Genomic DNA, 57,671 nt, shown 5'->3' with positions numbered 1-57,671 from the left:
GAAAACTTGAGTCTTGTAAATCCAAAATTTACAGGGATAATCAGAAGTATATATAAAGACGTCCAGGGCAATATCTGGTTTATATCGGATTTAAAACTTTTTAAATACAAAGAGAAAACAGGGGCATTTCGAAAATATGATCAAAAAGATATTTTTGATGCAACATCTATTTGTTCTACTCCGGATGGTGCAATCTGGATTTCTTCTTCCAATGGGTGTATATCAAGATATGATTTTCTCAACGATCGTTTTACCAGCTACAACGTGTTTGACAGATCGAGACCTTCAACATCGAAGAGAATTGAAAAAGTTTTCGCTACAGGGAGAGGTTCAATTTTAATTGGAACATCATCTCAGGGAGCAAAAATTTTTGATATCTCAACAGGAAAATACAAAGACATTATAACCCATTATTCTGATAAGACAGAAGTATTAGCGCATGATTTTGTACAACAGTCAGACACCACTTACTGGATCGCTACTGATTTTGGCATTTTTATTTATAATATAAAGACTGAAAGAATAACAAACATCAGGAAACATTATAACGATCCTTACTCAATTTCTGATGATGCTGTACATACCTTATGTAAAGACAGGGAAGGTGGTATTTGGGCCGGCACCTATTTCGGGGGAATTAATTATTATCCAAAACAATATTCCTCTTTCAAAAAGTACTTTCCAAAGACAGGAGAAAATTCAATAAGTGGAAATGTAGTCCGCGAAATAGTAAAAGACCAGCACAACCATTTTTGGATCGGAACTGAGGATGCCGGATTAAATAAATTTGATGCTGAAAAAGATGTTTTTACCCATTACTTTCCAACCGGCAACAAAAATAATCTTTCGTTTTCAACTATTTTTGGCTTATTAGCTGTCGATGACAAACTTTGGATCGGCACTTATCAGCACGGCTTAGATATATTGGACATTGCAAAAGGAACTGTTGTAAAACATTATAATGCCGGCGCCACACCCAACTCCTTAAAAAATAATTTCATTGAAACCTTTTATCGAACACGATCAGGACAAATTTTAATAGGCACTCTTTTGGGCTTGTACACTTACAATGATAAAAATGAACATTTTACTACTGTTCCTGAAATTCCCGAAAATGTTTTTATTTATTCAATACTGGAAGATGCAGAAGGTACTTTATGGGTCGGTACAAAAGGAAATGGTGTGTATTACTACAATGAAAAAACAAAACAACACGGAAACCTCAGGTATGAAGACAAAAATGAGAATAGCTTAGGAAGCAATATTGTAAACGATATTTTTGAAGACAGCAATAAAAACCTGTGGTTTGCCACCGAAGGTGGTGGCCTTTGCCGCTTTAACCGGATTGATAAAACTTTCAGGAGGTACACAACAAAAAATGGTTTGCCCGGTAATTCTATCTTTAAAATTCTTGAAGATGATAAGAAAGCTTTATGGTTTTCTACATCCAAAGGCTTGGTTAATTTTGATCCTGCCACCGAAAAAATCACCGTTTATACAACGTCAAACGGTTTACTTAGCGATCAATTTAGTAATAATTCAGGCTACAAAGACTCTACGGGCAGAATGTATTTTGGCAGCGTAAAAGGACTTATAAGCTTTAATCCGGCTGAATTTATAAAAAATGCGTACAGACCTCCTGTCTATATTACCGGTTTCCAAATTTATGACAAGGAGATCGATATAAATCAAAAAGGTTCTCCATTAAATACGTCACTTTCTTTTATCGATAAGATTAAAATCAGCTATAACCAATCATCGTTTAGCATCGACTTTGCAGCGTTAAGTTTTACATCTCCTGAAAAGACAGAATATGCTTACAAAATGGAAGGTGTAGACAAAGACTGGACTTATCTTAAAACAAAACGAAAAGCATATTTCACAGAGTTGTCGCCGGGTACTTATACATTTAAAGTGAAAGCTTCTACAAGTGGCGATATCTGGAATGCAGTGGAAACTAAACTGGTCGTACAAATTGTACCTCCGGTTTGGCGAACATGGTGGGCTTACCTGTTCTATACAGTAATAGCGACAATAATTATTGCATTTATTATTTATAGTTATAAAAGAAAAATAAAAGAAAAAAACAGAAGAGCGCTAGAACATTTTAAACACGAGCAGGAAAAAGAAATTTACCATGCTAAGTTTGAATTTTTTACTAACATAACGCATGAAATACGAACGCCACTTACATTAATTAAGGGACCTATGGAATTTGTGATAGAAAAAGCGCATAAGGTTCCGGAAATTAAAAAATACCTCTCAATCATGGACCGAAACATCGATCGTTTAGTCGAGCTAACTAACCAGTTACTAGATTTTCGGAAAGTAGAAACAAAAGGGTTTAGTCTTAATTTTGTAGAAGAAGACGTTTCTAAAATATTGGAGGATGTTTACGTAAGATTTAAGCTTATAGCAGAACAAAAAAAACTGAGCTATACTATTGATATTCAGGAAAAACATTTGTATGCTAATATAGATACTGAAGCAATTAATAAAATATTGTGCAATCTTTTTAGTAATGCAATAAAATATGCTGAAAATAAAGTTGAGGTACGCCTGTTGGCTGCTAAAAAAGACGACAAAGATTTTGCTATTGAAATAGCGAATGATGGCCACCTTATTCCGTATGAGATGAAGGACAAAATATTTGAGACCTTTTACAGGCTGAGGGAAAGTGAAAACCAGCAGGGAACAGGAATAGGTCTTGCTCTTTCGCTAACACTTACGGCATTACATAAAGGTACTCTCAAGTTAAAGCGACCAGAAGGCAATCTGAACGTTTTTGTACTGAAATTACCGGTATATCAAGAGGAATCTATAAAAATTACGAGTAGACAGCTTTCAAAAAAATTGTGATAATGAAACCAGTAATTTTAATAGTCGACGACAATGTGGAAATCCTCGAATTTATTGCTGATTTCCTCGACGAAGATTATGCTACTATTAAAGCATTTGATGGCCAGGAAGCATTAAATGTTTTACAAAGAGAACCGGTTCAGCTCGTAATTACCGATATAATGATGCCCGGAATGGACGGTTATGAATTGTGTGAGAAAATAAAAACAAACTTTGAATATAGCCATATTCCTGTTATTTTGCTGACTTCAAAAAATACTTTTCAGTCAAAAATTGTAGGGCTCGAAATAGGGGCTGATGCCTATATCGAAAAGCCTTTTTCTCCCCAACATTTGCAGCTGCAGATTTCAAATCTGCTTCTCAGTCGTAATAAAATTAAAGAGTACTTCGCTAGTTCACCGCTTGTACATATAAAAGGTTTGGCTTACACAAAAGCAGATGAAAATTTTCTCCGGCAATTAAACGATATTATTAATGAAAATATAGAAAATGTTCATTTGGATGTGGTTCAGGTCGCAAAATTAATGAACATGAGCCGGCCTACCTTATATAGAAAAATTAAAGAAATTTCAAATGTGACTCCTAATGAAATTATTAATATAACCCGGTTAAAAAAGGCTGCCGAATTACTGGTGGAAGGTGAACATAGTATTAATCAAATATCTGAAATAGTAGGTTATACTTCTCAAACTGTTTTTGCTAAAACTTTTCAAAAACAGTTTGGAATGACACCTTCCGAATATGTGAGAAATAAATTAAAAGATAGAGTAAAGTTTAATTAAAATAACTAAATAAAATAGAGGCTCCTTCTGCTAACTGGAAGTTTTGTAACCAGCACCATGTGTCTGTGCGTCTGTTGTTGTGTCACTCACTTGTACCGTAGATTCTTTATTGAGCGTTTCTTTATACATCATTATCGAACAGTAGCCAGAACTTTAATTTCAAAGTTTATCAAGCACCGGTTTCCTGGCTATGTAGCAAAAGCAAACCGGTGCGGATTGTATTTCATGTAATTTAATTTCAATTTACGACGATTTACTCTAATTACTGACCTGGGAAATAACGTCTTTCTTTTCAAGTTCATCCAAAGTCCACGGTTTAGTCCTTGATGCATTTTGTTCCCTTAATAGCTTTACTTCGACAGGTGTCACAAATGGAGCGATGGAATCAGTAGGTCTACGGCGGCCACTTACCTTTCCGAATTCAAACCGTACATAATTTACTACTGAAGCAACCCAGTCATCTGAGTTCGCTCCCAATGAAGGCATTATAGAAGGATATGTTTTACCATCTACCGGCCCGGTTAAACCATGTAATATGATCTTTACCAGGGTATTCTTATCTCCTCCCAGCCGCTTTGAAGCGCCGGCAAGAGGTGGAGCGGCAAAATCAGAGGTTCCGGCAACTGCTATTCCTTTACCATTAGGTCCGTGGCATGTTACGCAAAGTGAAGAAAAGGTTGCAGATCCGCGCAATATCATTTTTCTTTCATCTTCAGGCATAAATGCAAGACGCAAACCGTAGGTCTTTACATCAGTATTTTTATCCATCGCTTTTCGCGCTGATGCAAACATATCGTTGTCCGCATTTTTAACCTGTAGCTCTTGTGCAATTGCCTGCGCCTTTTTAGATTTACTGTTATACAATGATAATAGCAATTGTAACCGAACGTCATAGCTCGCGTCGTTTTCCAGTTCTGCAAGCCTTCCTATCATTTCCTCATCATCCTTTTTAATAAACGCTTCACTTATCCAAACAGCAGCTTTTCTTACCTGCATATTTTCATCCTTCATTGCTGTGTACAAAATATCCTTATCTATTGCATCCAGCCCCTCAAGAGTCCATAGAGCGTGTATTCTTGCAAGAGCTGAAGGTTTTTCTAACAAAGTCGCCTGTTTCCCTGCTACTATTTGTTTTAAAGTGGGAACCACAGATTTATCTCCCAAAATAATAATTTGTTTCTGGGCGTTATCTCTCCACCATCCATTTTTATGGTCTAAATAAGTCACCAGTTTGCTGGCAGACTCATTTAACATTTGCGGCTTTGCCTCTTGTTTATATCCGTCATACACCAAACGGTAAATTCGACCGTGACCTGTATTTTTATCAAGGCCCTTAGCCTCAATCGCTTTGCGAAGAAAGGTTCCCGGCTTTGTCCAGTTACCTTGCTGAATAATACCACGGTGCATATCTACAATATAAAGATTTCCATCAGGGCCTGTGTAGGTATTAACGGGCCTGAAATTCATATCTGTAGAAGCAATAAATTCCTGTCGGTAATAAGCATTCTGAATAATTGTCTTTCCTTTTAAATTGATAACTTTTGCACGGCGGATAGCTCTTGCAACAGGTTCACATACAAGATAATCTCCAACGAGATCTTCGGGAAGGGTATTTCCCCTGTAAATGGATTGGCCACAAGAAGCTGTAAAATGATTTAGTGTACTGTCAGGACGTAACCTGGCCAGACCCCCCTGAACATCAGGAGTGGCAATAATAGGCCATACCTGTTGGAATTCGGGACTAAACTGGTCAGGCAAATCAAGAGGACCATAGGCCGGATTTATTTGCGATCTTACCATCGGGCTTTCCCCACCCGCGCTTGAAAGGAATAAACGACCATAGTTGTCATGTGTTACTCCCCATTGTCCACCTGTACCGCTTGGAATCGAATCTGCCCTCAACATTCCATTTGAGTAGCGAAACCTTATCGGATCATACGTTATATAAATAAAGTTATCAAGGTTCCAGTCTAATCCGCTTCTTTGGTGCTCCATGTTGGCATCGCTTACAGTATAACCCTCTTTTTCATACACAATTCTTTTTTCATCAGCTTTTCCATCCCCATTTGTGTCTTTATAGCTTGTGATAGTTATAGTATTGGTTTCATTTACAAGAAGTTCATGATTTATACATAATATCATTCTCGGAAGCAGAAGACTGTCAATGAATACACTGCTCTTATCCATTTTACCATCATTATCAGTATCTTCCAATAACATTATCCTGCTCTTATTTAAGCGTTCGTCGGTTGCATCCGCGTCTTGCATGTACGTAAGCATTTCTGCGACGTACATTCTCGCATTTCCATCCCACGCAATAGCCACAGGTTCTTTTATCATAGGTTCGCTTGCTACAAGTTCCAAATGATAACCTTTGGGCAGGTTAAATGTTTTAAGAGTTTCTTCCGGAGTTAAGTAAGCAACAGATGGTGTCGGATTAAACTCTCGACTGGGATATGGGTTGCCGCTTTTGTTTTGCGAGGTTGTTCTTGTTACCGTACACTTATAAAGAAGCATAGAAAACGCAAAGAGGCCTAAGATTGAAAATATTCTTTTCATGTAATTATATAAAAATGTTTATTATTTTTTTGAAGAGCCAGGTTTTATCTCGGGGTTTGCTCCTAAAACATATTTAATACCGCCCAGTATGTGTTGCAGATACAAAGGGTCTTTATAAGATTTTTCATCATGACCCAGAGCGGTGTAGAAAGAGCGGCCACCGTCAAATTCGTGATACCAGCTCATAGGATGATTCTCTCCATTTTCGCCGCCGGTGTAACTGTTTTCGTCAATAGTAATCAATACATGCAAATCTGTTCCGATCCACTTAAAATTGTATAACTCATCAAAGCGTTTCCATACTTTAGGTAGGTGGGCAGTTGCGATATTGTTAGGGTCAACAATATTAAAAATTGCCTCTTGCTGCTTAGGATGATTTTTGAAATATGCCCCATTTAGCTCACCAAACCAAGGCCAGTCATATTCTGTATCTGCTGCAGAATGTAAGCCTACATATCCACCTCCGGCTTTGATAAATTGCTCAAACGCCTGTTGCTGCTGGTCGTTTAAAACGTCGCCGGTAGTACATAAAAAAATGACAGCAGCATATTGTTTTAAATTGTCAGCAGTAAACACTTCGGCATTTTCGGTTTCATCCACCAGAAAGTTATTTGAATTTCCAAGCTGTTGTATTGCCTTTTTCCCTGCTTCAATAGCTGAACCATGGCGAAAGGCGGCCGTTTTACTAAAAACCAGTACTTTTTTTTGTTTTGCTGAAACATGTCCGCTTATAAATACGGTGATTATCACAAGAAGAATGCGGAATACTTGCAGAAGTTTTTTTTTCATATTTGTATACCAATTTTTTTACTTGTTTTTATCATCCTCTTATTTTTTTATTTATTCTGCCGGCAATTGTGAGTGCCGAAATTTTAAAAGCATTCTTTACTTAGCTTTTAAAGAAAGAATATACTTTACCATTTTCTTTGTATCGGCGGCAGTAACAGAGGGATGAGGAGTCATTGCTACAGGACCCCATACACCACTTCCACCCTTTATAATTTTTTCTGACAACATGTTGATGTTTGCATCTGTTGCCGCATATTTTTCCGCTACCGCGCTATAGGCAGGACCAACTACCTTTACCTGTAATTGATGGCAGGCAAGGCAATCTGATTTGGATATCAGCTCTTTACCTTGTTCTATTTCGGCTTTTGAAGAATTGCTTTTTGACGAAGAAGAGCCAGCCTTAGCAGATACGGTTTTAGCAGCAGTCCTTGCTGCAGGTTTTTTAATTTGCTTTTGTGAAAAAGAATAATAATGACCTGAAAATGCAATTACCAAAGTGCATAAAATAATCAACGCTTTTTTCATATGGCTTTTTATTGATTTTATTCGGGTGATAGAACTTGTCGCTCTATCATAGATCAATCTTCTATAAAAGTCACATTAATTTTTAATAATTTTAAAAATTACTTGTTTCATAATTTAAACTAATTGTCTCAAAGCCTTTAAACCGTTAAAAACTTCTTACCTGCTTTGTGTTAATTACGTTGTTCCCGTTCAGAAAACAATCGTGAGAAGTAAAAGCAAATGAAAGTTTACCTTTCTTTAAATGCTTTGGGCGTAACTCCAAACTTAGATTTAAAAACAGTTGAGAAATAAGCAGGCGATGAAAAGCCGACTTTATAAGCAATTTCACTTATGCTTAATTCTTCATGTTGTAAAAGATATTTTGCTTTTTGAAGCCTTGTGTTTAAAATGTAGTCATTAACATTTAAGTTCAACAAAGCTTTTACCTTTCTATATAATTGAACCCTTGAAACACCCACGCTTCTGCAAATATCTTCAACACTAAATTCTTCATTAGAAAGGTTGCTTTCTACAAGCGATGTAAACTCGCTTACAAACTTTTTGTCGAGTTTGCCAAGAGTTTGTGTTTTAAGATTCGCCGGCAATTCCGATGTAAAATGCTCCTTTAGCATTGCCCTGTTAGATAGCAAACTTTTAATGGTGTGTTCTAAAAATTGAACATTAAATGGCTTGGTAATATATACATCAGCCATCGTTTTCATACCTTCTATCTGGTGTTCAATATTTGTTTGGCCGGTTAATAAGATAATAGGAATGTGAGAAGTTCTAATATCAGTTTTAATAATGTTGACTAAAGTTAAACCATCTTTTCCAGGGATAACAACATCACAAATTATCAAATCCGGAACGGTGTTAAAAGCTTCCTGCAAAGCTGATTGGCCATTTTCTGCTTCTAATATTTCATATTCTGATTGTAATTTATTTTTAAGAAAACTTCTTAGTTCTGCATTGTCTTCTATTATAAGTATTGAATATTCTTTATTTTTTTTAATTCCTTCAATTTCATTTTTTACAACCTGCTCTGCTCCCAGGTCTAATGTATACACTTTTTCATCCTCGTACAATACAGAAGGAACTACTTCAATTTCTGTCATATCCTCTTTTTCTAAATGCCCATTTCCCAGTGACAGGTGTATTTCAAAGGTTGTTCCTTTCCACTTTTCGCTAACTACTGTTATTGATCCTTTGTGCAGTTTTATCAGATCTTTTGATAAAGCAAGTCCCAACCCCGACCCTTTGTAATTATCATACTCACCCTGAAAGAACAGGTCGAAAGCGCTTTTAACAACATTCTCTGACATACCAATACCATTATCCTCTACTTTTATAATTGCCTCCCTGCCGTTTTCGCTTTTGTTGACATACACATGTATATATCCATTATCTTTCGTAAACTTAAACGCATTTGACAAAAGATTAAATATGACCTTGTCTAACATATTTACATCAAACCAAACATCTAATTTTCTTTCGTTTGTAAACATTCTAAGGTCAATATTTCTCTTTTGCGCTATGCTTTTATAAGATTGTAAAATATCTGATACAAAAGCAACTATATCATTTTCAGAAGCCCTTAATCGCATTTTGTCGACTTCAATTTTTCTGAAATCCATTAATTGATTAATCAACCTAAGAAGCCGAATAACATTTTTATGAATCAGATTGAGGTTTTGAATTTGATTGTATTGATTTTTGTTATTTAATAATAATTCTTCTAACGGCCCGAGTATTAAGGTTAATGGAGTTCTGAATTCGTGAGAGATATTTGTGAAGAAGGCTACTTTTGCTTCATTAGCAGCTTGCGCTTTTGCAGACATTTCTTCCAATTGATTTTTCTGGTCAGAAATTTCCAGGTTCTGCAATTGCAGTTTTTTATTGATCTTCCGGTTTTCGCGCAATGAATAAAACGTTATTCCTCCTAAGAAAAGAGCAAGCACAAGTATTGAAACAACGATATATAAAAATGTTCGCTGGTTTCTGTAAATGCGCCCCTGTTCTTCGAGCATTTCTTTTTGCCGTTCAATCGATTGTTGCTGGCTCATCACTTTAGTTGCCTGCAACTGCATAATTCGTACGTTGGTAGAATCAAGAACGGTAGTTTTTAAGATGTTATCTTTTTTAAAATTTTCTTTGTTTAAGATTTGTAAAGCTATTCGTATAGCTTCCTCTCCACCTGTAGGGTACAGCATCGTAGCAGTTATTAATTTATCTGAAACAAACTGCATCCCGCATCCGTTGCATGGCAAACCATCTACTCCAATGATTTGTGGTTTTGGCGATCCTTTACTTTTATACACCTCGTAAGCCGAATACGCCATCATATCATTGTGAGCAAAAACTAAATTGACATCAGGATAACTATCAACTATTTTAGAAAGTTCTTCTTTTGCTTTTTGCTTATACCATTCACCATTTACCTTTTTTACTATCCGTAAGCCAGGGTAGTTTTTAAAGGCATCAACAAATCCACTATCGCGTTCTATTGCAGGAGTTGATTTGGGTAAACCTGTTATTTCAATAATATTTCCTTTTCCTTTTAAAAGACTCGCTGCATATTCTCCTGCCATTTTACCGATCTGGTAATTATCGCCTCCTACATAAGCAGTAAATAGTGTCGAAGAAATCTTTCTGTCTACAACTATAACAGGGGTGCCGGTATTGAAAGCCTCCTCAACAATAGGAGTGAGGGGATCTGCTTCGTTTGGAGAAATTATTAAAATATCTACCCTTTGACTTAAAAGTTCTTTTACCTGGTCTATCTGCTTTTGGCTATTCCCGTCTGCCTGCCGGTAAATTAATTTGGCTTCCGGATGAAACGACAACTCCCTTTTCATTTCTTCCAGCATCGTTTTTCTCCATGCGTCAGACTCCACACATTGGGAAAATCCTATCAGGTATCGTTTGTGTGCGCTTTGGAGATTACATCCGGAAATAAAAAATAATAAGATTATCCAAAATGAAGTGTAGTATTTTTTTGAGAATGACATATTAGCATCAACTTAGCAATCGTTGTGGTTTAAGGCGCGGTGATATGCAAGTTAACAAATTTATGTGCTGTTAAGTCAAAATTAAAAATTTAGGAAGACGGTGGTCTATTACAGCATTACTTTAATTCCCTTTAATGGAACGATTTCTAAAAAGTATGTTACAAATTCAAAAATGTTTTTTTAAATATTATTTTTTTTAAAATTGTAAATAATTATTGTATAGGAATTTATTCTGATTTATAATCTTTTTAGAAAAAAATAACATTTGAAACAAAAACGCAATTTGTATTTCGGGCAATACTATACTTTGCTTTCAAATCGCTTGCTATATGAAAGAAAGAGGAATGTCTCCCCTAAGGACAGAAAGTATTTTTTATAGTCTTTTAGAAGGTTTTAGCACTGTCAATGTTACAGGTTCAATAACTAAGACCCTAAAAACTTTTACTTATTTAGTTTTCGCCGCCTCAATGTCTTTTTTATTCTTCATGCTTATTAATAACGTGAAAGAAAACCTTTTTTTATTCTTTGATCTCTTACTGGCAGTGCTGTTTCTGTGCGCTTCGCAGCTTTTACGTCCAACAAAAAAATACCTTTTAAAACACATTAATCGAAGTTTTGAATTCTTTGGTCGTCCGGAAAGAATGTCAAAGATGTTCGACGGATTTCATTGCGTACCTACGCATTAAGTCACTCTACTCTAAACCTATCGAGTCTCCGGTAGAAATAATAAAACAATAGGGAACAGTCATCCTTATTCTCTAAAAAATAAAAACTATGGAACCTTCACAACATCAGGTTGTGTGCTTTGGTGAAGTGCTTTGGGATATTCTCCCCTCGGGCGCACTACCGGGTGGAGCTCCGATGAACGTGGCGTACCACCTTAAAAAACTTGGAGCCAATCCGGCACTGATAACAAAAATCGGAACAGACGATTACGGAAAAAGGCTTGTAAATATTCTTTCAGAAAATGGAGTTACAACAGAATATTTCCAGGTCGACTACGAGAGGCATACCGGGCTCGTTTATGCAAACGTAAATAATCACCACGAAGTGGTTTATGATATCGTTTACCCTTCTGCCTGGGATTTTATAGAATTGAACGAGGAATTTACAGGTTTGCTTGAAAAGGCCGATTATTTCGTATATGGTAGTCTTACATCGCGTAACAAGGAGTCTCGGGATACCCTTTATCAATTGCTTGATATTGCTAAAACAAAAGTTTTAGACATTAACCTCCGCCCACCTCATTTCAACCGCTCTCTTGTAGAACACTTGCTGGAAAGCGCAAATATTTTAAAGATGAATGAAGCCGAACTAGAGCTTATAACAGGCTGGTTTAGTCGTTTCGAAAGCACTGAAGACAGGATGAAGTTAATGCAGGATCAGTTTGACATAGATACCCTCATAGTTACCATGGGTAGTGAGGGAGCTATTGTAAGTGATAGAGGTAGAATCCATCGTCATCCAGGCTTTACAGTAAATGTTGCAGATACTATTGGAAGTGGCGATTCCTTTCTTGCCGGATTTATTCATCAATTACTGATAGGAGCCTCTGCTGAAACTGCATTGACCTTTGCCTCGGGAATTGGAGCTTTTATAGCCACACAATCGGGTGCATGTCCTTCATATGAAATATCACAGATAACAGAATTAATTCACTCAAGATGAATTCAAATATTACAAACCTTTTTATAAAAAATAAATCTACCATTATGAGAAAACTTGCTTATTTGGTTACTGTTCTTTTGTTTTCGCTGCATGCATTGGCACAGCAAAGAACGATAACCGGAACTATTACAGATGATCGTAACACTCCTCTCTCCGGAGTTTCTATTAACGTGAAAACAACCAATATAGGTGCACAAACAGACTCACTTGGAAATTTCACCATCTCTGTACCTGGCAGTAAGAAAACTTTAGTTGCCTCTTTTGTTGGATTTGAATCCCAGGAAATTTCGGTTGCTGATCAAAACAACATTAAGATTTCTTTAAAGCCACAAGCGTCCAATTTAACGGCGGTGGTGGTTACAGGTTACCAGACTCAACGAAAAGTAGACCTGACAGGTGCAGTTTCAGTAGTGAACCTCACCGAGGTAAAAGATATTCCAACAGGTAATCCAATGCAGTCTTTGCAAGGACGTGTACCCGGGCTGTACGTAGAGGCAAGCGGCCAGCCTAATGGCGGAAATAGCAGGGTGCTGATCAGGGGATTAAATACATTGGGTGATCCTAACCCGCTGTATATTATTGATGGAGTGCCTACAAAAGACCCGCAGGTATTTGCAAGCATAAACCCAAGTTCCATTGCTTCGGTGCAGGTACTAAAAGATGCTTCTGCGGCCTCTATCTATGGTTCCAGGGCTTCTAACGGAGTGATTATCGTAACCACGAAGGAAGGACGAGGAAGAGGCGGTGCAGAAAGAGTTAGTGTGCAATTTAATTCAAGCGTATCCATTCAAACAGAGAAGCCATGGAGAGAAAAAGTATTAACCTCTGAGCAACGCGGAAGAGCTTTATGGCAAGGTGCTGTAAATGACAAGACTGATCCAAAAACCCTTTCCGCTCTTTATACATACGACTGGAATGGAGATTATAATAACCCGGTGCTTAACAAAGTAAATATAGTTCCTTTCGTAGGTGGAGATTCTCTTGAGCCGGCAGCAAACACTAATTGGCAGGACGCATCTTATGAAAGAGCTATAATAAACCAACAGGATCTAACAATAACTGCCGGTACCGGACGTAGCAGTTTACTTATTAACCTGGGTTATTATAAAAACACGGGGATGTTGAAATACACAAATTACGACCGTTACAGCGCCCGGATAAATGCATATACCACATTTTTAGACAATAAAGTAAAAATAGGGGAGAACCTGCAAATGGCCAGATCAACAGAAACGCTTGCTTCTAACGATTTAGGTGGGGCTTCAGTTCCTGAACTTGCTGTTACGCTAGCCCCTACTTTACCTGTCTTTAGAAAAGATGGAACCTACGCAGGACCTCTTGGAGCCGGTTATTCTGACAGGAATAATCCTGTTCACATGCAGTATCTTAACAGGTGGGATAAAAATAACAGGTTAAACTTACTGGGAAATGTGTATGCAGAGGTAACACCAGTTAAAAATTTAGTGTTAAGAACAAGCATCGGAGCAGATTATTCAAATGCACTTTCTAAAAATATTGAACCTGCTTTCCAGGAAGGATTTTTGGGGCGGCAGGTAAATAGCTTATCTCTTCAGCAAGGTAATGACCTCACTCTTACCTGGACAAACACTGCCAATTACCAACTGCAACTTGGAGATCATAAAATAAACGCCCTGGCCGGTACAGAGGCTATTCGTGAAGATTTCCAGGGCTTCGGTGCTTTCAGGGAGGGCTTTGCCATAGAAGATGTAAATTATTATGTGCTAAATGCCGGCACTGGCCGTAGCACAAATAATGGTACCGCTACGGGCTATCGCTTATTCTCATTGTTTGGTAAAATAAACTATGCCTATTCCGATAAATACCTGGCATCAGCCACGTTAAGAAGAGATGGCTCATCCCGTTTCGGCTCCCAAAATCAATTTGGTATTTTTCCGGCTTTTACCCTCGGTTGGAGAATAAACAATGAAGAATTTTTAAAAACGGTTAAAGGCATTTCTAACCTAAAATTAAGGGCTGGAATAGGCCGGGTAGGTAACCAGGAAATTGGAAACGTAGCCCGTTTTGGTTTGTTTCAACCAAATTATGGAACCTTGTACAATAATGGGGTGGGTTTTCCCGGTCAATGGTTAAATGTTGGAACTGCTTATGATCTGAATGGAGCTAACCAAGGTACGCTTCCTTCAGGGTATGTACAAATTCAAGGTGAGAATCAAACTTTGAAATGGGAATCAACTGATGAACTGAACGTAGGACTAGACTTTGGTTTTATGAACGAAAAGCTTTCAGGTTCATTTGATTATTTCAACAGGAAAACAAAAGACATCTTAATACAGCCACCAATTGCAAGTGCTATTGGGGAAGGTCGTGTTAAGTGGTTAAATGGTGCCACCAAAAGTAACCAGGGATGGGAGTTTTTATTAACCTATAACGATCGGGTAGGCCAGTTTAACTATACTATTAGTGGCAATGCAGCCCACTTTAAAGATAAAATTACTGACTTGCCGGCTGAGGTACGTACTGCTTATCCCGGCAATGTAGAAAAAACAATTCTCGGTCATTCTCAACTTTCTGTTTTCGGCTACGAAACAGAGGGCATTTTCCAAAACCAGGCAGAAGTGGATAAGGCTCCTGCGCAAACAGGTAAAGGAATTGGAAGGATCCGTTATAAAGACCTCAATGGCGATGGTAAAATTGACGCATTGGACCAGGATTGGCTAGGCACCTTATTACCAAGCCTTGAATATGGTTTACGTATAGACCTCGATTATAAAAACTTTGACTTATCCATTTTCGGCTCGGGGGTCGCAGGCAAAACCGGTTTTGATCCTGCAAAGCAGTTTAATTCATTTCTAACTGTGAATCAAAATAATGGACCTGGAGTTCTGGATGCGTGGACACCAAAAAATACAGGCTCAAAAATTCCGATGTTATCATTGGTAAACTCAAATGATGAATACCGCACTTCCGATTTTTTTATGGTTAATGGCTCTTATTTCCGGCTCAGGAATGTTCAATTAGGATACGCTTTACCCAAAGCTCTTATTTCAGGAGCAAAAATGGAAGGATTAAGGTTTTACATTATTGCCCAAAACCTGTTTGCATTAAAAAGCAAAGAATATTTAAGTAAAGACCCCGAAAGAATTGGAGGATTTGGTAATTGGCCTCAACCTACCACTTACACCATAGGAGCTAACGTGACTTTTTAACCTGTAAATGAAAAATTAATTATGAAACAGAATTTTTTAAAAATACTTATAGCATCGGCAATGATATTAGCCGCAGGATGCAAAAAATACTTGGATTACCAGCCACAGGGAACTCTTACGGCAGATCAGCTAACTACCCCTGACAAAGTGGATGGACTAGTAACTGCTGCATACGCAGCTATAGGAAATGACTTCTGGGATGGATCAATTACCAGTATGTGGGCGTATGGAAGCGTTCGCTCAGATGATGCTTATAAAGGAGGTGGCAGTGTTTCTGATGTTGGGGAATACAATACTTATGAGCAATATAACCTGGTAACTCCTACAACTATCGGCAACGCCAACAACACCTGGACAAGGGCTTATGGTGCTATCTCTCGCGCAAACTTTGCATTGAAGCAATTGAATAATTTAACCGCTGAACAAATGCCCGCAAAAGCTGTGCGACAAGGTGAAGTGCGCTTTTTAAGAGGACACATGCACTTTATACTAAAATTATTGTTTAAGCACATTCCTTATATCGATGAGACATTGTCGGAGGAAGACATATTGAAGACGTCTAATCGCCAGTACTCAAATGACTCATTATGGAATAAAATAGCAGAAGATTTTCAATTTGCTATAGATAACCTTCCCGAAACTCAGCCAGAAGTAGGCAGAGCCAATAAGTTGGCAGCAAAAGCTTATTTGGCAAAGCTGAGGCTTTACCAGGCTTATGAACAAAATGATAACAACGCTGTCACCGGAATAAATCAGCAAAGACTAAATGAAGTGGTTGCCTTAACCTCTGATGTTATCAACTCAGGCAAGTATAACTTAAATGATGACTTTGCTAAAAATTTCTTGTATGGTTTCGATAACAGCCCGGAATCAATTTTTGCGGTACAATTTTCAATAAATGACGGAACTGCGATAGGCAGGCTAAGTATGGCTACCAGTTTAAACTATAGCCTGGCTCCTCAATATGGCTGCTGTTGGTTTCATATACCATCGCAAAATATGGTGAATGCATTTAAAACAGATGCTAGCGGTCTTCCTCAGTTTAATACCTTCAATAATGTTGCATTGACAGATGCTGATCTTACTGCTACAGGGGCAAAAGTAGATCCTCGAATAGATCATACAGTCGGTATACAGGGACATCCTTTTAAATACGATCCTAATATTTTGTATAATCATAGCTGGGAACGTATACCTGCATTATATGGAGGATTTGGAAACATGAAAGAGCAACAGGAGGCAACTAGTCCGAGTTTTAAAAAAGTCGGTCCTTTTTATGGAAGTGCAAAAGACATTGATATTATCAGGTATGCTGACGTGCTACTTTGGAAGGCTGAGGCACTTATTGAATTAGGCAGGCAAAATGAAGCTCTACCTCTCATTAATCTAATTAGGGCAAGAGCTAAAAACAGTACCCAAAGAACAAGATTTACCAACGGTGCTCCTCCATCGAATTATCAAATCAACGAGTACGTAAATGGCGTTAATATTGATTGGACACAAGCTAATGCACGAAAAGCATTACAATGGGAAAGAAGACTGGAATTTGCTATGGAAAGTCCACGCTTTTTCGACCTTGTGCGATGGGGTATTGCAGCAGAAACATTAAACGCTTACCTGGCTGTAGAAAAAACAAGGAGGGCGTATCTATCGGCAGCCTTATTTACAAAAGGCAGAGATGAGTATTTTCCTATTCCTCAACGAGAAATAGATTTTACAAAAGGACTGTACATTCAAAACCCAGGATATTAGAATTATTTATAGCACAGTAACCAGGCTTACCAATACGTAAGCCCGGTTACTGGTTTTCTACTGAAACTTTTTGCTGTTATATTTAAAAAATTAATAAATGAAGAAAAAAGATCTATTGCATATTTTTTTCTGTATAATGGTTTTTTGTCTTTCTGTGAAGGTTTCTACAGCACAATCGCGTCGAGAGGAAATAGAAATTAAAGCAGGGCAGAAATATTTAAATTTTCCAATATCAGAATCAGATGAGCTTAAAAAAACAAGAATAATCATAAATGGAAAAGTGTTTGATGAGTTTACCTTGAGCCTTTCACAGAACAAGCCAGATTATTGGGTATTTTTTGATGTTTCAAATTTTCAAGGCAAAACCCTTTATGTGGAATCGGAAAACCTTGGTAACCAGCAGGCGGGTTTTGATAAGATTTACGCTGATAAAACATTTCCTGGAAAAGAAGAATTATACAAAGAAAAAATGCGGCCCCAAGTTCATTTTTCATCGCAGAGAGGATGGTTGAACGATCCTAACGGACTCGTGTATTATAAAGGGGAATACCACCTGTTTTATCAACACAACCCCTATGGCTGGAAATGGGGAAATATGCATTGGGGACATGCCGTAAGCAAAGATCTTTTGCACTGGAATCAATTGCCCGAAGGGTTGTATACCCCCTCTCATGATGACATGGCTTTTTCAGGAACCGCAACTTTCGATCCCAACAATACTTCAAAATTTAGAAAAAATGGAATCGATCCGTTAATAGCCACATTTACCAGTACGGGCCGCGGTGAATGCGTTGCCTTAAGTTACGATAATGGCAGGACCTTTAAGGATTATGAAGGTAACCCGGTTGTAAAGCACAAGGGTAGAGATCCAAAAGTTTTCTGGTACCAGCCGGGTAATCATTGGGTAATGGTGGTGTATGACGAGTCGCATTCAAGGGATATTGGTAAGGACTTAAAAGCAATGAATTTGGAATTTTCGATTTATAATTCTCCTGACTTAAAGAATTGGACGTACCAGTCAAGCATACCCGGTTTTTTTGAATGTCCTGATCTTTTTCAAATTGATGTAGCAGGAGAGCCAGGTGTAAAGAAATGGGTCGTATATGCGGCAGACGGAAAATATAAGGTCGGCAATTTTGATGGTAAAAAATTTACTGAAGAGCAAAACCTCAAAACTTATGATAATGGGGGAATGGCAACTTTTTATGCTTCTCAAACATACAATAACATCCCTGATAGAGACGGAAGGCGCATTCAGATAGGATGGGCACGTATAAATATTGACAGTATGCCTTTTAATCAATGCATGGCTTTTCCTACAGAGCTGAAACTAAAAAAGTCTTTTGATGGTTACAGGCTTTGCCCTACTCCCATTAACGAAATAAAAAATTTATATAAAAAGAGCCATACGTATAACAATATTGTTTTAAATGAGGAACACCCTGACTATACTGCTCCGGTTAACGGAGATGTAATACATGTTATAGCCGAGTTCGAAAGAGGCGATAGCCGTGAATTTGGTTTGAATATAAATGGCTATGAGTTGTCGTATAATAACCTTTTTAATGAGTTGAATAAAATTAATTACCCCATTGAGGATAAAAAGATTTTTAAAATTGAAGCTATTGTAGATAAGGCTATTGTAGAAGTATTTATAAACGATGGCGAGTTATATTTTATCAGGCCACTAAATTCTGTAGCGGCAGAAAAGCAGGTTAAAGCATTCGCCCATACGTTTAACAAGGAATCTAAAAGCATTTTAAAAAAACTGGAGGTTGATGAACTAAATTCTATTTGGCCCGAAAATCCCTAGAGAGAAAAATCATAAATACCATGAAATCAAATAATGGTCTATTTAGTTTAATAGCTGCAGATTCTTATTGAAAAAGTGTCGTCGAAAGTGTTCTTCGTCGGTGATTAGTGCGTGGTAGGGCGGCTATATCGTAGGTATTGCAGCGACTGTGTACAGAATTCAAACGATTTGATGCACGGCAAATGACAAGTATATACGAATAATAGAATTTTCTATAAATAATGTTTATTAAAACACGTAAGCTTAATTTAAAAGTGTATATATGTATTTTTTATTGTTGCCGTTAGAATTTCTTCTTATTAACTTGCTTAAACTAAATGTATGTATATAGAAACTGAACAAACGCCTAATGCAGGTTCAGGCATTAAACAAGAAATTAAGGTACCTTTTTATGTTATCCGAATTTCCTTGATCGCAGCACTTGGCGGTTTTCTTTTTGGCTTTGAAACGGCCGTAATATCTGGCGCTGAAAAAACAATCCAGCAGCTTTGGAATCTTTCCTCGGGCTGGCAAGGCTTCACTGTCGCCTCGAGTTTAATAGGCACGGTCATTGGTTCGCTGATTGCGGGTACGCCGGCACAACGGTATGGACGGAAAAGAGTATTAACAGTAATTGCCCTTCTGTACCTGCTATCTGCTGTAGGATGTGCATTAACACCTCTGTGGCTGCTGTTTATCACCTTTCGGTTTATTGGAGGCCTTGCGGTTGGCGCTTCATCGGTGGTAGGCCCAATGTATATTTCTGAAGTTGCTCCCGCTCATGTTCGCGGAAGGCTGGCTGCATCTTTTCAATTAATGATTGTTACAGGCATTTTCATTGCCTATCTGACTAACTTTTTGTTTATTAGCCTCGGTGAAAACTCATGGCGATGGATGCTCGGTATTATGGTTGTTCCTGCTGCTTTGTTTGCCATTCTGTTGCGTACTATTCCCGAAAGCCCCAGGTGGCTTGTCCTAAATCGCCGCGATGAAGAAGCCAAAGCGATCTTTGCAAAAACGGGCGAGCCCGATGCAATGGGAGTAATACAATTAGAACATCAACTGGAACATTACGGCTTAAAAGAAAAACTATTTATGGGAAATACGTACAGGAAACCCATTATGTACGCTGTTTTATTAGCCATGTTTAACCAGTTATCAGGCATTAACGCCATTTTGTATTATGCCCCACGTATTTTTGAAATGGCAGGTTTCAGCAAGGCAGATGCATATTTACAACCTGTATATATTGGTGGCGCTAATCTTTTATTCACATTATTAGCATTGACTGTCATAGACAAGTTTGGAAGGAAAACATTGTTGCTGATAGGTTGTGTTGGTTTAATTGTATTTCTTGGGCTAACGGCAAATGCTTTTAGCGCAGGCGGTTCTTTGGGTAAAAATGTTTTATTTTATTTGCTAGGGTATATTGCCTTTTTTGCTTTTTCACAGGGAGCTGTTATCTGGGTATTTATTTCAGAAATTTTTCCAAATTCTGTTCGTTCCCAAGGCGGCTCATTAGGCAGCTTTACTCACTGGATAATGGCTGCAATTATCTCGTGGACCTTTCCTATCATTGTTGAAGGAAGCCCTAACGGCGGTTTTTACTCCTTTGTGTTTTATACTATTATGATGATAATAGCATTTATTTTTATATGGAGGGTAATGCCTGAAACCAAGGGCAGATCTCTAGAACAAATACAAAGGGATCTCGGTATTAAATAAAAACTGAATAGTTAGATATGGGTAGTTTTGATTATGGAGAAGTTAATGGTAGCTAACTCGACTCTATTCAAGTCGAACTCTTACTGGAGATAATTCTAATAAAGATGCCTGACAGCTAACACAAACGTTTTCGATTTTAGAACAAGTACATTACTATGTATGAATAGTACGATAAAAAAAATTCCGCCTTTCAGCGGAATTTTTTTTATCGTAAATCTCTTTAAGCAATTGCTTTCTGCAAGATTGCTTTTCTTTCCATGACGTAATAAGCGCCAAATAATAAGGTTGAATAGAACACATTTCCCATTATAGAGTTCAATATGAAATTGCCGAATAATTCGTTTTTATAAAAAGGAATCGCAGCTGAGTAGCAGCCCGCTAATCCCGCCAGACTTTTAGGATAAAAATCGCTGCTAAGCCAAACCCCAAAGTTTGAGACGACGAAGAAAATAGCACCGCTCCATACAGCGGCTAAAGCGATATTGCTTACAGACCTTTTTTGCATAAGAGTTGCAAGCGCGGTAATTATAATAAAAGCTGCATATACAAAATATTGAGAAGTGCCATAAAAACCTTTGGTAGAGGTCAAAAGTTGCAGGCAAATATCAGATAACAGCATAGCACCAAGGGGCAGTAAAAACGCCAGTTTTTTGTCTTTGATAACCGAACCACCAAAAACGGCCATTGCTCCAATAGCAGTAAAGTTTGGATAGTGCGGAAACAATCTCGTAAAAGCGGCTGCAATTATTAGTAAGCCTGCTGACAGCACTAGTGTTTTGTTTTGTCTGTTCATTTGTTTATTCTTATTGATTACAAAATTAATTAAAAATTTCAGGTATTGATGATCCTGCCGTTATTACCATCAGAATTAAAGTTGTTACTCTAGTATTATTAAGGAACAAAAGCCTTGAATAAACTGGCATCTTCAATTCCGCGAATGGTATATTCTGTATCTGGTAAAACGACGAATACTTCTCCTCTTTTCAAATTTAAATGGTCACAATGGATCTCGCCTTTCATAATAAGAAAAATTTCGGCAGATGTAGATGTAGAGACGTATTCCCGGCCATATTCTAAATTAACGGCACTGATACCAAAGTCTTCAGCAGGTAAGGGATAGTGTATTTCATGTTCTAATTCATTTCCTGCTAAGATGTTAGGCTTTACACCCTCAAAAACAATATGTTTCAACAATTCCGGAACATCAATATGCTTAGGCGTTAGTCCTCCGCGAAGAACGTTGTCGCTATTTGCCATCAGTTCCACATTTTGCCCTTCAAGGTAAGCATGTGGAACACCTGCTCCCTGGTAAATTCCTTCACCTTTTTTTAGCTCTACAATATTGAAAAAGTAAATGGAGAAAATTCCTCTGTCTACGTTGCCGGCAGGCAAAATGCCGTTATATAGTTTAGAAACCCAGTAACCGGGTTGGTCTTTTGAATGTTCGGCGGCAATTTCTCTTTCGATTAACGGAAGTAGCAATTCGTCTGCCTCGTTCGGGGGCATTTCCATTACCATCTTATATAAACCATAATAACCATCGGCAGCAAAAACTTTAGCCAAAAAATCAAATTCCGGAATAGAATTTAATGTTTGCTGTAACTCATCTTCCTTTTTGAAACCGTGCAACAACCAAAAATCTCCTAAAGCAACCATCACTTCAGGTTTGTGGTTTTTGTCTTTATAGTTACGATGTGACGCTTGTATAGGCACACCCGCAGCTTCTTCTCTTTCAAACCCTTTTCTCGCTTCCTCTTTGGTCGGATGAACCTGGATGGAAAGCATTTCATTTACATCAAGCACCTTAAAAAGATAAGGTAGCTCACCAAAGCGCTGGTATACTTTTTTACCAAGGTGCTTTATAGGCTCGCGTTGAATTAAATCGTACCACGATTGTAAACCTTCTTCCGTTTCGAGCATTCCGGAAGCACTAGGATGTGCACCCATCCAATATTCTGCATACGGTTTATGATCAGTGTTTTCAAATCCTAATAAAGATGGAATAAATTCGTAGCCGCCCCATGCATAGTGTTGCACTTTACCTTGTAGCTTAAAAATTTTATGTTTCACTTGGTTTAAAGTATTTTTAAAAAAACCGAAAATAATAACAATATGGCACAGCACAATGAAACGGGCGAAATGGGTGAAAAATTAGCCGTAGAGTGGCTGACCCAACATGGCTATAAAATAAGGCAGGAGAATTGGCGGTACCGTCATCTTGAGGTCGATATCATTGCCGAAAAGGATGATACGTTGCATTTTATAGAAGTAAAAACTCGCCGGAGTACACAGTTTGGCAACCCTGAAGAAAGCATTAATAAACAAAAGATGAAAAATCTGAAAGATGCGGCTGAGCAATATCAACATGCAAATCCAGGTTGGAAATGGATACAGTTTGATGTACTTGCTATTTTATATAAACCTGATGGAGTAGATTACTGGTTTAACCAGGATGTGTACTTGTAGTGACTGGCGCAATAGAACCTGATTTTTTACGTATTAGGTTTTTTGGGAAAAGCAGGAAAATGTATCCATAAGATTAAAATCTTAAGTTGATTTTTACGATCTGCAACTCAAACGGAATTTGGAAAAAAAACAATCGAAAAAAGTAGTAAGCCGAAGTTCTTAACAGGTGAAAGTGTATGGTTGAATAGCTTACTTACTAATAAAAACACATAATCATAAACTATTAATTTCAATTATTAATGCAGCAGAATGGGCTTTTTTTTGGTCTTATTAGTGAAGAAGCAGTTTGAATTTTAAAAAAGGCTGGTCAATCAATTTTAAACTGCTTTTGAGGATCTTGTAGTCCTCGTCTCACTTATCGATATACTATTTTATATGGAAATTCAAGTATTATCCAATATTGCAACCAAATCTGTTGATTGGTATTCTGAAGAATTTATTTATAACAGCGTAGTAAATTTTTTAAAGGAAAACGGGTATAAGGTTCAGAAGAGTCACTCCCCAAAAGAAACCGAAAAAACCGGAAGAGTAATCATAGCTTCTAAATTTTTTAAAAAAGAGGTGATAGAAGTCAAAGGATTTCCATTTTATTATCATCCTGTCACACGCGAGACTGTTCCTGCTAAAAACACAAACGTAAAAAGCTGGTTTACTGAGGCTCTTTTTAATTCGTTTATAAACTTCAGTCTCAGCGATAATTCAGAGGTAGCTATGGCGGTTCCAAATGTTGGCCGCTACCAGGCAATCATAAAAAAGCTTAACGATTACTTTTCGACTAATGACCTTTACTTTAGAATATATCTCGTAAACGAAGATGGTTCTGTAGAAGTATCAAACCTTAACTATAAATATGCAAGTGCAGGATTGTAAGGCAATAATTTCTCCTTTACTTCTAAAAAGCAGATGCATTTTTACTCTCATCTCCTTCATTCCTAACTTCTTTAAAGATTAGCTTATAGCAGTAAAAGTTTATTAATTCAGCTATTGCAACTCAATAAATCTTGGTTCTATAGTATACGTAGTGGTTTTAACCATTGCCCGTACGGCTTCTGCAATGCCTTGCGCATCATATCCGCATTCTTTGTGCAATTCTTTTGGAGTGCCATGTTCTACAATCCGGTCCGGTATTCCAAGTATTTTCACGTCTGCTTTATACCCGTGCATAGTCATAAATTCCAGTATTGCACTACCAAAGCCGCCCACCACTGTACCGTCTTCTACAGTTACAATTTTATCAAACTTTGAAAATATTTCGTGCAGCAGTTCTTCATCAAGCGGTTTTGCAAACCTCATATCGTAGTGGGCCGGGTTCAATCCCTGGGTTTTTAGTTCCCGGATAGCGGCAGTTGCAAAATTTCCGGGATGTCCCAAACTAACAATAGCTACATCTTCTCCGTCTTTTAACTTTCTGCCTTTACCTATAGTTATTTCTTCAAATGGCGTTTTCCAGTTTATTAATACGCCTTCGCCACGTGGGTATCGAATAACAAATGGGAGTTGATTGCTTTCGAGTTGTGCAGTATACATTAGGTTGCGCAACTCAGATTCGTTCATAGGAGCGCTAATTACCATGTTAGGAATGCAACGCAAATAAGCGATATCATATGCGCCGTGATGTGTTGGCCCGTCTTCACCGACAAGGCCAGCCCTGTCGAGACACATGATAACCGGTAATTTTTGAATAGCGACATCATGTACCACCTGGTCAAATGCCCGTTGCATAAACGACGAATAAATATTGCAGAAAACACGTAACCCCTGTGTGGCTAACCCTGCGCTTAATGTTACAGCATGCTGTTCACATATGCCTACGTCAAAAGAACGGTCCGGCATTTTATTCATCATGAATTTCAAGGAAGACCCGCTGGGCATTGCCGGGGTTACACCCATTATTTTGTCATTTTGTTCTGCGAGTTCAATTATACTAAGACCAAATACGTCCTGGTATTTTGGTGGCTGTGGTGAATCAAATTTCTTTTTTACAATTTCTCCGGTTATTTTATCAAATAATCCCGGCGCATGCCATTTAGTTTGGTCTTTTTCGGCAAGAGAATAACCTTTTCCTTTTTTTGTAATGATGTGTAAAATCTTCGGCCCCGGAATTTCTCTTAAATCCTTCAGCGTATCAACCAGCTTTATAATATTATGGCCGTCTATAGGTCCAAAATACCTTAGTTTCAATGATTCAAATAAGTTAGCACTACTGCTCATCATACCTTTCAGGCTTTCAGCAACCTTGTGAGCCATAGAGCGGGTAAAGCCCTTTCCCACCGGTAATTTCCCCAGTGCTTTCCATACGTCATCTTTAAATTTATTGTAAGTAGGAGATAGGGTTATGTCGGTAAGATATTCTTTCAGAGCACCTACATTTGGGTCTATGCTCATACAGTTATCGTTCAAAATAATCAAAACATCACTGTCCGCTACTCCTGCATGATTCATAGCTTCAAAAGCCATTCCTGCCGTCATAGCTCCATCGCCAATTATAGCAACTGATTTTCGGTCAGTTTCCCCTTTATACTTTGCGGCCATTGCCATACCCAGGGCCGCAGATATAGAAGTGGAGGAATGTCCAACGCCAAAAGTATCGTACTCACTCTCGCCGCGTTTTGGAAACCCACTAAGACCATGATACTTGCGGTTGGTGTAAAAATTGTCGCGCCGGCCAGTTAATATTTTATGTCCGTATGCCTGGTGGCCTACATCCCACACCAATTGATCATAGGGTGTATTATATATATAATGCAAAGCAACTGTAAGCTCAACCACCCCGAGACTGGCGGCAAAATGGCCACCATGAACACTTACGATATCAATAATATACTGCCTTAATTCATCGCATACCTTGTGCAGTTGTTCGCGGCTTAGATTTTTGAGATCAGCCGGACTGTTAATCGCTTTCAACAACTCTCCCGGGGAAATTTCCATCCTGTTCTTTTTTGTAAAATTAAGGGATTAATATAAGTTACTTTTATAACAATCTTAACTATAACAATTTTTGCTGATAGAAAGTTTTAACAAAAAACTTATATTTATAAAACCAATCAAACGCTTTTTTAACCACTAATCAAATGCCGTTGTATATAAACTTATATTTATCTACTTTTATTGTATGAATAAAACTATATCTAAATACTGGCTTTGTCAGATTGGCGGGTGGAGTACTTATATTATTGTTTACACTTTTTTCTACATTACCCTTCGTACCAAAGAACAACCTGATTTTTTTAAAGTTCTTTTTCTTGATGCAATCATTGGCATAATCATCACACATCTCATGCGGGCCTTCATTAATCGTGCAGGCATTTTGAAGAAAAGGTTGGATAACCAGATTACCAGTATGTTTTTGATTACCGTCGGTGCTTCATTTTTGTTTGCTTTTGCCAGCATTTACCTCGAAGATGCCCTCAATTTTACAAGCGATGCTTTTCGCCAATATAGTTTAATTAATAAAACATTACGAGCATCTTTTGGTAGTTTTCTTTTTCTCATTATCTGGAACCTGATTTATTTTACCTATCACTACATCATGAAGAGCCAGCAGGAGCAAATTGATAAGGTGAAATTGCAAAGCCTGGTGAAGGAACTCGAACTAAAAACTATTAAAGCTCATATAAACCCCCATTTTATTTTTAACGCGCTCAACAGTATCCGCGCGCTGGTAGATGAAAATCCTGAAAGAGCCCGCAAGGCTATTACTGAGCTAAGCAATCTTTTAAGAAGCAGCATGCAGGCGGAAAAGGTCGAAACTACTCCATTATCAAAAGAACTTAATATTGTTCGTGATTATCTCGCTTTAGAGCACATTCGTTTTGAAGACAGGCTTAATATTGAATTTAGCATTGCTGAAAACACGCTAAATCAGCCGGTACCCCCAATGATGTTACAGACTCTTGTAGAAAATGCAATAAAACATGGTATAAGTAAGAAAATGGAAGGTGGTGTTATAAAAATTATTTCCGACTTCAAAGACCAACACCACGAGTTGATAGTTAAGAATACCGGCCATATCAACGGAGATTTTAATCCGGAAGGTTTTGGCCTTTATAGCACACAGAGCCGTTTGATGTTGTTGTATGGTGAAAAAGCTCATTTTGAGATTAAAAATACCAGCGAGGATATGGTTCAGGCAACTATAACTATGCCTGCAGCCAGCATTTAAATTTCAAGGAACCTTGTATAGTACAAAACATGTTTTACTAACCTTACGCCAAATAAACATATAAATCCTGATAACATGTCTGTCAGAACTATTATCATAGACGACGAAAGATTAGCCCGAAATGAACTTAAAAAATTATTGCAGGAGTTTAATGAGATAGAAGTGATTGATGAAGCTGCAAATGTGCAGGAAGGGATTGAAAAAATCGAAAAACACAATCCTGACCTTATTTTTCTTGATATTCAGATGCCGGGAAAAACCGGCTTTGATCTGCTTGAAGAGCTTGATCGAGCTCCAAAAGTCATATTTACCACTGCGTATGACGAATTTGCCTTAAAAGCCTTTGAAGTAAACGCACTGGATTATTTACTTAAACCAATAGAACCACGTCGGCTTGCAGATGCTATTCAAAAAGTGCAGCAAGACCAAAGTCACGAACCCTCTTCAGGTAGCCTGAATGGTACCGTTACCCGCAGTAGCCTTTTAAACGATGACGACCAGGTATTTGTAAAAGACGGCGAAAGATGCTGGTTTGTAAAGCTGAATGAAATACGCCTGTTTGAAAGCGTAGGTAACTATGCAAAAGTTTTTTTTGGTCCAAACAAACCCTTAATTCTGAAATCGCTTAACTCGCTGGAAGAAAGATTGGATGATAAAGTATTTTTTAGGGCTAATCGTAAGCATATTATTAATATGAGGTGGATAGAGAAAATAGAGCCTTACTTTAATGGTGGTTTGCTGCTTGAATTAAAAGGTGGAGAAAAAATAGAGGTCAGCCGCAGGCAAACTGTTAAGTTCAAAGAAATGATGAGCTTATAATTATCTTTGCCCGCATGAAGAGATATTTCTTGAGTTTGTTATTTACTGCAGTAACAATTATATCCTTTGCTCAGTTTTCTAAAGCTATTATTGATCAAAAAGAAGTAAAAAGAATAGAAACAACTTTATCTGCCGATAGTATGGAGGGCAGAAAAGCTTTTACACAGGGAAGTGAGAAGGCGGCTAATTTTATAAGTAATGAATTTAAAGAAATAGGCCTTGAAAGTTTAAAAGGTACAAAGAGTTATAAACAAACCTTTAGCATATTAAGTCCAAAAGCCATTAGTATTTCTGCATCTTTCAATGGTAAGTATATTGATCCTAAAAGGCTTATTGCATTAACTTGTATGCCTGATCTTACAATTACTCCAACGTCTGGTTTTAGAAAGGTGTATATAAAACAAGCAGCAGAACTTAGTAAACAATACAGCGATTTTATTAAGCTAAAAGAAAACCTGATCGTTTTTATTGATAGCAGTATGACAAAAACCTTCAGTCGTTTATCAGCCAGAAAACAGTTTTTATTTAAGTCTGACAAAAGTATTGTTTTTGTATTAGGTAATTTTACCGGGGATGACTTTGTAATTAAATCTGAGAATGAAATTACAGAAAAGCGGGCAGCAAATGTTGTTGGCGTTTTACCCGGGAAAAGCAGAAAAAATGAGCTAGTAATTTTTTCTGCACATTACGATCATCTTGGCATTGACAAAGCAACAAATAACGATTCGGTTTATAATGGAGCTAATGATGATGCTTCTGGTGTTGCCGCTGTCATCTCATTAGCAAGGTATTATAAAGCAGCAAAGAATAATGAACGAACTTTGATTTTTGCAGCTTTTACAGCCGAAGAATTAGGTGGATATGGCTCTCAATATTTTTCGCAGCAGGTAGATCCGCTAGAGGTGAAAGCAATGTTTAACATTGAAATGATCGGAACTGAAAGCAAGTGGGGCAGCAACTCAGCATATATCACAGGATTTGAAAAATCTGATATGGGAGAAATCCTTCAAAAAAATTTGCAGGGAAGTAATTTTGCTTTCTATCCCGATCCTTATCCTGAACAAGATCTGTTTTATCGCTCTGATAACGCTACACTTGCACGCCTGGGAGTTCCCGCACATACCATATCAACTTCTAAAATGGATAACGAACTCAATTATCATAAGCTAAGCGATGAGGTACAAACGCTTGATTTAAAAAATATGTCTGAAATTATTAAATCTATAGCTATAAGTGCAGTAAGTATTGTTACAGGTAAGGATACACCAACAAGAGTGAAACCTGATCTTTTAGCAAGATAATAATAAATTGTTTTCGACCCGAGCAATAAAACAAGGAGAGTAACGAGAAATAGAAATGTAGCAGCTGCTATTTATGTTACGCAACAGATCGCAAGAAAAGTTTCACAAAGAAAGAACTGTACAAAAAAAGTTTTACCTATGAACTAACTCTCATCATATCATCATAATGGTGAACGTACATTCCTTTTCCATCAGACTTTGCTGCAGCTACCATTGCCCTTGCGACATCTGCAGAATCAATTCCCCTGTATTTTTTCAATTTTCCGGCAAATAACCCTGAAAGACCTTGCATCACACCTTTTCCGATTGATTCGGCCAGGCGAAATTCCTTTCTTTCTCCAAATAAAATACTTGGACGAAAAACGTGGAAGCTATGAAAGTTTACATCTGCAATTTCTCTTTCAAGCTCTCCTTTAAAGCGCAAATAAAAATTCTTGGAATGAGCATCTGCACCAACTGCAGAAACAAGTAAGTATTTTGTAAAACCGGCATCCTTACCCATTTTTGCCGCGTTTAAAGGAATATCGACATCAATTTTGCGATATGCTTTTTTATCCCCCTTCACCTTTTTTTCTGTCGTACCGATACAACAGAAAATGCAATCGCCCTGCCCGAGTTTTCGACGATATTCAGTAAGATTATCAAAATTTACTATTTCGACTTCCAGCTTCGGATGTGATAATTTTACCTGTCTTCTTACAAGTATTCTTACTTTTGAAAAAGCGGGATCATTCAATAATTGTTGTACCAGCTGTTCGCCAATTAGACCGGTGGCACCGACCACTACAGCAGTAAATGATTGCATACCTTTTATTTTTAAGTTCAAAATTATCGTAATGCAAATTCAGGAAAATATTTCACTTAAACCATATAATACCTTTCATATTAATGCCACAGCCCGGTATTTTACGAAATTCTCTTCATTACAAGAACTCGGTGAAGTCTTTGATTTTGATTCGTTACAAAACGAAGTTCCGGTGCTTGTTCTTGGTGGTGGCAGCAACATACTGCTTACGCATGATTACAGAGGATTGGTAGCAATAAACGAAATGCACGGAATCGAAGTATTGTCCCAGGATTCAAAACATGTTTACGTACGGGCAGCAGCTGGAGAAAACTGGCACAAGTTTGTGCTATTTTGTATCGAAAATTACTTTGCAGGAGTTGAAAACCTTAGTTTAATACCTGGAAGTGTAGGAGCAAGTCCTATGCAAAATATAGGTGCGTACGGAGTAGAAATCAAAGACGTATTTTATGAATTGGAAGCATACAACATAAAAGAAAATAAGTTACGAACGTTCTCGGCAAAAGATTGTCGCTTTGGCTACCGGGAGAGTATATTTAAAAGAAAATATAAAGGAAAGTTTGTAATTACCAGTGTTACATTTAAATTGAAAAAGCATCCTGTGTTCAATACCAGTTACGGTGCTATTCAGCAGGAACTTGATAAAATGGGCGTTAAGGATTTGTCTATTGCTGCCATATCAAAAGCTGTTATAAATATTCGTGAAAGCAAACTTCCAGATCCCAACATTACAGGCAATGCTGGAAGCTTTTTTAAAAATCCTACTATACCAAAAGATCAATTTGAAAGGTTACAAGCAGAGTTTCCGGGTATTATTGGTTTTTCTGCAAAACATGACACGGTAAAAGTGGCGGCAGGATGGCTGATAGAACAGTGTGGTTGGAAGGGCTATAGAAAAGGAGATGTGGGATGTCATGAAAAGCAGGCTTTGGTGCTGGTAAATTATGGCAATGCAAATGGTATTGACATTTATGATTTATCAACTCAAATAATGCATAGTGTGGAGAATAAGTTTGGTATAATGCTCGAACGAGAAGTAAATGTAATTTGAAGAATTGTTCGAAATATTTTAATGAAAGAAATGAAACTTTTTTGAAGGAAAAAAGAAGAGTCGAAGAAGTACTTTCATCGTGATTTAATATGATTCTTCTTCTATCATTTTTTAAACATTTCAGGATGTTGCAAATGGTAATTCGTCAACAATTGAAACTTTTTTGCAAAGGCTGTTATAGCGGCTTCACTAAATAATTTTCCACCTATAAATGTAATGCTTGTGGGAGAGCCATCTGGCGAAAATCCTGAGGGCAAAGTAATACACGGATTGCCGGTAAGGCAGGTTAAAGCCATTGGTTCATCAGCCATACTTGGAACGATAATAATATCATATTGCCTTAAAAGAGGAAAAGCTTGTTGCATGACCAGGTAACGCAAACGGCAAACGTTTAAATATTCTACAGCAGGAATAAACCTTGCACTTCTAAACATATTTGGGTAACGGCTTTTCCACTGTTGTGCCATTTTTGCATCTTCTCCGCTACGGGTGAGCGGGTCAAAAGCAGCCGCAGACTCGGCGGCCCATATGGTAACCAGTAAATCATTTGTATGAAGGTTGGCTGGAAAATCAATCGGAGTAATTTTTACTCCTGCATTTTGCAAGGTAGCGATCACATTTTTTTCTGAGCTGTTAGCGGGTAATGTGTCAATGTAATTTTTTGCGTAAGCAACTTTCATATTAAGAAAGTCAGCCGTGCCGGTGTAATTAAAAGGCATTGTTCTCGAGGCTCTGTCGGTACTGTCTGCTCCATGACTATAAGCAAACACAATTGCAGCGTCTTCTGCGCTTCTGCATATAGGGCCAATTCTGTCCGATGTCCATGCTAATGTCATTGCACCCGTTCTGGCTATGCTTCCAAAAGTAGGTCTGAGGCCTGTAGCACCGCAAATAGCCGATGGAGCAACGATAGAACCATAAGTCTCAGTTCCTATTGCAAACGGAACAAGCCCTGCAACCGTTGCGGAAGCAGAACCTGCCGAAGAACCATTTGAGCCCTGTTTAAGGTTCCACGGATTTTTCGTTTGGCCTCCAAACCAGATATCATCCATTGCCAGCTCTCCTAAAGATAATTTGGCAACCAGTACCGCTCCTGCTTTTTCAAGTTGTGTATATACAAATGCATCTTCATTTATTAATTGGTCTTTATAGGGTGTTGTACCAAAAGTAGTTTTAGTCTCTTTTACTGCAAACAGATCTTTTAAACCATAAGGAATTCCTTGCAAGGGACTTTTATATATGCCTCTTGCCAAATCATCATCTGCCTTTTTAGCCTGTTTTAGTGCAATATCTTCTGTCAGGCTTATTACACAATGCAGCGTATCCCCATATTGCTTTAACCGGGAAATAAAAAATTTTGTCAGTTCTGAAGAAGTAATCTTTTTGTGTTTTATAAGGGATGCTAACTGAAGTATAGAATAAAAAGCAAGCTCATTCGTATCTTTTGGCATCGTAACATTTTCAGGAATATTCCAATAAATCTTGTTTTGTTTAGTATTGAAATTCATTTCGGGTAATACGGGGTCAAACCATTGAGGCAGGGGCACACTGTTAGGCAGGTTAAACGAATGAACATACCTGTAATATTGCAGGTATATTTTCAATTGATCAACCATTGAGTCCCTTTTGGCGGGCGTAAAATGCAGATCATACATTTTCTCTGTATTTGCAATTTGCGCTGTTATAATACTATCCTGCGCGTTAATATGATGGTTAAAAAAAAGCAGAAAAGCAAGCGCAATCTTTATTCTTACAACAAATAAATTTGATTTCATAAAAGTGAAATTAATTAAGGCCAAACTGATAATTATAAAATACAAAGGCGTCTACCGCCCTGCGCCAGGTAAAGCCTCCCGGAGTGCCTTTACATCATTTGAGTCAACTGTAGCTTGCAAATATTCGCCTTCCATTTCAGCAAATGTGGGGTGTATAAATTCCATTTTGCTTTTGGATAAACTTTTAACTGAGGAATGAAATTCTGTTGCACCGGTTTTCTCTGCCAAATCTCTTATATTTTCTTTTCTTACCCCACTTCCAGGCATTATAATAATTCTACCTTTTGCAGCTTCTATTAATTGTTTTATGAGTTCTGTTCCTTCTGGTGCTTTTGTTTTTTGAGCGGAAGTAAGTATGCGATTACAACCAGCACTGATTATATCTTCCATAGCTGAAAAAGGATTGCGACACCTGTCAAAAGCGCGGTGAAAAGTAACCTCCATTGGATAAGCTATTGTAGTAATAATACTTGTACGCTCAATATCAATATTTCCATCAGGTAGCAAAAAGCCGGTAACTATACCGGCACAACCTGCCTGCCTGCAGAAAAGAACATCTTTTTGTATAATGTCAAATTCTTCTTCACTATACAAAAAGTCACCGGCACGCGGGCGTATTATTGGGGAAATGGGAATAGTAAAATCTTCCTGGCATTTTTTTATCACGCCATGAGAAGTAGTAACGCCACCTTCAGATAAAGCACTGCAAAGTTCTATGCGGTCTGCGCCTCCTTTTATTGCAGAAGCTGCAGAGAGATAATCATTAACAGCTATTTCTAATATATAATTCAATATTTTGTTTTTTTTATCAATTACTTTTCTAATTGGTTTTTGGACTAGTGGATTTTTTGAAAGGAAGTTTTGACATTCTGTAAGGTAGATGCAAAACTCAGTTAACACAAAGAATAAAAGTATTTCAACATTTTAATACAGCCAATACTATTACTATATTTGTAAGGACTGGTAAATTTTATTTTGATATCGGCTTCTCTAATATTCGGGGAACAGATTTGTGCGAATATTTCAAGGTTTGGTATTAAATGAAGTTTGCCAGTATGAAAATAATGATTTGAAAATGGATTAATCAATCTGTGAAAATTATTTATGGAGTTTGTTGATTACTATAAAATACTAGGTGTAGATAAAAAGGCAAGTGAAAGCGACATTAAAAGTGCTTACCGCAAATTGGCAAGAAAATATCATCCTGATCTAAATCCAAATGATAAGGAAGCTAATAAAAAATTTCAGCAAATAAACGAAGCCAATGAGGTGCTCAGCGACCCTGAAAAGCGTAAGAAATACGATGAATATGGCAGCGACTGGAAACATGCAGAAGAATTTGAAAAAGCCCGCCAGTCACAAAGGCGGCAAACCAGCGACGCGGACGGATACAGTTTTTCAGGATCTGAGTATGGAGGCGATTTTTCAGATTTTTTTTCTTCGATGTTTGGACAGTCAGGAGGAGGGGGGCGCAGCGGCAGACAAGCGAAATTTAGGGGCGAGGATTATAACGCCGAGTTGCATTTGAACCTGGAAGATGCATACACGACGCATAAGCAAACACTAACAGTTAATGGAAAGAATATAAGAATCACCATTCCGGCAGGGGTTGAAAACGGGCAGGTTATTAAATTAAAAGGCCATGGCGGACCAGGCATTAATGGCGGACCGAATGGCGACCTTTATATTACTTTTGTAATTGCAGATCATCCCAGGTTTAAGCGCGCGGGAACTGATGTATATACTACTGTAGAAATAGATCTTTATACAGCCATCTTAGGCGGAGATGTTATGCTTGATACACTATCGGGTAAAATAAAATTGAAAGTAAATCCGGAAACACAAAACGGAACTAAAATAAGATTGAAAGGAAAAGGTTTTCCGGTGTATAAAAGCGAAGGGCATTTTGGTGATTTGTATATTACTTATTCTGTAAAAATTCCCACTAATCTGACCGAGAGGCAAAAAGAACTTTTCAGGGAATTGGCTGCATCTTAAATGTAAAAGTTTTACTTATGCAAACAAATGATTTAATACTTGCTGAAGAATTTTGTTCCCATTACAACGTGGGTCTGTCATTTATAAACTCTCTCAAACAATTTGGATTGATAGAGGTAACTTCAGTAGAAGAAACCTATTATATTCCACAGGCCGAACTTAAAAAATTAGAACAATTAGCAAGGCTTCATTATGATCTTGATATTAATCTTGAGGGCATTGATGCCATTACCCATTTGTTAGGACGTATTAAAGATTTACAGTCGGAAATAACAAGTTTAAAAAACAGGCTGAGCTTGTATGAAAAGGTCTGAGCTTTATAGTCCCTTCATTAACTTTTGCGATTTATTCAAATTGGCTTTTTGCAATGTTTTTTGCGGTAATTTTTTTGCCTGTTGTCCCATACTTTATTCCTTCAAATGGTGTTGTTAGTAAATAACTAAGAAATACCAGTTTCTATTTTTCGCCTTTTTACATAATAGTCTAATTGTTTTGAAGGGTTTGGGGAAGAGTGTGCAATGGCTGAAGTATCTTTAATATTAAAAGTAGTGTATGAAACTGATGTTGGATGTGGATATTAAATCACCTTCAAAAAAAATTACTTATTCAGATAATATTTTTCTCATTGGTTCCTGCTTTACTGATCATATTGGGCGACGTCTGCATGAGCTGAAGTTTAATGTTTTGCAAAATCCCAATGGTATTTTGTTTGATCCTGTAAGTGTTAGTAAAAGTCTTAATTCTTACATTAATTCAAAACAGTATGAACATTCTGATCTTTTTTATTTGAATGAGCTTTGGCAAAGCTGGAATCATCATTCGGTATTCTCAGGAATGGTTGCAGGTGAAGTCTTAAAACGGATTAATGAATGTCAGATAAAGGCGCATGATCATTTGCAAACTTCTGACTGGCTAATAATAACACTCGGTTCTTCATTTTCATATCGGTTGGTTGAAAACAATCGACCTGTAGCTAATTGTCATAGAGCGCCGGGACAATGGTTTACAAAGCATTTATTAGCTACAGAAGAGACAGTAATTTGCCTGGAAGAAAGCATGCAATATTTAAAAAGTTTTAATCCGGCTCTGAAAATTATTTTTACTATCAGCCCGGTGCGTCATATCAGAGATGGAGTTGTTGAAAATAACAGAAGTAAGGCAAGACTGATAGAAGCTGTTCATTGCCTTGTAGATAAGTACGACCACATTCATTATTTTCCGGCTTATGAATTGGTTATTGATGTTTTAAGAGATTACCGCTTTTATGATATTGATCTTGTTCATCCTAATTATGCCGCTACCGAATTTGTGTTTAATAAATTTGAGCAAAGCTTTATCAGTGAAGAGGCGCGGGTTATTATGGAAGAAATCAAGAGAATAAATAATGGTTATAAACATAAACCTTTTCAACCGGAAACAGAGTCTCATAAACTATTTCTACTAAATACCCTGCATGCCGTAAAGCGTTTACAAGAAAGATTGCCTATGCTTGATTTTTCGAAAGAGATAAACTATTTTTCTACGGGAAGTTATTTATAACGCTTAGTTGCAGTATTTCAGGCTAAACCAGTTCCGCTTAAGTGATGTCAGTTAAATATTGGCCGAGTTTCAATTTATTCTATTCATCCTAATAAACAATGTCCTGGTTTTCTTCAAAAAGACTATCGGGACCTTGTTTTAATTATTTTTATTTATATAGAAAGACATTCCTGCTCTCTAAAAAACATTCCCAAAGCATGGTCTAAAGATGGCAGTTCAAATCCCTTTTCAGTATCAAGAACACTATAAGCAGGTCTTGATGCTGGAAGGTTCATTTCTGCTAAAGTCACGGGTCTAAAGTATTTTGGATTATACCCGCTTCTGTTTGCAATTTCTGATACTAACATAGCCCAGCTAATACTTCCTTTGTTTGAGACATTACAAATACCTGATGCCTCATCTATTAAAAGATCGAGTGAAGCATGTGCAAGATCCGGAACATAAGTAGGTGAAATAAAAACATCCTTAGCCGCGGAGAAAGTTTCTTCGTTTTTTAATGATTTAAGTGCAAAATGAACAAAGTTGTATTCATCCCAGGGGCCAAAAAAAGCGCTTGTACGGATGATGAGTGCGTCAGAATTATGATATAAAACGCTTTCTTCTGCTATCGCTTTGCTTTGCCCATAAGTATTTAGTGGCGATACAATGTCACTCTCAAGATAAGGATTGTTTTTCTTGCCGTCAAATACAAGGTCTGACGAATAGGTTACAAATTGTACACCGTACTTTTTGCATGCAATTGATAGATGTTTGGGAGCAACACTGTTAATATGAAAACAACTTTCAACTTCTTTTTCAGCGTCATCAACTTTTACATATCCTGCTGTATTTATAACCGCCCAGGGTTTGTATTGTTTAATCATTCTTTCAATGTCGTCGATATCTGCAATATTTACATCATCCCTGCCCAGGTCTATGTGATGAATTGCGCGGTAGTTGCAAATCCTGCTAACCGCCTTTCCAAGTGTTCCTGTTTTACCGATAATAATTAAAGGGCGTTTGTCCTTCTTCTTTTCCTTCCTTCCTGCTGGTGGGTTTTTGCCGGCAATATTGTATAACACTGCAATAGGCCTGTGCCACCATCCTTCTTCCTGTAAGATTGGATGGTAATAGTCATTGTTAAGAGCGAGCGAGGTGACAAGTTTAGTGAGTGCTGTAGTCCTTGGTTCAGCGCTTCTTATATCAAATAAACCCGGTTCATATTTTCCAACTGGCTTTGTAAGTAAGCTGCACCAATCAAAGGAACCTAAAAGTGCCCATGCAGTAACTGCTTTAATATCGGCGCCTTTTTTCTGTAAATTTTTAGCTGCATTCCAAACCTGGTAAAACCATCTTAGCTGTTCTTCCCGGGAACAGTGCAAATGAACTTCTGTAATTGCAATTGATATATTATACCGGTCCCACACCTCTTTAAAAAGAGCTTGAGGACCTTGATTTTTACCGACCCTGACTGCTTCAACATCCGCATAAACATGCCTTCCGTTTCCTCCAACGCAGTGTGCAGGAAAGCGTTCAAGTCTTTCATCCAGCCATCTTTCAGACGTTACATAATGATTAATTCCAAGAATATCAGGAGGACAAGGATTGTTTATAAAAAATAACAGGTCTTCTTTTTTTAAACCCACCCATAAAAGATATTCCCACAAAGGGTGACCTTCGTTAATCATTCCGCAAAGCAGGTCGAAAGACAGCCATCGACGGTTGTTCTCAAATTCCCGTTGGTACCTGAGTTTCGGAGAGCTGTGTGTTTTACCCAGGTCTTCCGTTTGTACCAGTTTTGCTTTTGGGTTTATTTCCCGTATAGCTTTCATGGCTAAGACTGTACCCTTACATTCCGCAAGCAAAATTGTTAGAAAGTCCAGATCAGTTGTTTTATGTGGATACCAGTGGCCATACATACCACAAAACCGTGCTGTAGTTAATGGCTCATTTACAGGGGTATAATATTGAATCTCCGGAAAGTTAGTGGCTACTTTTTTTGAATAAGTGGCAAGGCCTTCTTCAAAACTGCCATTAAAAAAGTCAGCGTACATAGGTCCACTGCCATGATGCACCAAGCCGGCGATCGGAGTGATGCCGGCTTGGTGCATTTCTGTTAATCTTTCATTGCTAGAACTCCAGTCTATTATTGTATCTTCTTGCGGAGCATGTTTTTCCCATAAAATTGGATATCGCAATGCTTTTATTCCTAAATCTGCAAAACGTTTTATATCGTCATAACCTCTTTTATAATGGCCAGATAAATCCAACTGATCCATATACCTGTCCTCAACCCTGTTTAGGGAACATTCAATTCCACCCCAAACTTCAATTTTGTTTTTCGTACTTCCTTTCTTCATCTGTATGCAGTTTTGTTGACAAGTCGGACTGCATGATTTTCTTAAAAGTTGAGAGAGCCTGTGCTACTACCTGGTCCATATTATAATACCTGTATGTGGCTAATCGTCCTACAAAGTAAGTATTGGTAAGCTGGTTAGCCATAGCAGCGTACTTTTTATACAACTGGTCGTTTTCAGGTCGCGGCACTGGATAATACGGATCTCCTGTTGCTTCGGGAAACTCATACACAACCGTTGTTTTATCATGCTTTTGTCCTGTTAAGTGCTTAAATTCTGTAATTCTTGTAAATCCGTAGTCGTTAGGATAATTTATAGTTCCTGTCTCTTGAAATTGAGCTGTTTCTAATGTTTCAAATTTGAATCGTAATGACCTGTAAGGCAGCTTGCCATATTTGTAATTGAAGAATTCATCGATTGGTCCTGTAAATATTAGCTTTCTAAATGTTACATCATCCATCACTTCCTCATAATCAGTATTCAACATTATTTTAATGTTCGGATGGGAAAGCATTTTTTCAAACATCTTTGTATATCCATGTAAAGGCATTGCCTGGAAACTGTCTGTAAAGTAGCGGTCATCTTTATTTGTTCTTGTAGGTACTCTCGCAGTTACTGAGGCATCAAGTTCAGAAGGATCTAGATCCCATTGCTTGCGGGTATATGATCTGAAAAATTTCTCGTACAATTCTCTTCCAACTTTGCTTACCACCACATCTTCAGAGGTTTTAACAGGATAAACTTTTTCTGCCCGGGATGCTAAAAACTCCTCCACTTCAAATCCATTTAAATTCAACCCGTAATATTTATTGATAGTGTTAAGGTTTATCGGAATTGGAAGAAGTTGTCCATCTACCTGTGCCAACACTTTGTGTTGATAGTTGCGCCATGCTGTAAACTTGCTTAAGTAATTGAAAACATCGGCTGAATTTGTATGAAAAATATGCGGGCCATATTTATGAATCAGTATGCCTTCGTCATTGTAATAATCATAGGCATTTCCACCAATATGATTTCTTTTATCAATAATGAGTATCTTTTTATTACCTACAGATGCAAGTCTTTCAGCTAATACACTTCCGGCAAAACCAGCCCCTACAATCAGGTAATCATAAGTGTACTTGTTAGATGATTTGTAAACAGGTGTCGCCTTTCTGTTTGTATTAAGAGCAGCGTTGATTTTCTTCATCATCTCCATAAAAGTTGCACTCCAGCTTTTGTCTGCAAGAAAATCATCCACCTCAGGCAACCATTCGGTTTTATCCATTTTCAAATATTCCTCAGCTGCTGCTACAAACTCTTCTGCATTTGCACCAATCTTTACAATACCTTTTTCTCCGTATGGTTTTACAACATCGCGTATTGGTGTAGATACTACAGGTACGCCTGATGCCAAATACTCAGGTGTTTTTGTCGGGCTAATAAACCTGGTAGATTCATTTATTGCAAAAGGTATCAAAGCAATGTCCCAACCAGAAACATAATGAGGAAGCTGATCGTAGCTTTTTCCGCCTAACATATGCACGTTTGGCAGTTGTGGCAAGGAGTTAGGGTTTATCTTAACCACAGGCCCAAGTAATACGAAGTTCCATTCAGGCTTTAGTAAAGCCATGTTTCTTATAAGCTCTATGTCAAATCTTTCATCTATCACCCCATAAAATCCAAGTTTTACTCCTGGTATATTTCTCTGATCTTCCGGTTCTTCCTTTACCGTTCTTGCCTGTTCAAAATGTTTTTTGTCTATACTGCTTGGAAACGAATAAATATTGTGATGGCGATGTTTTTTGTGTTCGTATAAAGATTGACCACCTGTAAAAACAACATCTGCTTTTTCTAGTAAAAGGTCTTCAAACTCTTTTAATCTGCGAGGTGCATTTTTAAAGTTAGACAACTCATCCATGCAATCGTAAATTGTTAAGGCCGGTTTATAGTGGCTTGAGAATGAAAGAGCCATTGGTGTATAATACCAGAAAATGATATCTTCCGAATTTTTATTCTTTAAAAACTTATCTAATAAAATTTTAAGCATTTTGTCACTGTCCTCACCATTCGTTCCGGGTGGTAAATGAGGTCTGACAATCCAAAGATTGTCACTTTTTGCAGTGAAGGTAAGCGTTGGCTCTGCCGGAGCATCATGAAACGGCTCTTCAACAAAAAAGACGGTAAAAATTGTGGCAAACCGCGAAATAAGATGTTGAGGGCGTTGATAAACAAAATCCCACCTTAAGTGGGAGAAACAGATAAGCGTTGACGGGGTTTGGGATTGACCATCGTTATTGAAGCTGCTGTTGTTTTTCAAAATGCTGTTAATTACCTCCATTGGGTGATAGTAAATTTTAAAGTCAAAGTATAAGTTGTGATAGTATATATATTAAATACGTGCCAGTATTTTTATAATATAATTACCGTTAAAAAGGTTTTTCTGGAGAGCTTTGGAAAAGCGTTAAAAAAAGGTAGTGGGGAATATTCTTCTCAGTTGTCTAATGTTATTTCTTAAGTAATTAAACAAGAAAAAGTTGTATTAAGTGAATTATCACTGCAGCAGGATTAATTAAACTAAACAAAAGTTTCATTAATTGCTTCGACTTTACCCTCCTGGCAAAATATGTTCCTTTACATCCATCCTTTAATTCCGTCAAGGTTACAATATATAATTGAAGGAAAAAAATAAGCACGTCGAAAAAACGTGCCTATCTTAAAAAATAGCAAAAAACATTGTTAAATAGCGACCTGTTCTTCTATCTCGTCCATTGTAATAGAACCATGGCTTTCATCATAAATACATTGACCATTTTTGATTATTAAAATCTGCGGACTTTCGTGATAGACATTAAACTGTGAGGAAATTGTGTTGCTGAGGTTACGATAATTAAGCAGATCAAGAAAATAGAAATCTGCATTTGATGGCGCGATACTTCTTTCAAGCCTGCCTTTTGCCATTGCACTAATGCCACACCTTGAACTATGTTTAAATATTACCTGCGGTTTGTCATGAGACTTTTCAATCAATTCCTTTATCTGATCTTCACTTTTAAACTCAATCCAATTCATACTATTCATTCTTTTATATAATATTATTTATTAAAAATTATGCCCGAAAATAACGAGGATTATGAGATGGGCAGTCTCCCCCGCGGGCCGATGCACATGATTGTAACATGAAGCCTGTAGCTATGATTATAATAATTGCAATTATTGTCTTTTTCATATTACTTACTTAAATAAATATAAGGTTATTTTGCACAAATATTTCAAAGATAAAAATTTTAATGAAAGTTCATTTTATATCAATTGGAGGAAGTGTAATGCATCAGCTTGCGATTGCATTAAAAAGAAAAGGCTACGAAGTAACGGGAACAGATGATGAAATTTTTGAACCGAGCTATTCAAATTTAGAAAAGGAAGGTTTGCTTCCAAAAAGTATGGGATGGAATCCAGATGCAATTGTTCCTGAGCTTGATGCAGTTATATTAGGAATGCATGCAAAAAATGATAACCCGGAAATTGAAAAAGCAAGAAAACTTCAATTGTCCATTTATTCTTTTCCTGAATATATTTATCATGAAAGCATGGCAAAAACAAGGGTAGTAGTAGGAGGTAGCCATGGCAAAACGACTACCACAAGCATGATGATGCATGTGTTAAAGGCAGCACAAAAAAACTTTGATTATCTTGTAGGCGCCAGGCTTTCAGGATTTGAACAATCAGTAAGTATAACAAATGCACCAATAATAGTCTGTGAGGGAGATGAATACCCTGCAAGTGCAATTGAAAAAAGACCCAAATTTCATTTTCTTTTTCCGCATGTAGCTGTTATAACAGGTATTGCATGGGATCATATAAACGTCTTTCCGACTTTAGAAAATTACATTGAGCAATTTCGTATATTTCTTGATAAAATTGAACCGGGAGGACTTTTAATTTATAACGAAACAGACGAAATATTAAAACAATTAATTGCAGATAGCAAAAGAGAAGATATTGTATTTCAACCTTATGGCATTCCTGCTCACACTGTTAACAGCGGCAAGACAACAATAAAAATTGAAGATGCAGAAGGCGAATTGGAAATTTTTGGTAATCATAATCTGTTAAACTTACATGCTGCATGGTATGTCTGCAAACATTTTAAAATAGATGCTGCGACTTTTGTACATGCAATGAGTACTTTTACAGGAGCAAGTAAAAGATTAGAGAAAATTGCAGAAAATGATGGAACAATAGTTTATCGTGATTTTGCTCATGCGCCCAGTAAAGTTAAGGCTACAATGGAAGCTGTAAAGCAACAGTATCCGGGTAGAAAATTAATTGCCGTATTTGAATTGCACACTTTTAGCAGCCTTAACAAAGATTTTATGAATGAATATAAAGGAGCGATGGATGAAGCAGATGAAGCGGCGGTGTTTTATTCTAAACATGCACTGGAATTAAAGAGGATGCCTCAGCTTTCGAAAGAAGTTGTTTTTGATGGTTTTGCAAAAGAAAATCTTAAAGTATTAACAGATAAAAGTGAATTAATAAATTGGCTTAACAATCACCAATACCAAAATACCAGTGTGGTCTTTATGAGTAGTGGCAATTATGACGGTGTTGATGTAACTGGTTTTGCAACAAGAATGACAACTGCTTAATTTATTGTTTTATATTGTTTATATTATAATTATCGTTCACATTTAATAAACCCGTTTCGAATTTTTTTTACATGAAATTACAGTTAAAACGACCTGTTGCTTTTATTGATCTTGAGACTACAGGCACTAACCTGGCTACTGATAGAATTGTTGAGATTGCTATTGTGAAAGTAGGCATTGATGGAAGCCGTCATACCAAAAGAAAGATTATAAATCCGCTAATGCCTATACCAAAAAGTTCGAGCGATGTACACGGTATAACAGACGAAATGGTGAAAGATGCTCCAACATTTAAGCAAGTGGCAAATGAAATAAAACAGTTTATTGAAGGTTGCGATATTGGTGGATATAACAGTAACCGGTTTGATATTCCAATGTTGGTGGAGGAATTTCTAAGGGCGGGTCTTGAATTTTCAGTGGATGGCAAAAAGCTGATAGATGTGCAAAGAGTCTTTCACCTGATGGAGCAGAGAACTTTAAGTGCTGCCTACAAATTTTATTGTCAAAAAAACCTTGAAGGGGCTCATAGTGCAGAAGTAGATGCAGCAGCTACATGGGAAATATTAGAGGCGCAAATTGAACGATATCCTGAAATAGGTGTTACTCTTGAGTCGATATGTAGTTTTTGTGGTGAAGAAGATTTGGTTGACTTTGCCAGAAGATTTGTTAAAGTTGATTGTAAAGAGGTATTTAACTTCGGTAAACATAAAGGACGGTGCGTAGAAGATGTTCTGAAAGCAGAGCCTCAGTATTATGACTGGATGATGAAAGGAGACTTTCCTTTGCATACAAAGCAAAAGCTTACTGAAATAATGAATAGAGGTCTTTTAAAGAAAAGTTTCTAAGACTTATAGCAATAAAATATTTTATTAAAAAATCCAGATTGCTGTTAAGCTAAATCAAAATGTAACAATTATTGGAAAAAATAGTAATTATACCGACTTACAATGAGAAGGAAAATATTGCCAATATTTTAGAAGCTATTTTTTCTTTGCAACTGGGTTATCATGTTTTGATAATTGATGACTCGTCACCTGATGGTACGGCTAATATAGTAAGAGAGCTTCAACAGTCTTACAAAAATCAGTTGTTTTTAGAACAAAGAGCCGGAAAGTTAGGCCTCGGTACAGCCTACATTCACGGTTTTAAATGGAGCATTGAAAGAGGGTATAATTTTATTTTTGAAATGGATGCAGACTTTTCACATCGTCCTGCTGACCTTGAAAGATTATACACTGCCTGCAAATATCAAGGAGGAGACGTAGCCATTGGAAGCCGCTATGTAAAGGGCGGACAAATTGAAAACTGGCCGTGGGATCGCAAATTTTACTCAAAAGGAGGAGCGCTTTATACGAGGTTGGTCACCTGGATGCCGGTAAAAGATCCTACAGCAGGTTTTGTGTGTTACAGGCGCGAAGTATTAGAAACTATAAATCTTGATGAAATAAAGTTCGTAGGTTATGCCTTTCAGATCGAAATGAAGTTTGCCGCATGGAAATTGGGCTTTAAAATAGTAGAAGTTCCGATTGCATTTATAGACCGCAAACTTGGTTCTTCAAAAATGAATAAAGGTATTTTAAAAGAAGGTGTGTTAGGAGTATTGAAAATACAATGGCAAAGCTTGTTTAAAAATTACCGCAGACGGGTTAAAAATGCTTCCCAGTTTGTTTCACCTAAAGCAGAAGTATAGGTTCTTGCAAGGTTTAGAGGTATGTGCCCTAAGGTACAAGTTTGAGAAAATAAATTTTACTTTGCACCTTTTGCCTTCCATCTCCTTCGATTAGTCTTTCCTGTATATTTGCACCTTCATGAAACAGGCTTTACTTAAACTGCATATTGCAGTGTTTCTTTGGGGGTTTACAGGTGTTTTAGGAAGGTTAATATCACTTAATGAAGGATTACTGGTTTGGTACAGAATACTTATTACCATTGTTACTTTATACTTTTTAATGCGCTCCAACAACGAGTTGCAGTCTGTTTTACCTAAACAACGTTGGCAGCTTTTCTCTATAGGAGGTATTGTAGCTTTGCATTGGTGTTTCTTTTATGGAAGTATAAAATATTCCAATGTTTCAATTGCTTTAACATGCCTGTCATCAACAGGATTGTTTACCGCAATTTTAGAACCGGCAATTACAGGTAAAAAAATGGTTGTTGCTGAAATTTTATTGGGATTGGTTGCTATTGCTGGTATTTATCTTATTTTTCATTTTGATCCTCAATATAAAACCGGCATTGTACTCGGTATTGTCTCTTCCGTTTTAAGCTGTGTTTTCTCAATCTTTAACAAAACCCAGGTTTCATACAATGCTCCAAGAACAGTAATGCTGTATGAGTTGACCGGGGGCTTTTTATTACTTACCTTGCTAATGCCATTTTATTTGTACCTGCTGCCAACCCGGAATTTTATACCAAACCGAATGGATATGATTTGGTTTGTACTATTGAGTTGGATCTGCACTATCCTCGCGATGGACTTGTCTTTGCAGGCACTACAAAAAGTCTCTGCGTTTACACAAAATCTTACGCTTAATTTAGAACCTATTTATGGAATTATACTTGCCTTTGTTGTGTATAAAGAAAACAAGTATCTAAGCCAATGGTTTTATCTTGGCTTCACACTTATTTTATTAGCCGTCGTTTTACAAATGATACGCGTTATTAATAGTCGAAAGAAATTTGCTGTTGTATGAATGTGTTTCGCAAAGTTTCTTTCTAAGTCAATGAAACTGAGGTAAGCTTTATTGAAACTGAGTAATTCGACTTGTGCTTGAGCATTTATTTACTGATAAATTTTACAAAACTTCTTTTAGCTATGGGTAATAAAGTTTCTTCAATCGGATAAGCTAAGTTAGTTTCTATATTATATACCGCAGGATTTGGAAGACTTTTCCTGTTTTTTATTAATTCGCCTTTTATATTTTCTGGTGAGTTACTTACTGTTCTTTGCCATTTGTGAATATAATCTGTGCGGATACCCCTGTATTTCTCATCATGCTTTTCAAAAAAAGTTAAGCGGTATTGGTATACAACAGTCGCATCATAATTACCATCTTTTAAAAAGAGATAACCTTCGTTTACATCCAAAGGAACAATTCCAACTGGTTCTATAGTTATCTTCGCTTCAACAAATTCGTAAATCTCTGCACCTGTTTTGATGGTGTTTTTTATTTTGTTTGCAGAGTACTGTATAATGTCTTCCAATTCCTTCATTAATTCATCATCTTCAATCATTCTTTCATAGGCAAACTGAAGTTTTTGAATATTTATATCAGTCAGTTGTTTGGGAAAATGCTCCTGCAGAAATTTTTTATTTTCGCGAAAAGAAACAATGTTATTGTAATGAAAAACAACATCAGCTAACTGAGGATACAGTTTATTCTCATTGAAATATTTATTTACCTCAGTCAGGTAGGCGAGAAGAGTGTACTTTTTTAATTCAAAATCTATATAACCTTCGGTGAACCATGTTTCTGACAATGTTTTCATAGTTACTTTATTTAAGTTTACATATATACAATAGACTTAAAAATAATACCAACGTTAAATTTTTTTTATTATTTTAACAACTAATTAGTTCATAATAAAAAACATTCGATTTTTAATTTCTCCTTTAAATCATATTTTTGGGAAATTATACTTTTATTCTCTTTTAAAGTTTGTATTATAGTTTTATTTTTAAATAATGGATGGCGGTAAAAAGTTGTTATTAAACTGTGTTTTCATTTTGACAGTGATATTACTGTTACTACGTCCTGCCATTATTTTTAGCTCACATACTCTCTCGTCTATTTTATGGTCAACTGAGGCTCGCACGGTTGGAATTGGCAAAATCATTAAGAAAAAACCAGAAGTACTACATGTAAATAATTTAATACATAATGAAGAAGAACATGTTGAAATAGAAAATGAATTATTAATTTTTTGGCTATTTGCAATTAGAAGATTTTTGAAAAAAAATCTGTATGCTCTTTCCTGTCTGCTCTCTCAACTTGCTTTTAAAATAAAAAGAAAAGCTACGCTTTTTGATATAGTTCCTGATAATCATTATTATTTAGCTCTTTCCATTATTCGTATTTGATTCTAAAAAGTTATTGCAATTGTTGCAGGAATCTTTTTAAATCAAATAAAATAATTTATGAGAGTAATTGTATGTCTTTTTATATTATTAGGCACTATAAGAGTGTATGGTCAGCGTAATACAATTAGTATCCCTGATCTGTTACAAAAAATTTCACAAGATTATCCATCTATAAAAGCAAAAGAAGCATCTGTAAAAGCTGCTTCTTACCGTCTTCAGTCTGCAAGGAAGGATTATTTACCAGAGTTAACAGCGGCTGATCAATATCAATATTCAACAAATAATGGGTTAGAAGGTTCGTATTTTTCAAATGAAGGAACCGCTATTTCTACATCGGGAGGTGTTAGAGATCAAAATATTTATAACCCGGTTTTCGGAAGTTTTACAACACTGATGGTTAATTGGCATGCTTTCAATTTTGGAAAAGTCAAGCAGTCAGTTCAATTTGCTAACTCGCAGGTTCAGGTCGCTAAAGCCGATTATAATAACGAAGTCTTTCAACTACAGGTGCGGGCTATTGATGTTTACCTGTTATTGGCGCTAAGCGAAAAACTTGTTTCAGTGCAACAAGCCAACCTTGAAAGAGCAAAGGTTTTTCAAACATATGTTCAAAGCCACACCCAGGCAGGTCTATTACCAGGTCTCGACTCCTCGGCATCAAATGCTGAAGTGGCAAGAGCGGGGTTAGCTTTATTACAAAGCAAACAACTGGTTGAAGAACAAAAAATACAATTATCTCAGCTTAGCAATATTTCTGTGGATAGTCTCAATGTAGATACAACCACTTTTCTTACCAGAGTTCCGCTGGCTATTTCCGGTGATTCTGCTATTAATAATAACCCGGTTATTAATTTATATAAGCAAATGTTGCAAAACCAGGTTGACCGCTCACTGGTTATAAAAAAATCAGCCTTGCCTACCATTAATATCTTAGGTATGGGCTGGGCCAGGGGGTCAGGGATTAATAAAAGCTCGAAGAAGTATAGCAGTGACGCTATGAGCGGAATTCCTTATCAAACCTATAATTACATGGCTGCAGTTGCTGTTAAGTGTAATATTTTGTCTTTGGCCAAAGAAAGGGAGGAATACAAGGCCGCGGAGCAGGACATTGAAAGTTCGCGGTACAGGTTAGATGAGCAAACGTTAAGATTGCAAAAACAGATGAAAAATGCCAATCTTCAATATCAGTATGCCTTACAGCAAACCAGGTTAGCTCCGGTTCAATATAAGGCGGCGTTAGAGGCATATAATTTATCAAATGCCAGGTACCAGGCAGGCTTAGCGCCGTTAACAGAATTAATACAGGCATTTACCGTATTAAACAGGGCATCTGTAGATGTAACGGTTGCAAATAATAATGTATGGCGTTCTTTACTTCAAAAGGCGGCATCTTCAGGAATGATAGCTGATTTTGTAAACCAGGTCCCCAAATAATCATCTTCTTAAATATACTTATATGAATTTAGTTAAGGCAGCTCTTCAAAGGCCTATTACTGTTATCGTGTTGGTTTGCAGTTTTCTTTTATTTGCTGTAATATCCATAAAAAGCGTCCCGATTGATATATTTCCCAAACTTAATCTTCCTACCATTTACGTGATAGAATCTTATGGCGGCATGTCTCCCCAGCAAATGGAAGGTTTTTTTGCTACCCGTATGCAAGACCAGTTTTTATATGTTAATGGCGTTAAAAACATTACAAGTAAAAACATAACCGGCTTAACCTTGTTGAAATTAAGCTTTTACGAGGGTACTGACATGGCAGAGGCTTCGGCCCAGGTAGCTTTGCAGGTAAACAGGGCAATGAAGTTTTTTCCCCCCGGTGCATTGCCTCCGCAGGTAGTCCGTTTCGACGCATCTTCTTTACCGGTAGGCGAATTGGTCTTCTCAAGCAAAACAAAGTCCTTAAAAGAAATTTATGACATGGCAGCTACGCGGATAAGGCCAATGTTTGGTACTGTGCCTGGCTTATCTGCACCGCCGCCTTTTGGGGCAAACTCCCGCTCGGTTGTAGTTAGCATCGATCCGGATAAGCTTCGCAGTTATGATATTTCACCTGATGAAATAGTTGATAAAATAGCTAAGGCAAATGTTATGTCTCCTTCAGGTAATCTAAGGTCAGATAACCTAATGTATGTAACAACAATTAATACATTAGAAAAGACTGTCAATGACTTTTCAGACATTCCCTTAAAAACCAAAGACGGAGCAACTGTATTTGTAAGCGACGTTGCAAAAGTTACAGATGCAGCAGATATAACCGTTGATTACGCGCTAATCAATGGTAAGCGCTCTGTTTACATCCCGGTAATTAAAACTGCAGATGCATCTACATGGGAAGTAGTGCAAAAGTTGAAGGCAACCATACCTGAAATGCAAAGTTTATTGCCCGATGACATAAAATTAGACTATGCTTTTGACCAATCTGTATTTGTAATAAATGCAGTTAAAAGCCTGATAACGGAAGGTGCATTAGGCGCAATTTTAACTGGTCTAATGGTTTTGCTTTTTCTTAAAGACTGGAGAAGCAGCGTCATTGTTATTATTACTATCCCGATTTCAATTTTATCAACTGTTCTTTTGTTGAAGCTGGCAGGGCAAACAATAAATTTAATGACGTTAAGCGGCCTTGCTTTAGCAATAGGAATATTGGTTGACCAGGCAACAGTGACGATCGAAAACATTCACCAGCATCTTGAAATGGGTAAAGGTATGAGAGTTGCAGTTCTGGACGCATGCCAGGAAATTTCTTTTCCATTGCTGCTTATACTCCTATGTATACTGGCAGTGTTTGCTCCGTCTTTTTTAATGACAGGTGTACCAAAAGCCATGTTTTTGCCTTTGTCACTTTCTATTGGTTTTGCAATGGTAATATCTTATTTGCTCGCACAAACTTTGGTTCCCATATTATCAAATTGGCTGTTAAAGGAAGAGAAATATAAATATAAACATGGTCAGTATCATGCGCATGCCGGAGAGGCGCTGGACAATATTGAAATAGAACAAATCGGCCATCATTTTAACGAAGAAATAAAACATCCGGAGAGTAATGATTTTTTTGAAAGGGTAAAGATGAGTTTTGTTAATATATTAAACCGGATGGTTCCTAAAAGAAAGCCTATCGTTCTAATTTATTTGTTGGTGGTAGTTGGGTTAGTGGCGGTATGTATGAATATTATCGGCCGTGATATGATGCCAAGAACGAACAACGGACAATTTCAGATAAGACTGAAAGAGCCAGACGGTACAAGGTTAGAAAACACAGAAGCGGCATTAAAATCTGTTTTAAAAATTATTGATAGTACAGTAAATAATCACGTAGCTGTTACTTCCGCCTATGTTGGTCTAGTGCCCAGCAGTTATGGAACAAGTAATTTATATGTGTTTAACAGTGGAACCAATGAAGCTGTGTTACAGGTTAACCTGGATGAAAATTATAAAGTCAACCTCGATGAATTGAAAGATGCACTAAGGAAAAATATTCATTATAAGCTGCCCGAGGCTACAATCGTTTTTGAGCCTATTGATCTAACCGATAAAATAATGAGCCAGGGTGCTACAACTCCTATTGAAGTAAGAGTTGCGGGCAAAGACCTGGATCAAATACATCGCTATGCAGATACATTGGTTAAGAAATTAAGCAAAGTTCCATATTTGAGAGATGTTCAGATACAGCAACCTTTAGCTTTCCCTACCATTGCCATTAATATCGATAGATTTAAAGCATCTCAATTTGGATTAAGTGTACAGGAAATCGCAAGGTCAGTTACTGCAAGTACTTCTTCAAGCAGGTTTACAGAAAAAAACCAATGGTTAGATGAAAAGGCAGCATACACTTACCAGGTGCAGGTACAGATTCCTGAATATGCTATGAGTACAATGGACCAGTTAAAAGAAATTCCACTAATTAAAGGACGAAACAGACCTGTCTTATCTGACGTAGCAGATTTCAAAATGGTAAAAGCAGCAGGCGAATATGACAGAAGCGGTCCAAGAAGGTTTCTTACAGTAAATGCAAATCTTTCAAATAAAGATTTAGGCACCGCGACAAATGATGTACAAAAAATAATCAAAGAATTGGGAGAACCACAAAAAGGTGTAACCATCTCGTTGAAAGGAATGTCAGACCTTTTAACTGAAACGCTCGGAAGCCTGCAAACAGGACTGATGTTTGCGGTTATTGTAATATTGTTATTACTCGCCGCTACTTATGAATCTGTCAAACTGGGGCTTGTAGTACTGGTAACGGCGCCTGCGGTTATTCTTGGTTCATTGCTTTTGTTACTACTAACTGGTTCTACACTTAATCTTCAATCATATATGGGCATGATCATGTCAATTGGTGTGTCCGTTGCAAACGCTATTTTAATTGTAACCAATGCAGAAAAGCTAAGAATAGAATACCGGGATGCAAAAAAAGCTGCGGTAGTAGCAGCAAGTATAAGGCTTCGCCCGATTTTGATGACAAGCCTCGCCATGATTGCAGGAATGATACCAATGGCGTCAGGAATGGGGGAAGCAGGTGAACAAACTGCTCCGTTAGGCCGTGCAGTCATTGGTGGGTTGGTTGCCTCAACCTTTGCTGCCCTGTATATTTTACCCCTTGCTTTCGCCTGGATACAAAGTAAATCTTCATTTCAAAGCCCTTCTCTTTTACCTAAACTTAAAACAATGAAACCTTCCTCTTCTCTTATACCATTAAATACATTAATACTAGTAATTTCTCTTTTTGCAATTTCCTGCTCTCCTAAACAAAAACCTGTTGATTTAACACAAAAAAATGTATCGGCAACAAAGGCTTCATCAGTAGAAGATAAGGGAGAACTGGCAGCAGTATCTCAAAAGAAAATTTCTTCGTACGTACAATTACCGGGTGAATTATCCGCTTTTGAATCGGTAGATATTTTTCCGAAGGTAAGCGGTTATATAAAAAATGTATTTGTAGACCGCGGTAGTGTTGTAAAAAAAGGGCAACTTTTAATGACACTAGATGCTCCTGAAATCAATCAGCAGGTTCAAACTGCTAAGTCAAATTTTGCCAAGGCCAATGAAATGTATTTGATAAGCAAAGACAGGTATGAAAGATTATTGCAGGCAAGCAAAACTGCCGGCACTGTTTCTCCATTTGATCTTGAAAGTGCCAGGTCAAAAATGGCTTCTGATGCTGCAAATGTTGAAGCAGAAAAATCAACAGTAACTGGTTTAGGACAGATGAAGGACTATTTACAGGTACGAGCGCCCTTTAGCGGTATTATCACTGAACGTAATATACACCCCGGCGCTTTAATTGGTCCAAATACAAAAAATGGAGACAAACCTATGCTGTCACTGCAGCAAGTAAATCATCTTCGCCTGGTAGTTAATATACCGGAAACAATTGTTTCATCCATTAATAAAGAGAATAAAGTAGAGTTTAAATTAAATGCTTATCCAGATAAGACTTTTCAAGCCGCAGTAAGCAGAAGAGCAGGTGTTATAAATGAGAACGTAAGATCCGAAGCAATAGAATTTGACGTTCCCTCATATGGTGGAGAAATAAAGCCGGGAATGTATGCTGAAGTTAAAATACCTGTAAAGTCATCTAATAACAGTTATGTCGTTCCTGCTTCTGCCATTGTTCATTCAACCAAGGGCGTATATGTAGTAGCTCTGGACGCAGAAAAGAAAACAAAGTTTATAAATGTAATGGAAGGCCTGAATGCAAAAGACAGTACAGAAATTTTTGGAGATTTAAAAGGAATTGGTTCATTATTAAAACATCCATCAAATGAAATAGAAGAAGGCGTAGAGATTGAAAATTAAAAATGAACTTCATTTTATACTTTTGCGGCCGATTGTATTAAATGATCTTTGTTTTTAATTATAATTTTTAATGAATCATAATCAGGAAAAGGAACAAAGCGGAAATATTGTATAAACATGCAAGTGTAAATAGCAGTAGGTGATATATAAATTAAACGTTACCCATTATTATTTATTTTTTTGTACAATACATATCGGCATCTTTGTTCCTTTTCTTATGATATTACGTCTATGCTATTACTTTCTATAATAATTATTTTGGCTCTTGTTTTTGATTTTACAAATGGTTTTCATGATGCTGCAAATTCGATTGCTACTATTGTATCAACAAAAGTGCTTACACCTTTTTTAGCTGTATTATGGGCCGCAGCATTTAATTTTATTGCCTTTTTCGTTTTTAAGGAACATAAAGTGGCAGGTGCAATTGCGGGTATTGTCTCATCTGAGCTAATCAGCTACCATTTAATTTTAGCTGCAACTGTAGCTGCCATATTCTGGAATTTACTTACCTGGTACTACGGTATTCCTTCAAGTTCTTCCCATACACTTATTGGCGGCCTTGCAGGTGCGGCTATAGCCGCTGGTGGGTTTGCCGGTGTTAACAGTGCTCCTATAATTAAAGCCGTTGTCTTTATGGTTTTATCTCCTTTTATCGGTTTAATTCTTGGATTTATTGTTACCATATTCGTGGTCACTATCAGCAAAAAAAGCAAACCATATCGAGCCGAAAAGAGGTTTAAAAGATTTCAACTTATTTCCTCGGCTGCGCTTAGTCTCGCCCACGGTGGTGGAGATTCTCAAAAAACTATGGGTTTGATTTTTACCGCTCTTTGGTTTTATTCTAAAACACAGGGAAATAATCAGGGGCTGGACGCTTTTAAAATGCCTGATTGGTTGCCTCTGTCGTGTTATGCGGCAATTGCTTTAGGTACAATGTCGGGAGGTTGGAGAATTGTAAAAACAATGGGAAACAGGATAACCAAGGTAACTCCGTTAGAGGGTGTATGTGCAGAAAGTGCCGGAGCGTTAACCATCTTTTTAACCGTTTTACTAGGCATTCCTGTAAGTACAACACACACCATTACCGGCTCAATTATAGGCGTAGGTGCAACAAAAAGATTAAGCGCCGTAAGGTGGGGAGTAACTATCGGTTTGGTATGGGCCTGGGTGTTAACTATACCCGTAAGCGCTTTAATTGCAATGCTCTTATATTGGATTTTAAACTTTGCCTCTTTTCTTTCTTAATGAAAAGAGTTCATATAATTACAACAAATAATTACGACAAAGTCATTATAAGTAGGTAAGGTTAGGTGTCACCGTATTGTTTTTCCACATCTGCCCAAAAACCTAGCAAATTACTTTACTATCTGATATCCAAATTTTGACTTAAGCTGTATATTTAAAATGAGTTGATATACTGGTCGCTACCATGGTCGGTGAATATCCCAGCTTTCAAATTCTTTCGCTAGTTCTGTCAGAAAACTTGCCCCTACACTACCATCCACTACCCGATGGTCGTAGCTGAGAGACAAATACATCATATGTCTTATGCCTATGGTATCTCCTTCCGATGTTTCTATAACCACAGCCCTTTTTTTTATTGCTCCTACAGCAAGAATGGCAACCTGTGGCTGGTTGATAATAGGAGTTCCCATAAGACTGCCAAATGTGCCTACGTTGGTCATAGTAAAAGTTCCGCCATTTGTGTCATCCGGCTTAAGGCGGTTGTTTCTTGCATTATCAGCAAGTGTATTTACAGATTTGCTTAGCCCGACAAGGTTAAGATAATCAGCATTCTTAATAACAGGCACAATCAAACTACCAGAAGGAAGTGCTGTAGCCATGCCAATATTAATATCTTTTTTTAAAATTATATTATCACCTTCTACAGAGCAATTGATATAGGGAAACCTTTTTATGACTTTTGTTATACAAGCAATAAACATTGGTGTATAAGTGATTTTTGTTCCTTCTACCTTTTCAAACTGGCTTTTTACCCGCTCTCTCCACCTCACCATATTTGTTACGTCAGCTTCAGAAAAACTGGTTACGTGAGGGCTTATTTGCTTGCTGGTAACCATATGCCTTGCAATCATCTTTCGCATTCTGTCCATTTCTATTATCTCCACATTGCCCGAAGGCGCGGCAGAAGGTAATTGCTCAATATTTTCTTTTGAAGCCGGAGCTAAGTTTGTTTCAGAAGGTTGTTCTGCAGCTGTTCTTTCAGTTTTTGGTAAAGCAATTGGTGGTGCTGCCATTTCCCGGTCAGTTGCCTGGATAGACTTTTTATCGGCCACATATTGTAAAATATCTTTCTTAGTTACTCTTCCTTCATTGCCGGTGCCTGTAATCTTCTCCAAATCACTCATAGAGATTCCTTCGCTGTTCGCAATATTTAATACAAGGGGCGAATAAAATTTATTGTTGCCAGAGGTATTATTTATAACAGGTGTAGTAGACCTTGGCACAAAAGGAATTGGTTCATCTAAGGTTTCTTCTTCATGTGTAAAAGGTTCATGTGGCAAATTACTCTCAGCAATAACCTCCAAATCTTCCTCGGTTGTCTCTGCCGCATTTGCGTCAGTTTCTATACGTGCTATTACCGTACCGATAGGCACAACGTCATTTTCTTTATATAAAATTTCCGACAGCACACCTTCCGCTGTAGATGGTACTTCGCTGTCTACTTTATCAGTCGCAATTTCTAGCACCGTTTCATCCTGCTTCACATTTTCTCCAACCTGTTTGGTCCACCTCAAAACAGTAGCTTCCATTATACTCTCACCCAGCTTGGGCATAAGCAAATCAACTATGGCCATATTAATTAATTTTTTTAAAGAAAGAATTATGAACTAAGCTTTATCCTTTCTATTAAGCATCCGTTGCGTCGCACACTTGTACTTTTTTATCCTTCTATCAGCAAAGAAACTTATACTAAATCTGAGATTTGTACAAATGCAAAGATGTTTGATTTGTATCAGATTACAAAAGAAGGCTGGTGAAGGAAAAAATTCTACCAAATGTAACTTTAGAAAATAAAGTTTTTATGTTATTTGCTGACTAACTTTCAGTATACCATTTATAAAAACTTGTAATTTTCTTTTATAACACTGTAATTAATGTCTCTTTTTGCTCCGCAGTTCTTCCGATTGGTGTATTATATAATCCATATTCCTGCAACAAATCCTGTACTTCATCTGCTGCATTTGCATCAACGGCTATTAATAATCCGCCACTGGTTTGTGGATCTGCCAATAACGCTGTAGCATAATTTTTATCAATATTTTCTGCAAACGAAATTTTGCCGCCGTAGCTGTCCCAGTTTCTGTTCGTTCCGCCTGGCACCGATTGCAGATATATATACATTTTCAAATCATTTGTCAATAACGGTATTTTATTTAGATTTAGCTGGGCACTCACGTTGCTTCCTTCACACATTTCTGCAAGATGTCCCAACAATCCAAACCCTGTAACATCAGTCATTGCTGTAACCCCAGGCATATTACCTAATGCTTCTCCAACTTTGTTTAGCTGTTCCATCTGGGTCGCCGCAAGTGATTGATGTTCTGCTCTTAATATTCCTTTTTTTTCTGCAGTCGTTAAAATACCGACACCAATTTTTTTAGTCAGAAATAATACATTGCCCGCTTGTGCAGTATTGTTTTGTTTAATATTTTTTATGTCAACTATTCCATTTACAGCTAAACCAAAAATAGGCTCGGGAGAATCTATACTGTGGCCGCCTGCTAAAGGTATTCCTGCTTCCATACAAATACTCCTGCTGCCTTCAATAACTCTTTTCGCAACTTCGGGAGAAATCTTATTAATCGGCCAGCCCAATATAGCTATGGCTACAATAGGTTTACCACCCATCGCGTATACATCGCTAATAGCATTAGCCGATGCAATTCTACCAAACTGGTAAGCATCATCTACAATAGGCATAAAAAAATCGGTAGTGGAAATAAGTGCTTGCCCGTTCTGCATATCAAATACTGCAGCATCGTCTTTACTGTGATTGCCTACCAGAAGCCTGTTGTTATCAGGCATTGCAAAATTGCTTTGTAAAATCTGATCGAGTACTTTAGGAGCAATTTTACAGCCACATCCTGCGCCATGCGAGTATTGGGTAAGTTTTATGTCGGTAGAGTTCATTACGTTTAACATGTGCTGATTCTTTTAGGTCAACCAATTGGGCTGTTAAAAATGCAAAAGAACCGAAAATTTGTGAATGAGAATTATAAAGGAGGACTTTTAGAAGTAATGCAAAGATTAATTTGG

At 37.3% G+C, this 57,671-nt stretch carries 40 protein-coding genes (1 of these 40 only partly in view); 24 read left to right on the top strand and 16 right to left on the bottom strand.

The window, feature by feature from the left end:
• Both B154_RS27635 and B154_RS31775 read left to right on the top strand, forming a co-directional pair.
• Positions 1–2,859 carry the 3' portion of a ligand-binding sensor domain-containing protein gene (locus B154_RS27635; RefSeq protein WP_033411093.1) on the top strand. 336 nt of this gene lie to the left of the window's left edge, so the window shows 2,859 of its 3,195 coding nt (coding positions 337–3,195); the start codon falls outside the window, past its left edge; its stop codon occupies positions 2,857–2,859.
• Positions 2,860–2,861: 2 nt separating this feature from the next.
• A complete protein-coding gene (locus tag B154_RS31775) occupies positions 2,862–3,641 on the top strand; it encodes a response regulator transcription factor (RefSeq protein WP_026259946.1) in 780 nt (259 codons plus the stop codon).
• A gap of 258 nt (positions 3,642–3,899) precedes the next feature.
• On the opposite strand, the gene B154_RS0104075 is transcribed toward B154_RS31775, so the two are convergent.
• The 4 genes from B154_RS0104075 to B154_RS0104060 all read right to left on the bottom strand — a co-directional run bounded on the left by B154_RS0104075 (position 3,900) and on the right by B154_RS0104060 (position 10,501).
• Positions 3,900–6,200, bottom strand: a complete 2,301-nt coding sequence (locus B154_RS0104075; RefSeq protein ID WP_018612049.1) for a DUF7133 domain-containing protein — start codon at positions 6,198–6,200, stop codon at positions 3,900–3,902.
• A 21-nt stretch (positions 6,201–6,221) separates the two neighbouring features.
• The gene (locus B154_RS0104070) at positions 6,222–6,989 is read right to left on the bottom strand and encodes a ThuA domain-containing protein (RefSeq protein WP_018612048.1); all 768 of its coding nucleotides are present in this window, start codon (positions 6,987–6,989) and stop codon (positions 6,222–6,224) included.
• A 96-nt stretch (positions 6,990–7,085) separates the two neighbouring features.
• On the bottom strand, positions 7,086–7,514 hold the full coding sequence (locus B154_RS0104065; RefSeq protein ID WP_018612047.1) for a c-type cytochrome: 429 nt from the start codon (positions 7,512–7,514) through the stop codon (positions 7,086–7,088).
• Positions 7,515–7,741: 227 nt separating this feature from the next.
• The gene (locus B154_RS0104060) at positions 7,742–10,501 is read right to left on the bottom strand and encodes a substrate-binding domain-containing protein (protein ID WP_026259945.1); all 2,760 of its coding nucleotides are present in this window, start codon (positions 10,499–10,501) and stop codon (positions 7,742–7,744) included.
• Between the two features lie 774 nt (positions 10,502–11,275).
• Between B154_RS0104060 and B154_RS0104050 the strand changes: the two genes are divergently transcribed.
• The 5 genes from B154_RS0104050 to B154_RS0104030 all read left to right on the top strand — a co-directional run bounded on the left by B154_RS0104050 (position 11,276) and on the right by B154_RS0104030 (position 20,626).
• Positions 11,276–12,169 carry a carbohydrate kinase family protein gene (locus B154_RS0104050; RefSeq protein ID WP_018612044.1) on the top strand — a complete coding sequence of 298 codons (894 nt, stop codon included), beginning with the start codon at positions 11,276–11,278 and terminating at the stop codon, positions 12,167–12,169.
• A gap of 44 nt (positions 12,170–12,213) precedes the next feature.
• The gene (locus B154_RS0104045) at positions 12,214–15,357 is read left to right on the top strand and encodes a SusC/RagA family TonB-linked outer membrane protein (protein ID WP_026259944.1); all 3,144 of its coding nucleotides are present in this window, start codon (positions 12,214–12,216) and stop codon (positions 15,355–15,357) included.
• A gap of 21 nt (positions 15,358–15,378) precedes the next feature.
• Complete coding sequence (locus tag B154_RS0104040; protein ID WP_018612042.1) at positions 15,379–17,109, top strand: RagB/SusD family nutrient uptake outer membrane protein; 1,731 nt, start codon at positions 15,379–15,381, stop codon at positions 17,107–17,109.
• 97 nt (positions 17,110–17,206) lie between these two features.
• Entirely contained in the window at positions 17,207–18,922 is a 1,716-nt protein-coding gene (locus tag B154_RS27630) for a glycoside hydrolase family 32 protein (protein WP_018612041.1), read from the top strand.
• A 321-nt stretch (positions 18,923–19,243) separates the two neighbouring features.
• On the top strand, positions 19,244–20,626 hold the full coding sequence (locus B154_RS0104030) for a sugar porter family MFS transporter (protein WP_018612040.1): 1,383 nt from the start codon (positions 19,244–19,246) through the stop codon (positions 20,624–20,626).
• Positions 20,627–20,846: 220 nt separating this feature from the next.
• On the opposite strand, the gene B154_RS0104025 is transcribed toward B154_RS0104030, so the two are convergent.
• Positions 20,847–21,419, bottom strand: a complete 573-nt coding sequence (locus B154_RS0104025) for a DUF6580 family putative transport protein (RefSeq protein WP_018612039.1) — start codon at positions 21,417–21,419, stop codon at positions 20,847–20,849.
• Between the two features lie 98 nt (positions 21,420–21,517).
• Positions 21,518–22,696, bottom strand: coding sequence for a mannose-6-phosphate isomerase, class I (manA, locus tag B154_RS0104020; RefSeq protein ID WP_018612038.1), 1,179 nt, complete (start codon positions 22,694–22,696; stop codon positions 21,518–21,520).
• A 42-nt stretch (positions 22,697–22,738) separates the two neighbouring features.
• Here manA and B154_RS0104015 point away from each other — a divergent pair, with 42 nt between their 5' ends.
• Together B154_RS0104015 and B154_RS0104010 are read left to right on the top strand one after the other, a co-directional pair.
• Positions 22,739–23,092 carry a YraN family protein gene (locus tag B154_RS0104015; RefSeq protein WP_018612037.1) on the top strand — a complete coding sequence of 118 codons (354 nt, stop codon included), beginning with the start codon at positions 22,739–22,741 and terminating at the stop codon, positions 23,090–23,092.
• Between the two features lie 375 nt (positions 23,093–23,467).
• Positions 23,468–23,962, top strand: a complete 495-nt coding sequence (locus B154_RS0104010; protein ID WP_018612036.1) for a hypothetical protein — start codon at positions 23,468–23,470, stop codon at positions 23,960–23,962.
• Positions 23,963–24,073: 111 nt separating this feature from the next.
• Here B154_RS0104010 and dxs read toward each other — a convergent pair whose 3' ends face one another.
• Entirely contained in the window at positions 24,074–26,020 is a 1,947-nt protein-coding gene (gene dxs, locus B154_RS0104005; protein ID WP_018612035.1) for a 1-deoxy-D-xylulose-5-phosphate synthase, read from the bottom strand.
• 184 nt (positions 26,021–26,204) lie between these two features.
• Here dxs and B154_RS0104000 point away from each other — a divergent pair, with 184 nt between their 5' ends.
• The 3 genes from B154_RS0104000 (at position 26,205) to B154_RS0103990 (ending at position 29,374) form a co-directional block, all read left to right on the top strand.
• Positions 26,205–27,254 carry a sensor histidine kinase gene (locus B154_RS0104000; RefSeq protein WP_018612034.1) on the top strand — a complete coding sequence of 350 codons (1,050 nt, stop codon included), beginning with the start codon at positions 26,205–26,207 and terminating at the stop codon, positions 27,252–27,254.
• 75 nt (positions 27,255–27,329) lie between these two features.
• On the top strand, positions 27,330–28,073 hold the full coding sequence (locus B154_RS0103995) for a LytR/AlgR family response regulator transcription factor (protein WP_018612033.1): 744 nt from the start codon (positions 27,330–27,332) through the stop codon (positions 28,071–28,073).
• A 14-nt stretch (positions 28,074–28,087) separates the two neighbouring features.
• Positions 28,088–29,374: a M20/M25/M40 family metallo-hydrolase gene (locus tag B154_RS0103990; RefSeq protein ID WP_018612032.1), complete on the top strand. Its 1,287-nt coding sequence runs from the start codon at positions 28,088–28,090 to the stop codon at positions 29,372–29,374.
• Between the two features lie 136 nt (positions 29,375–29,510).
• Here B154_RS0103990 and B154_RS0103985 read toward each other — a convergent pair whose 3' ends face one another.
• Positions 29,511–30,179 carry an NAD(P)H-binding protein gene (locus tag B154_RS0103985; RefSeq protein WP_018612031.1) on the bottom strand — a complete coding sequence of 223 codons (669 nt, stop codon included), beginning with the start codon at positions 30,177–30,179 and terminating at the stop codon, positions 29,511–29,513.
• A gap of 31 nt (positions 30,180–30,210) precedes the next feature.
• Here B154_RS0103985 and murB point away from each other — a divergent pair, with 31 nt between their 5' ends.
• Positions 30,211–31,230, top strand: a complete 1,020-nt coding sequence (gene murB, locus B154_RS0103980) for a UDP-N-acetylmuramate dehydrogenase (protein WP_018612030.1) — start codon at positions 30,211–30,213, stop codon at positions 31,228–31,230.
• Positions 31,231–31,334: 104 nt separating this feature from the next.
• Here murB and B154_RS0103975 read toward each other — a convergent pair whose 3' ends face one another.
• Together B154_RS0103975 and B154_RS27625 are read right to left on the bottom strand one after the other, a co-directional pair.
• The gene (locus B154_RS0103975) at positions 31,335–33,005 is read right to left on the bottom strand and encodes an amidase (RefSeq protein WP_018612029.1); all 1,671 of its coding nucleotides are present in this window, start codon (positions 33,003–33,005) and stop codon (positions 31,335–31,337) included.
• A 51-nt stretch (positions 33,006–33,056) separates the two neighbouring features.
• Entirely contained in the window at positions 33,057–33,797 is a 741-nt protein-coding gene (locus B154_RS27625) for a copper homeostasis protein CutC (RefSeq protein ID WP_018612028.1), read from the bottom strand.
• A 312-nt stretch (positions 33,798–34,109) separates the two neighbouring features.
• Here B154_RS27625 and B154_RS0103965 point away from each other — a divergent pair, with 312 nt between their 5' ends.
• The 3 genes from B154_RS0103965 (at position 34,110) to B154_RS0103955 (ending at position 36,542) form a co-directional block, all read left to right on the top strand.
• A complete protein-coding gene (locus tag B154_RS0103965) occupies positions 34,110–35,003 on the top strand; it encodes a DnaJ C-terminal domain-containing protein (RefSeq protein ID WP_018612027.1) in 894 nt (297 codons plus the stop codon).
• Between the two features lie 17 nt (positions 35,004–35,020).
• Positions 35,021–35,317 carry a chaperone modulator CbpM gene (locus tag B154_RS0103960; protein ID WP_018612026.1) on the top strand — a complete coding sequence of 99 codons (297 nt, stop codon included), beginning with the start codon at positions 35,021–35,023 and terminating at the stop codon, positions 35,315–35,317.
• 238 nt (positions 35,318–35,555) lie between these two features.
• Positions 35,556–36,542, top strand: a complete 987-nt coding sequence (locus tag B154_RS0103955; RefSeq protein WP_018612025.1) for a GSCFA domain-containing protein — start codon at positions 35,556–35,558, stop codon at positions 36,540–36,542.
• A gap of 152 nt (positions 36,543–36,694) precedes the next feature.
• Here the strand turns inward: B154_RS0103955 and B154_RS0103950 are convergent, their stop codons facing one another.
• The 3 genes from B154_RS0103950 to ytxJ all read right to left on the bottom strand — a co-directional run bounded on the left by B154_RS0103950 (position 36,695) and on the right by ytxJ (position 41,929).
• Positions 36,695–38,881: a family 1 glycosylhydrolase gene (locus tag B154_RS0103950; RefSeq protein WP_018612024.1), complete on the bottom strand. Its 2,187-nt coding sequence runs from the start codon at positions 38,879–38,881 to the stop codon at positions 36,695–36,697.
• Positions 38,850–41,198 (bottom strand): UDP-galactopyranose mutase, encoded by a 2,349-nt coding sequence (gene glf / locus B154_RS33285; RefSeq protein WP_018612023.1) that lies wholly within the window; start codon positions 41,196–41,198, stop codon positions 38,850–38,852. The genes B154_RS0103950 and glf overlap by 32 nt, the downstream gene beginning before the upstream one ends.
• 398 nt (positions 41,199–41,596) lie before the next feature.
• Complete coding sequence (gene ytxJ, locus B154_RS0103940; RefSeq protein ID WP_018612022.1) at positions 41,597–41,929, bottom strand: bacillithiol system redox-active protein YtxJ; 333 nt, start codon at positions 41,927–41,929, stop codon at positions 41,597–41,599.
• Positions 41,930–42,147: 218 nt separating this feature from the next.
• On the opposite strand from ytxJ, the gene B154_RS0103935 reads away from it, so the two are divergent.
• The 4 genes from B154_RS0103935 to B154_RS0103920 all read left to right on the top strand — a co-directional run bounded on the left by B154_RS0103935 (position 42,148) and on the right by B154_RS0103920 (position 46,202).
• Positions 42,148–43,509, top strand: a complete 1,362-nt coding sequence (locus tag B154_RS0103935; protein WP_018612021.1) for a UDP-N-acetylmuramate--L-alanine ligase — start codon at positions 42,148–42,150, stop codon at positions 43,507–43,509.
• A 71-nt stretch (positions 43,510–43,580) separates the two neighbouring features.
• Positions 43,581–44,354, top strand: coding sequence for a 3'-5' exonuclease (locus B154_RS0103930; protein ID WP_018612020.1), 774 nt, complete (start codon positions 43,581–43,583; stop codon positions 44,352–44,354).
• A gap of 71 nt (positions 44,355–44,425) precedes the next feature.
• A complete protein-coding gene (locus tag B154_RS0103925; RefSeq protein ID WP_018612019.1) occupies positions 44,426–45,199 on the top strand; it encodes a polyprenol monophosphomannose synthase in 774 nt (257 codons plus the stop codon).
• A gap of 118 nt (positions 45,200–45,317) precedes the next feature.
• A complete protein-coding gene (locus B154_RS0103920; RefSeq protein ID WP_018612018.1) occupies positions 45,318–46,202 on the top strand; it encodes a DMT family transporter in 885 nt (294 codons plus the stop codon).
• An 85-nt stretch (positions 46,203–46,287) separates the two neighbouring features.
• On the opposite strand, the gene B154_RS0103915 is transcribed toward B154_RS0103920, so the two are convergent.
• A complete protein-coding gene (locus tag B154_RS0103915; protein ID WP_018612017.1) occupies positions 46,288–46,998 on the bottom strand; it encodes a hypothetical protein in 711 nt (236 codons plus the stop codon).
• 196 nt (positions 46,999–47,194) lie between these two features.
• Here B154_RS0103915 and B154_RS0103910 point away from each other — a divergent pair, with 196 nt between their 5' ends.
• The 4 genes from B154_RS0103910 (at position 47,195) to B154_RS0103895 (ending at position 54,635) form a co-directional block, all read left to right on the top strand.
• The gene (locus B154_RS0103910) at positions 47,195–47,590 is read left to right on the top strand and encodes a hypothetical protein (RefSeq protein WP_018612016.1); all 396 of its coding nucleotides are present in this window, start codon (positions 47,195–47,197) and stop codon (positions 47,588–47,590) included.
• A gap of 57 nt (positions 47,591–47,647) precedes the next feature.
• The gene (locus B154_RS0103905; protein ID WP_018612015.1) at positions 47,648–49,024 is read left to right on the top strand and encodes a TolC family protein; all 1,377 of its coding nucleotides are present in this window, start codon (positions 47,648–47,650) and stop codon (positions 49,022–49,024) included.
• 22 nt (positions 49,025–49,046) lie between these two features.
• A complete protein-coding gene (locus tag B154_RS0103900) occupies positions 49,047–53,390 on the top strand; it encodes an efflux RND transporter permease subunit (RefSeq protein WP_018612013.1) in 4,344 nt (1,447 codons plus the stop codon).
• Positions 53,391–53,621: 231 nt separating this feature from the next.
• Positions 53,622–54,635, top strand: a complete 1,014-nt coding sequence (locus B154_RS0103895) for an inorganic phosphate transporter (RefSeq protein WP_026259942.1) — start codon at positions 53,622–53,624, stop codon at positions 54,633–54,635.
• 179 nt (positions 54,636–54,814) lie between these two features.
• On the opposite strand, the gene B154_RS0103890 is transcribed toward B154_RS0103895, so the two are convergent.
• Together B154_RS0103890 and selD are read right to left on the bottom strand one after the other, a co-directional pair.
• The gene (locus B154_RS0103890) at positions 54,815–56,209 is read right to left on the bottom strand and encodes a dihydrolipoamide acetyltransferase family protein (protein WP_018612011.1); all 1,395 of its coding nucleotides are present in this window, start codon (positions 56,207–56,209) and stop codon (positions 54,815–54,817) included.
• Positions 56,210–56,492: 283 nt separating this feature from the next.
• Positions 56,493–57,545: a selenide, water dikinase SelD gene (selD, locus tag B154_RS0103885; protein WP_026259941.1), complete on the bottom strand. Its 1,053-nt coding sequence runs from the start codon at positions 57,543–57,545 to the stop codon at positions 56,493–56,495.
• Between the last annotated feature and the right edge of the window lie 126 nt (positions 57,546–57,671).

Origin of the sequence: Segetibacter koreensis DSM 18137 (genome assembly GCF_000374045.1) — a bacterium.
GTDB classification, from domain to species: domain Bacteria; phylum Bacteroidota; class Bacteroidia; order Chitinophagales; family Chitinophagaceae; genus Segetibacter; species Segetibacter koreensis.
The sequence above is the reverse complement of the archived record's forward strand: the minus strand, read 5'-3'. Positions and strand labels throughout refer to the sequence as shown.

Bases quoted from the DNA above. Each gene is read 5' to 3' on its own strand.
- B154_RS31775 (WP_026259946.1), top strand. From the start codon at position 2,862: ATGAAACCAGTAATTTTAATAGTCGACGACAATGTGGAAATCCTCGAA.
- B154_RS0104075 (WP_018612049.1), bottom strand. From the start codon at position 6,200: ATGAAAAGAATATTTTCAATCTTAGGCCTCTTTGCGTTTTCTATGCTT.
- B154_RS0104070 (WP_018612048.1), bottom strand. From the start codon at position 6,989: ATGAAAAAAAAACTTCTGCAAGTATTCCGCATTCTTCTTGTGATAATC.
- B154_RS0104065 (WP_018612047.1), bottom strand. From the start codon at position 7,514: ATGAAAAAAGCGTTGATTATTTTATGCACTTTGGTAATTGCATTTTCA.
- B154_RS0104060 (WP_026259945.1), bottom strand. From the start codon at position 10,501: ATGTCATTCTCAAAAAAATACTACACTTCATTTTGGATAATCTTATTA.
- B154_RS0104050 (WP_018612044.1), top strand. From the start codon at position 11,276: ATGGAACCTTCACAACATCAGGTTGTGTGCTTTGGTGAAGTGCTTTGG.
- B154_RS0104045 (WP_026259944.1), top strand. From the start codon at position 12,214: ATGAGAAAACTTGCTTATTTGGTTACTGTTCTTTTGTTTTCGCTGCAT.
- B154_RS0104040 (WP_018612042.1), top strand. From the start codon at position 15,379: ATGAAACAGAATTTTTTAAAAATACTTATAGCATCGGCAATGATATTA.
- B154_RS27630 (WP_018612041.1), top strand. From the start codon at position 17,207: ATGAAGAAAAAAGATCTATTGCATATTTTTTTCTGTATAATGGTTTTT.
- B154_RS0104030 (WP_018612040.1), top strand. From the start codon at position 19,244: ATGTATATAGAAACTGAACAAACGCCTAATGCAGGTTCAGGCATTAAA.
- B154_RS0104025 (WP_018612039.1), bottom strand. From the start codon at position 21,419: ATGAACAGACAAAACAAAACACTAGTGCTGTCAGCAGGCTTACTAATA.
- B154_RS0104015 (WP_018612037.1), top strand. From the start codon at position 22,739: ATGGCACAGCACAATGAAACGGGCGAAATGGGTGAAAAATTAGCCGTA.
- B154_RS0104010 (WP_018612036.1), top strand. From the start codon at position 23,468: ATGGAAATTCAAGTATTATCCAATATTGCAACCAAATCTGTTGATTGG.
- dxs (WP_018612035.1), bottom strand. From the start codon at position 26,020: ATGGAAATTTCCCCGGGAGAGTTGTTGAAAGCGATTAACAGTCCGGCT.
- B154_RS0104000 (WP_018612034.1), top strand. From the start codon at position 26,205: ATGAATAAAACTATATCTAAATACTGGCTTTGTCAGATTGGCGGGTGG.
- B154_RS0103995 (WP_018612033.1), top strand. From the start codon at position 27,330: ATGTCTGTCAGAACTATTATCATAGACGACGAAAGATTAGCCCGAAAT.
- B154_RS0103990 (WP_018612032.1), top strand. From the start codon at position 28,088: ATGAAGAGATATTTCTTGAGTTTGTTATTTACTGCAGTAACAATTATA.
- B154_RS0103985 (WP_018612031.1), bottom strand. From the start codon at position 30,179: ATGCAATCATTTACTGCTGTAGTGGTCGGTGCCACCGGTCTAATTGGC.
- murB (WP_018612030.1), top strand. From the start codon at position 30,211: ATGCAAATTCAGGAAAATATTTCACTTAAACCATATAATACCTTTCAT.
- B154_RS0103975 (WP_018612029.1), bottom strand. From the start codon at position 33,005: ATGAAATCAAATTTATTTGTTGTAAGAATAAAGATTGCGCTTGCTTTT.
- B154_RS0103965 (WP_018612027.1), top strand. From the start codon at position 34,110: ATGGAGTTTGTTGATTACTATAAAATACTAGGTGTAGATAAAAAGGCA.
- B154_RS0103960 (WP_018612026.1), top strand. From the start codon at position 35,021: ATGCAAACAAATGATTTAATACTTGCTGAAGAATTTTGTTCCCATTAC.
- B154_RS0103955 (WP_018612025.1), top strand. From the start codon at position 35,556: ATGAAACTGATGTTGGATGTGGATATTAAATCACCTTCAAAAAAAATT.
- B154_RS0103950 (WP_018612024.1), bottom strand. From the start codon at position 38,881: ATGAAGAAAGGAAGTACGAAAAACAAAATTGAAGTTTGGGGTGGAATT.
- glf (WP_018612023.1), bottom strand. From the start codon at position 41,198: ATGGAGGTAATTAACAGCATTTTGAAAAACAACAGCAGCTTCAATAAC.
- ytxJ (WP_018612022.1), bottom strand. From the start codon at position 41,929: ATGAATTGGATTGAGTTTAAAAGTGAAGATCAGATAAAGGAATTGATT.
- B154_RS0103935 (WP_018612021.1), top strand. From the start codon at position 42,148: ATGAAAGTTCATTTTATATCAATTGGAGGAAGTGTAATGCATCAGCTT.
- B154_RS0103930 (WP_018612020.1), top strand. From the start codon at position 43,581: ATGAAATTACAGTTAAAACGACCTGTTGCTTTTATTGATCTTGAGACT.
- B154_RS0103920 (WP_018612018.1), top strand. From the start codon at position 45,318: ATGAAACAGGCTTTACTTAAACTGCATATTGCAGTGTTTCTTTGGGGG.
- B154_RS0103915 (WP_018612017.1), bottom strand. From the start codon at position 46,998: ATGAAAACATTGTCAGAAACATGGTTCACCGAAGGTTATATAGATTTT.
- B154_RS0103910 (WP_018612016.1), top strand. From the start codon at position 47,195: ATGGATGGCGGTAAAAAGTTGTTATTAAACTGTGTTTTCATTTTGACA.
- B154_RS0103905 (WP_018612015.1), top strand. From the start codon at position 47,648: ATGAGAGTAATTGTATGTCTTTTTATATTATTAGGCACTATAAGAGTG.
- B154_RS0103900 (WP_018612013.1), top strand. From the start codon at position 49,047: ATGAATTTAGTTAAGGCAGCTCTTCAAAGGCCTATTACTGTTATCGTG.
- B154_RS0103895 (WP_026259942.1), top strand. From the start codon at position 53,622: ATGCTATTACTTTCTATAATAATTATTTTGGCTCTTGTTTTTGATTTT.
- B154_RS0103890 (WP_018612011.1), bottom strand. From the start codon at position 56,209: ATGGCCATAGTTGATTTGCTTATGCCCAAGCTGGGTGAGAGTATAATG.
- selD (WP_026259941.1), bottom strand. From the start codon at position 57,545: ATGAACTCTACCGACATAAAACTTACCCAATACTCGCATGGCGCAGGA.